Here is a 57,104-nt window from a genome sequence, read left to right on the forward strand (position 1 = left end):
CATGACCCGCCGCCTGACAACGGAATCCACCCCGACCTGGCGCGGTGCGTGAACCACCCTCAACACGGCAATCTGGGATGAAACAACGGGATGAAACGCTCTCTCAAGTAGCAACTGGGGAGGACGTGCGCCGTGAAATGCGGAGCCGCATGGCTTTGGGATGCAGGGTGATCGTGGGCCGGGTAGTCACGTGGAAGCCTGGGGCGAGGTCCAGGTGCCAGCGGGCACAGATGGTACCCAGGACCAGGCTGGCCTCGGTGGTCGCAAAGGTCTCCCCGATGCACTTACGGGCGCCTCCGGCAAAGGGGATGAAAGAGTCGCGATGTGCTCGATCATTGGACTGGCCCGTCCAGCGGTCCGGGTTGAACCGTTGCGGCTCCGGGAAGACCTCCGGGTCGTGATGGAGTACGTACGGGCTGTAAATGACGGTGGAGCCGGCAGCAAGAGCGTGACCACCCAGATGAGTGTCCTCGGTGGTCGTGCGGGTCAACATCCATACCGGCGGGTACAGGCGGAGCGTCTCAGTAACGATCCGACGAGTCAACTTCAGTTCAGGAAGATCCTCAAAGGTAGCCGCCCGCCCTCTGAGGACGGCGTCGGCCTCTTGCTGCAGGGCTTGTTGGATCTGCGGATGTCCGGCCAGGAGGTACAGCGCCCAGGTGAGTGCGAGCGCGGTAGTCTCCATTCCAGCGATGAAAAAAGTGATGACCTGGTCTCTTATCTCAGCATCGGAGAGCCTGCCACTTTTCGGGAATTTCTGTTCGTCGGCGGCGATCCCGGTGTCGCGAGCCGCGATCAGCATAGACAGCAGATCTCCCTGGTCATTTCCCACCGATCTACGCTGGGAAATTATTTCACTGATCGAGCGCCGAAGCCGATTTCGGCAGCGGGCGTACTGGCGATTGCCGAAGATGGGCAGCTTATCCAGTGGCGGCGCCATCAGGACTCGCCTGTACATTCCGGTGGTAACCACTTCCGAGTCGTGGAGCAATTCTTCTAGCTTCGTTGGTGACAGGGTGCCGGAGAACATGGTGCCCATTGCTGCCCGGGTAGTGATGGCATACATCGAGGCGAGGACGTCTACAACTTGGCCATGCTGCCAGTGCTCGGTATTGGCGACGACTTGCTCGGTCATGATGCGTGCGTAGCCGGGAAGCCGGTCGTTGTGGAAAGCCGGTTGGGTAAGGCGCCGCTGACGGCGGTGCATCTGGTGCGGGCAGGTCCCCAGCCCGTAGCCGGCCACCTCACGCAGCCGGTCGAAGGTCGGCCCGCCCTTGTCGAAGACCCGGTCGTTGAGCAGGATCTGCCGGGTAAGTTCAGCCGTGCACGCCACGGTTGCCCGGAACGGGCCCAGGCGGATCTCGACCAGATCGCCATGCGCGGGCAGGGAAGCCAGGAACCCGAGCGGATCACGTAGCAGTGGAACGGCATGGCCGAATATCGGAACTGCCCCGGGGGCTTGCGGGAAATTCATCCTATCCATCTCCGTAGGAGCGAGCGCGGGAATTTTTGGAAGTGTTGCAGCCCCTACCCGCGAGGGGCCTGTCCCCAGTGTTATCCCGGGTCTGATGTACTTCAGTTGGAGGCTGAATCAGGGAGGCGCATGCCGTACCGCCCAACCCCCAGTTCCCACTCATATTCACCGCTCATAAACAGAGCCATCCCCTCGATATAGTGGCCGAGGGCAGCGCACTCGGCGGCGTTCAGTTCGAGATTCGTGGCCAGCTCATCGATTCCTGGCTGAAGGTCGGCAAACCGTCGCAGCGCCTCATTGACCGACCGCCACACGGCGTCCTCTGCCTCCTGGCGCGAGCAGTTTCGTTCGCTCTGCGTGACGAGGACCAGGTTGTAGACGTCGCCGTTCGCTTCTTCTTTCGGCAGCGAGTGTGCGTCGTTCGCCGAGTCGGGAACGAGTGCGGTGATCTCTCGCAGTGCGTGCACGACCGGGCTGTGCAGCACGGACGCAGGAATCTCAATGTGCCGGACTCTCTCAATCAGGTCCATGACGAGGTCCATCGCACCTGAGCCGCGCCGCACTTGTGCGTACGCGTCCCCGTCGGGGACAACGCCGGTGCGGCGGCCGATAGCTTCGTGCGGGTAGGCCGACAGGTAGCGGTCCCAGTGGTGCAGGGCACGGGCCCGCCACCGGCCGGACATGTCCCGCTGTATGCGCTGCCACAGGTCGGCCAGAGCGGATGGGAGCGCAGATGAAGGGGTCGGCGGGCCGTAGTGCAGGACATCCAGCATGTCCCGGCAGAAGCGATCTGCCCGGTGCGGCTGGCGGCCGAGCTGGTGCGGAAGGTCGAAAAGGTCGTCGAAGACTTGGAACCAGCACATCGCATCGGCGATCAATTCAAGGTCTGCGCCCAGAGCGTACGGATAGGTATAGGCGGCGATGCTGGCCATGGCCTGGCTTAGGTCCTCGGCTGGCAGCGGGTAATCGGCCGCCAGGCTGTAAGCGCGGATCCATTCCAGGTTGTGCTGTCTCGCCCGGTCCATGTGGGGGCTGATGCGGAATGCCAGGGGAAAAGCGGGACGCGTCTCAGTCGCCATTTTCAGTCCTTACGAGGTGGTATGAGCGGCCGCTGGCGGCCATCGCCCGCTCTGCTCCGCCTTGCCGGGGCTGACAGTGACAGATGCCATCGTGTCACGACCGATTTGAGTGGGGTGATGTTGTGCAGTGCGCGGTGTGGGGGCAAGGCGCCAGTGGCGGTGGCGGATGCCGGTCAGCGGCGCTGCTGTGGAAGGGCTTCCCGGACCGGGGTGGAGTCAGCGGTCGGCGTCAGAGGCGGCGAGGCCTTTGGCGGAAGGGCTGGGCGAGGCCTTGCGGGAGAAGCGGGGCTGTGTGCCCGGCGGTTTTCTCCGGATCAGGCTGGTGCCTGCGGCTACGAGCCACAGGCATGCAGGCCCGAGCGTCAGCGCCACGTGCGTTACCGTGCCGGGTGACCACGGTCCTGTTGTCGAGAAGATGGCCCCGATGGATACGATGTTGAGTGCACCTGTCCCCGCCGCTGCCCAGGTGTAGGCGGGCGGCAGCATGGGGCAGCGGCGGTTGGCGGCGGCAATGGCCAGGAATGCCACGCCCAGGGCAGGTGCCGCGAGCCCGTACATGAAGTTGGACGCATTCCAGGAGTAGGTAGCAAGGAGCTGGGTCATGCGGTCGCTGCCGAACTCCGGAAAGCCGTTGCCTGTCACGGGAATCAGCAGGTAGAACAGGTTTGAAACGAGAGCAAGCGCGGCATTGGTCACGGCTGCGGCACCCATGAGCAGCAGCGCTGGTGTGAGGGCTCCCGTGCTGCGGTAGTACACCAGGGCCATCAGGCAGAAGAAGGCGCCGATCGCGAAGACAACGGCCGTATAGATCAAAGTCTGAGCTATTCCGATGTGGTAGCCAGCGTAGTCAAGGTAGCGGCTGCCTTCGAGGTTGCTGTCCGGCCAAAATATTCTGCGCCTGAGTACGATCATGATGATCATGGCGGGAAGAGGAACCAGGGCGATCCAGCCGACTTTCCGGAGCAGCCGCAGATCAGTGGCTTGCCCAACGTTCATGGAAACACACCTCTCTGTCGGCGGCGGTGCTAGCTGTATCTGGCGGCTCATACCGGGTGGGCATTGCGCGGGGTGCGGTGCCCCAGCGAATCCGGGAAGTCAGCTTGCATCAGGACCGATCCATCCAGTATGACCGTTTCAGGGCACTTTGACACGTGGGGGTCAGGGTGTGACGATTGAGGCTGGTGAGATTCCCACCGGCCCGCGTGCCGACTTAGAGGCTGACATGTCTCAGACGCCGAACGTATATCCCGGCTCCCCCGGGCCTTGCCTGCCGGACAGCCCGTCCCTCTATGGAGGAGGGCTCCTGAGCCATCATCTGCCGGCGGAACTGATGCGCCTGCAGGCGCTCGAAGCATTCGCTGACCCTGTGACGCACCGGACCCTCGAAGCAACCGGCCTTCAGCCTGGATGGCGCTGTCTTGAGCTCGGCGCCGGTGCGGGTTCGATTGCATCCTGGATCAGTGAGCGCACTGCCCCGGGGGAGACCGTCGCCACGGACCTTGACACAAGTTTTCTGTCTGCACGTGAAGAATGGCGCCTAACGGTGGAGCGCCATGACGTAATGAAGGACGATTTCCCGCCTGGATCCTTCGACTTGGTTCACGCACGTGCCCTCCTGGAGCACCTGCACGACCGTGAGGAAGCCGTCGCGAGAATACGCTCATGGGTGCGGCCGCAGGGCTGGGTCTGCCTGGAAGCCGTCAGTGTCGAGATGGCCTCCCTTGAACCACGTCATGCATTGCGCCGCTGCATGGCCGCGTTGGGCACCCTTAGTTCCCGGAGGATGGGCGCCGCCGCCCGCTGGGCACTCGAGCTGCCGCACCTCATGGCGCAAGCGGGTCTCACGGTTGCCGAAGTGTCGTGCAGCCCGGGAACAGTGGGCGGCTCAGGCAACGCGAATACCCTCGTTGGCCTTTCCCTCGGACAACTTGCGCCGGCTCTCGAATCTGAAGGCCTTGTCACGGCGGAAGACATCAGCGAAGCGATGGGGCTGCTCACATCCCAGGAGTTCTATGACGTCGGACTCGTCCTCGTCTCTGTGCGAAGCCGCCGTCGGTGAACCGGTGTTCGCCTGACCGCCAGATCACCGCTCACGCTAGAGGTACCCGACACCGTTGTGGAGGTCGCGACGTGTTCCGAGCCAGGAAATACGCCGTCCGCGAGACCGGCCCGGCGCCGGCGGACTCTCTTCGCGCACCCGTGCTCCCCAGCCCCGACGGGTGGTTCTGCCTGGCGTTCTGCGATGAGCTCGGGCCCGGCACGGTTCTCACCCGCCCTCTGGCCGGCGAGGAGGTCGTCCTCTACCGGACCCTGAGCGGCCAGGTCCGTGCCGTCAGGCCCTACTGCCCGCACCTGGGCGCCCACCTCGGCGCGGGCGGGACCGTCGAGGGCGAGGATATCGTCTGCCCGTTCCACAAGTTTGCGTTCAGCCCTTCCGGTGCATGTGTGCGCACCGGATACGGACTGCGGCCCCCGAAGGCGTCCCTGGTCCCGTACCCGGTCTGCGAGGCCAACGGCTCTGTGTACGTGTGGCGCCATGCTCTCGGCGCACCACCGGACTGGGAGGTCCAGAACATCTACAAGGCCGGGGGCGTCCCCATGAGCCACGCCGCCTTCGAACTGGCGGGCCACCCGCAAGACGTCATGGAGAACATCTTCGATACCGGCCACGTCGCTCTGCTGCACAGTGTGGAGATAACCCTCACCAGCGGCCCCTTCTTCGACGGCAAAGCCGTCCGGCTCGGCCTGCGCGTCCGGCGCAGCGCCCCTCTCGTGCGGCGCATGGGATTGGACCACACGATTACGGTGATGGGCCTGGGAACGGCTGTGGCGGAGATCCCCATCCCCCGCACTGGCGGCCTCATGGCCATTGTCCTCCACTGCACCCCGCTCACCCCGGGACGTATCCATCTGCGGGTCGGCACCGCCCTCGGCTTCAAAGGGGCCCCCCGGCTTCCCGGCCCGCTGAGCAGGCCAGCGGCCGGATCCCTTTCCTGGCTGGGAACCCGCCTGGCGCAGCCGTTGACGTTGCGTACCGTCGTACAGGACCTCCCCGTGTGGAATCACCAGCAGCATCTTATGGAGCCGCGGCTGGCCGAAGGAGACGGACCTGTCGGGCACTACAGGAAATGGGCGCGGCAGTTCTACACCGGGCCCGAGATCTGATTTTCCAGACTGCCTTGCCTGCGCCGCAATCGAGGGGGCTGGCATGAGCCCTATCTTTGCTGACCCTCAATGTCCCGGTACGGGGATCGACTTGGATATCGCGCGCTCGTCGTTGAGGAGGTTGCGCACGTCTTCCTGCAGGGCAACGCATCGAGCGGGCACTGTCACGTTGTCCGGAGCGCAGTGGGGATGATCTTGGGGTTGTCTGGGAAGGTGGGGTTCGTGTCACGTCTGTGGTGCCGTCGCACAAGCACCACCGCTATCCGGCCGAGATCATCGCGCACTGCGTGTGGCTGTACTTCCGCTTCCGCTCACACACCGCCACCTGAAGGCCGTCGGCCGCCACCGCCTCGAAATGGTACTCCGCTTCACATCTGGGACCAGATCACTCGAGCCGTCGGCATGCCCGCCACGGCCTGAGCAGTCAGCCACCAACGGCTTCTCACGCCCTCAGACGATCACACCACTGACAACGTGACAGCCCCCGCTCAGCTCCTGACTCCATCACATCCGCGTACCCGGCGACGCGCTCCGCCAAGGACTACGCTGCTGGAGCCGCCTTGCGGCCCATCGGCTCGGATGTGCTCATTCAGTTCTCCAGACACACCGCTCCGCCAGGTCACGCAGTTGGTGACGTACGACTTCCGGTACGGGCAGGGCTTCGAGTGCCGCCTGGGCGCGGTCGTACAGGTGTTGGATCATTTCCTCCGTCTGCCGATCGGCACCAGCGCTGCGGATCGCTGTGCGAACCTGGGCGGCGCCCTCTTCTTCAAGGCACGGGTTGCCATACAGTGCGTTCAGGATTTGCTTTTCAGCGGGCCTGGCGGATTGGAGGGCCAGGGCAATCAGGGCGGTGTGCTTGCCCTCCCGCAGGTCGTCGAGATTGGGTTTGCCTGTGTGGGCGGGGCTGCCGAAGGCTCCGAGGAGGTCGTCGCGCAGTTGGAACGCTTCGCCCAGTGGCAGGGCGAAGGCGGACATTGCCTGCATCAGGGCCTTATCGGCACCGGCCAGGGAGGCTCCGATGTGGAGGGGGCGTTCTATGGTGTACTTCGCCGTCTTGTAGCGGATGGTCTGCAGTGTGCCCACGAGGGTGATCGCAGTGTTCGGCTGTTGCGAGCGGGTAACGTCGAGATACTGGCCGTACACCAGTTCAGTCCGCATGAGGTCTACCAGCCCCAGCGTGCGTGCGAGTTGATCTGGCGAGAGGCCAGCTGTGTGCAGAAGCTCGTCGGACCAGCACAAGGCAATGTCCCCGATGAGGATGGCGCAGCTTTCTCCGGCCCGCCGGGCTGCCTGCTCCGCCGCCACGGGATGCCTCCGCTCCCGGCCCTGGCGGTGCCGCAATGCGAGTTCGCGGTGAAGAGTGGGGTGACCGCGGCGAGTAGCGGAGTCGTCCATGATGTCATCATGGATGAGTGCGAAAGCGTGGAACATTTCCAATGCTGCCGCCACATTCACCACACTCGCCGGTATGGGTCGAACGGTGTCTGAGGCGGCGCGCCAACCCATCACGCATATCAGAGGCCTCAGTCGTTTGCCGCCGGCGCGCAGGAAGCCTCCCAGCAGATCGGTGACCTCCCTAGGCAGCACACCGCCGGCCTCTGTGGCCTTCTGCTGGAGGAAGGCGTAGAGAATCTCATCGACTGCTCCACGTACGCCATCCAGGCTGCTCAACGTGCCTTTACCAGCAGGACAGGTGTGCTTCATGCCTAGCTTCCCCCTATCCCTATGCACGGGGCATGCTGCAAGGTCTAGAATAGACCATCACTGCCAGGAGAAGGACGGATCAAAACGCAGCGTAGTCACCCAGCATCCCACTGGAATGAGATTACCCCCTGCTATTTCCTCCCTTTCCGTCCTGTCGCAATGTAACCGCAGTGCTGATGGAGGTAGATCCATGAAAAGTGGGTCACCTAGCGGACGCCGCGACGGTGCCCGGACAGAAGCTGACGGTCCCCGGCCTGCGCTGCGTTCGGGACCGGCTGGGACAGCACAGAGAGTGAGTCCTGCCCTGCCCCAAGCCAGTGCAGAGACACACGGCAGCTCGGCAGCGACTTCCTTCCCCGAATGCGCCCGCAGGGTGCTGCTTGCTTCACCGCGTTCTTTCTGCGCAGGCGTTGAGAGGGCTATCGAGGTGGTCCGTGCCGCGGTGAAGGCTGCGGAGGGACCGGTGTATGTGCGCAAGCAGATCGTCCACAACACACACGTGGTGGCCGAACTTGTGTCACTGGGAGTCATCTTCGTCGATGACCTGGACGCAGTGCCTGACGGGGCGACGGTAGTGTTCTCCGCCCACGGTGTCTCTCCAGCTGTGTGGGCGCAGGCTCACGACCGGCATCTGGACGTCCTCGACGCCACCTGCCCTTTGGTCTCCAAGGTCCACGCTGAGGCCCGCCGTTTCGCTGCCCGGGGCGATACTGTGATCCTTATCGGGCATGCTGGCCACGAAGAAGTCGCCGGTACCCTGGGCCAGGCACCCGGCAGCATCGTCCTGGTCGAGAGCGTGGGTGACATAGCAGGCCTCCAGGTGGCTGACGAGTCGAAGGTGTCGTACCTGACTCAGACCACCCTGTCGGTCGATGAGACCAGCCTTGTGATCGATGCCCTACGCCAGCGCTTCCCGCTCCTGCAGGAACTTGCCACTGAGGACATCTGCTACGCCACCACCAACCGGCAGAACGCGGTCCGCGCCCTCCTGGACGAAGCTGACCTGCTGCTGGTCATCGGCTCGGCCAACTCCTCCAACTCTCTGCGGCTGGTCGAACTGGCCGGCCGCCACGGTGTGCCCGCCTACCTGATTGACGACGCCGACGACCTGGACGGAACCTGGCTTGAGGGCGCGGACACGGTCGCCGTCACGGCTGGCGCCTCGGCGCCGCCTGTCCTCGTCAAGCAGGTCGTTGTCGCTCTAGAAGCCCATGGACCGGTCCGCGTCGAGGAACGCGCCCTGACCATTGAGAACATCCGCTTTTCCCTCCCTCCGAAGGTGCACCGGCGATGAACTACAAGCTTCAAGAGCATGAAGACTTGCTACAGCACGCCGACCCGCTCGGGCAGGAGTATCCGCTCCTGGCCAGCCTCACGTCACTGGACGCGCTGCGGGCACTGCCAGCGGAGCAGCTGCCGGTGCTGGCCGCAGAAATGAGAGGTCTTCTGGTCCAGTCCGTCACCGCGACGGGCGGCCATCTAGGGGTCGGGCTAGGAGTGGTCGAGCTGACGATGGCCCTGCACCGTGTCTTCTCCTCTCCCCGCGACGCGATCATCTTTGACACCGGCCACCAGAGCTACCCCCACAAGATCCTCACTGGTCGGGCCGGGGGCTTCACCCGCCTCCGCCAGGCGGGCGGCCTTTCGGGCTATCCCTCGAGGGCTGAGTCCCAGCACGACTGGGTGGAAAACTCCCACGCCTCCACCGGGCTTGCCTATGCAGACGGCCTGGCCAAAGCATTCAAGCTGACCGGCCAGACTGACCGGCGCACCGTCGCTGTGGTCGGAGACGGCGCCCTCACCGGCGGTATGGCCTTTGAGGCACTTAACAATATCGGCGCCAGCGGCCGCCCCGTCATCATCGTCCTCAACGACAACGGCCGCTCCTACGACCCCACAGCCGGCTCTCTTGCCCACCACCTCACCCAACTACGGCAGGGCGGCGTGCCGCTCAGCCAAAACCTCTTCACCCGTCTGGGGCTGGCGTACACGGGCCCTCTCGACGGTCACGACACCACGGCTCTCGAAGAAGCGTTCCACCAGGCCGCTGCCTTGCACCGGCCCGTAATTGTCCACACCATTACCCAGAAAGGCCGCGGCTACGCGCCAGCCGAAGCCGACCCGGCCGACCGTATGCACGCCTGCGGCGTCGTCGACCCAGCCACCGGCAAGGCAGCCAGGCCGTCGAAACCCTCATGGACCGCCCTATTTGGCCAGGAGATAACTGCCCTGGCCGAAGAGCGCTCTGATATCGTCGCGCTTACCGCTGCCATGCGGCTGCCTGTCGGACTGGGCGCATTCTCCGCCAGGTTCCCTGAGCGGACTTTCGACTCCGGCATTGCAGAACAGCACGCCGTCACCTGCGCGGCCGGTCTCGCGATGGGCGGCCTGCATCCCGTCGTATGCCTGTACGCCACGTTTCTCAACCGGGCGTTCGACCAGCTGCTGATGGACGTAGGGCTGCACCGCCTGCCGGTCACCTTCGTCTTGGACCGGGCCGGGATCACCGGCCCTGACGGACCCTCCCACCACGGCATGTGGGACCTGGCCCTGCTCTCCCGCATCCCCGGCCTCCGCCTGGCTGCACCCCGCGACCCAGCCCGCCTGAGCACCCTGCTCCGCGAAGCAGTCGACATCTGCGACGGACCGACCGCGCTGCGCTACCCGAAAGCAACGGCCGGACCTGACATCGATGCAATCGCCTCCCTGGACGGCATCGACATCCTCCACCGCACGCCCCATCGGCCCTTGGACGTTCTCCTCGTCGCCATCGGCGTCACCGCAACTGCGTGCCTGGACGCCGCCCGCCACCTGGCCGTCCTGGGACTGGGCAGCACGGTGGTCGACCCCCGCTGGGCCGCACCCGTCAACCCCGCCCTCGGAAGCCTCGCCGCTCGCCACCGCCTCACCCTGACAGTGGAAGACGGTATCGCCGACGGCGGTATCGGAACCCTCGTCGCCCACCACTGCAGTGCCAGCGGCATCTCCGGACCCGTCCACACGATCGGCCTGCCCACCACCTACCTTGCACACGGCGAACGTGACGACCTCCTCGCCTCCGCTGGTATCACCGGCCCCTCCATCGCCGACTCGGCCTGCAGGCATCTGTCCCCACCGGCCCCGGACCATCACGGCCTGCTGCCTTCCCGGCTCTCGCGGAGCACCCCATGACCGCCGCCATCGTTCCCCCACCCCCTTTCCCGGAAAAAAATGACCGCAACAATCGGGTCCCACCTCCGAAGAGACTCCCCCGGCGCCATACCCGGCAAGTCCATGTCGGCAATGTGCCAATCGGCGGCGGAGCGCCAATCAGCGTTCAGACAATGACCACCACCACCACCGCAGATGTGGATGCGACACTGCAACAGATCGCCGAAATCACTGCAGCCGGCTGTGACATCGTCCGTGTTGCCGTCCCATCCCAGGACGACGCAGACGCACTGCCGGCGATCGTGGCCAAGTCGGCATTGCCGGTAGTCGCAGACATTCACTTCCAGCCCCGCTACGTCTTCCAGGCCATAGACGCCGGATGCGCCGCTATACGTGTAAACCCAGGCAACATCAAACGGTTCGATGATAAAATCGCCGAGATAGCCATCGCAGCTTCCGCCGCCGGAATACCGGTCCGGATCGGCGTCAATGCAGGCTCCCTCGACCCACGACTGCTCGACAAATATGGGAAGGCAACCGCCGAAGCCCTGGTGGAATCAGTTCTGTGGGAATGCTCCCTCTTCGAAGAACACGGCTTCCGAGATCTCAAGATCGCGGTCAAGCATCATAACCCACTTACAGTGATTGCCGCCTACCGGCAGCTCGCTGACGCCTGCGACTACCCCCTCCACCTCGGCGTCACCGAAGCAGGTCCAGCCTTCCAAGGAGCCATCAAATCGGCCGTCGCCTTCGGCATCCTCCTCTCAGAAGGAATCGGCGACACCATACGGGTCTCCCTCTCCGCACCACCAGTAGAGCAGGTCAAAGCCGGCTGTCACATCCTGCAAGCCCTCGGCCTCCGGCCCCGAAAACTCGAAATCGTCTCCTGCCCCGGCTGCGGCCGTCTCCAAGTCGACATACACCGCCTCGCCCAACAAGTAGAAGCTGCTTTCAGCGACTTCCCCCACCCCCTCCGCATCGCCGTCATGGGATGCGTCGTTAACGGCCCCGGCGAATCACGCGAAGCCGACCTCGGCGTCTCCTGCGGCAACGGCAAAGGGCAGATATACGTCCAAGGCAAGACCATAAGAACCGTACCAGAGACGCAGATAGTCGACGCCCTCCTGGAAGAAGCCCTCAAACTGGCCAGTCAAACTGCCGGGCTCACCGGCCAGAATACGGACTTCAACTTGCCAGGGTAATCTTTCGCGAAGTCCCTGATGCAGCTGCGTGCTGATTCTATTAATCGTGCAATTTTGATATTGCTCTCGAAGTTATACTTATGAAGAACAACCTTCAATTGGCGACCATATTGAAGAATCTAACTGGACTTCAGGAGGGCTTGTGAGAAATTGGCATATCGGCGCCAGGTGGGGGGAGTCCATGAGCCCCAATTATTTGAATGAATCCCCTCCGCTCCCCTATCCTGATGGCTGGTTTATGATCGCACCTTCTAGCGAGGTCAAGGCGGGGCAGGTCGTGACTCGAAAATTTGCGAGCGAAGACGCCGTGATATACCGAACTCAAAGCGGATATGTTCGAGCCATTCGACCGTATTGTCCACACTTGGGAGCGCACTTGGGATATGGCGGTAGAGTCAATGGCGAGTGCATCGTATGCCCATTCCATGGATTCTCGTTCGCGATGGACGGCTCTGTATCCCGACCGGGTATTGGGTATGATGGGCATCTCACAAAAGGCCTTACGACGCTTCCTGTAAAGGAGGTGAACGGCGGAATATGGGCGTGGCATGGGAGGGCTGGGGTTCAACCGCTATGGGATCCGCCATCGGTGATAGGCAACTCCGATAGAATTCATTTTATCAGATCGGAAATCCACTCCCATCCACAGGAGCTTGCTGAAAACTTTGTCGACTTGGGCCACGTGATAAATCTCCATGGGTACACCCAAAAAGAGGTTGAGCTGAGATTTGACGACCATAAGATCGAACTTTCAGTTGAAATTGAAAGAGCAATTCCTCCATTTAGGGCGGTGAATGTCAAGGCGAGGGCCACCCTTCATGGGATTGGGATGTGGCATTTGCAGTTCTTTGCGCCGATACGCGGTGTGGAAATAAACGTTATCGGATCACCTCGACCCATCGGGCCTTGGCGAACCGAGCTATTCATTGGGGCATCAACGAATATCGAAGAGGAGTCGGGAAAACTTCTCGGAATCCTCCCTAAGGGCGCGATACGCTTGATGGCGGACATAATCAGCTGGGCAAATTTGTACGGTATCGCGCGAGACCTGAACGCCGATCTGCCGATATGGAATTCTAAGCGATATTCGGCTCCGCCGCGGCTCGCCAAGGGGGACGGCCCCATAGGTCCATATCGAAAATGGGCCCACCAATTCTACTCTAGTGAACTTAACCAGGAAAGTCGCTTTCGAGAGACCTGACGTCGACTCCATCGGTCGGTGATTGTAGCGATGACGGGATGACTTAACCCTGGCGGATGCGCTGTTGACCGGAAACGGTGAGTTCCGCGTTCTTGATTTGGGCGTGACGGATCTGGTGGGGGACGCGCGGAGCCTTTCGCCGAAAGCTCAGGACGTTCCGCGGATGCGGGCGTTGCAGCGCTTCGCGCGGGCCGGGACCGGCATGAGGTGGCCGAAGTGCTCAGCGTCAAGCCGAGAGCGGCTGCTGTCACGTTGGTGGCCGGGTGTGATGATCTTCGGACTGTCCGTCTGGGGAGGGGCCCGATCGTGTCGCCTGCCCTCGTACGCGAATCACCGCTATCCGGTCGAGGTGATCTCGCACTGTGTGTGGTTGCGAGAGCCTGCCGTGCTTCAGCCCACAGCCGCTCGAACTCCTCCGCGGAGATCTCGGCCGCCTGCGGCTGGTCCTGCCAGCCGTACATGGAACCTTCGGCGAGAACGCCGTACTGCCGTTCATAGCGGAACATCGCCGCGAGATCGGCATGATCACGCAAGTGCAGCACCTCTTCCAAGGAAGCCGCCGTCACCGGACGCAAGTCCTGCCCCCGGACCTCAACCTGTCGCGCTGCCCACCGGCCTCGAAATACAGCCACAGATCTTCGTCCTCGTAGTAGGTACGGAACCAGGTCGTCATGCCGCCATCCTGACCCACGACCTTGACCAAAGAGATAGGGGCCCCCGCAGTCGTCGGCGGCTGGGCCGCCGTGGAGTCCCTCCTCGTCCACGCCGACGACCCGAAGGGCGATGCAGAGCGGTCCGGCAAGGCCATCGCCGCCGACCGGATGGCCGCCATCATCGCCTGCTCCTGGCCCCGCGCCGGCTCACCACCCTGGCCCACCGCCACAACCCGAGCGAGCCCGACGACCTCTTCCGGGCGGTTGCCACCTCCACCACGAACAGGGAAGCCGCCCGCCTGGTCGCCGACGCTCTCGAAGCCACCGGCGCAGAAGCCCTCACGCTGACCAAGCCCACCGGCTACAGCGATCAGGCCGCGGCGCATGGTCGCGCTCCTCGCCAACCCCCGATCTCAGCTCAACGAGGTCACCAAGGCGTTCCGCCTCGCCATGCGCCGCCTCTACCGGACCCGCAACATCATCCTCCACGGCGGAGCCACCCACGGCGTCGCGCTCGAAGCCTCCCTGCGCACCGCCGACCCACTCCTCGGTTCGGGTGGCGGCATGCGCCAGGCTCACCGGTCAGACGGTCGCGGGGATGCCGAGCATGGCGGAGGCCTGCTGGAGGGGGCTGAGGGCACGCGCGGGCGCGGCGGCACGGGGCAGGTCGCGGCAGGTGAAGCCGAGCTTGGCCATGGCCCGCAGGACTTCGGCGGCGCTGAAGTCGCGGCGGTCCTGACGGGTGATGACCTGGCCGACCTGCTTGGCGGGGTAGGTGCGGCGGCCGATGATCACGGACTCGCCGATGACGTGCTCGGGCTTGACGCCCTTCATGGATTCCAGGACGCCCGCCTTGGTGAGCTCGAACGGGAAGCGGGCGATGACGCAGCGCATGGTGCCTCACAGGGGGAAGAGGGGTACGGTCCGACCACGGTCAGGTGGTTCAGCGGGCGAGGGCGAGGACGCCCAGAGCGCTGCCTTGCTCGTCGATGACGGGCAGGGCGTCGAGCCGGCGGTAGCGCATCGCGCGTTCGGCTTCGGCAACCGTGGTCGTGGGTGAGGCGAACTGCCCACGGGCGCCAAGGATCTCGCGCAGCCGGACCTGGTCCGTGTACGCGTCGCTGTCACGGATGGTGGTCAGCTGGGTCTGAGTGACCAGCCCGGTGCACACGCCGTCGTTGTCGCAGACGAGCAGATGTCGCGTAGGGGCGCTGTTCATGACGGACAGGGCCACCTCGACCGTCATGTCGTCGCAGACCTGCAGTCCGGCGGCTTTCATGGCGTCATGCACCGTCCGGTGCGCGGGGTCGGCGCCCACCGGGCGGGGCTGCATCTGGACCAGCGTCAAAAGGTGCCTCCTGCAGAGATGGGTCAGTTTCCGGATCACGTGGGGTCTCAGGCCGCCGCGTCGAAGGCGGACTGGCGCCCACTCGCGCGCCGGGCGGCTGAAGCGTGCCCGCGGCGGCCACGGGAGGCCGTGGTGCGCTTGGGGCGCTCGGACACCGGTGCGGTGATGGTGACCGGAATGCCGGAGGGTGCCTGGGCGCCGGTGATCCGGGTCAGGGCCTCGTCGCCCGAGCGGACCTGGGTGGTCTGCGCTGTGATACCCGCGGCCGTCATCAGGCGGGCCATCTCGCGGCGCTGGTTGGGGGTGACCAGGGTGACGACGCTGCCGGACTCCCCGGCGCGGGCGGTACGCCCACCGCGGTGGAGGTAGTCCTTGTGGTCGGTCGGCGGGTCCACGTTGACGACGAGGTCGAGGTTGTCGACGTGGATGCCGCGGGCGGCGACGTTCGTGGCGACCAGGACAGTGACATGGCCGGTCTTGAACCGGGCCAGGGTCCGGGTGCGCTGCGGCTGGGACTTGCCTCCGTGCAGGGCGGCGGCGCGGACCCCGCTGTCGAGGAGGTCCTGCGTCAGCCGGTCCACGGCGTGCTTGGTGTCGAGGAACATGATCACTCGGCCGTCACGGGCGGCGATCTCCGTGGTCATGCGCTGCTTGTCGGCGCCGTGGACGTACAGGATGTGGTGCTCCATCGTGGTCACCGCGCCCTGCGAGGGGTCCACCGAGTGCACGACCGGGTCTGTTAGATAGCGGCGTACGAGAAGGTCGACGTTGCGGTCGAGGGTCGCGGAGAACAGCATCCGCTGGCCCTCGGGACGGACCTGGTCGAGCAGCGCGGTGACCTGGGGCATGAACCCCATGTCGGCCATCTGGTCCGCTTCGTCCAGGACAGTGATCGCGACCTGGTTCAACCGGCAGTCGCCGCGGTCGATGAGGTCCTTCAGCCGGCCGGGTGTGGCCACGACGACCTCCGCGCCTGCGCGCAGTGCGCCGGCCTGCCTGCCGATCGGCATGCCGCCGACGGCCGTGGTCAGGCGCAGCTTCACGGAGCGGGCGTACGGGGTGAGGGCGTCGGTCACCTGCTGGGCCAGCTCGCGGGTGGGGACGAGGACGAGCGCGAGCGGCTGGTGGGGCTCGGCACGCTGCCCGGCGGTGCGGGCCAGCAGGGCCAGGCCGAACGCGAGGGTCTTGCCGGAGCCGGTACGGCCGCGGCCGAGGACGTCGCGGCCGGCGAGCGTGTTGGGGAGGGTGGCGCCCTGGATCGGGAAGGGCACGGTCATGCCCTGTGTGTCGAGGGTGGCCAGCAGCTGGGCCGGCATGTCGAGGTCGGCGAAGGACTCGACGGCGGGCAGCGCGGGAGTGATGGTCTTCGGTGGTGCGAACTCGCCCTGGACCCCGGCGGGCCGGCGGCCGTAGCCGCCCGAACGGCTCGGGCCTCCGGCACGGCTCGAGGCCGACGAGCCGAAACGGCTGCCCCGACCCGAAGCGGCGGCGGTGCGACTGCCGAAAGCGGGGCCGCCGGTGCGGCTGCGGGTGCGGGAGGAGCGCTCATTCGGACGTGCGGGGTTCATGCGGAACCTTCCTTGATACGGCACGCATCAAGGAATTCCCGCAGCGTAGGAGCGGTGCAGGGAATTGCGAGAACGGACCGAATTGAATGCGAAGCGGAGCTGGCGGACAGGGAAATCTGTACAGGCTCAGCCGCTGAAAAAAGGGGGCGCCACAGAGGTGCGGCAACCAAAAATGGTCCACTCGGGTGCGGCTCAGGGAGAGCCGGTCGACGGAGTTTCTCCATGCTCACTACCGCGGGGGAACGCACCGCGGGAAATGCATGCAGCTGGGGCCCGCACCCCAAGGGATGCGGGCCCCAGCTGCGAACGCGTGTCAGCGTCAGGCGGGAACGATGTTCTCGGCCGTCGGGCCCTTCTGGCCCTGCGCGATGTCGAAGTTCACCTTCTGGCCCTCGTTCAGCTCGCGGAAGCCCTGGGCGGCGATGTTCGAGTAGTGGGCGAACACGTCAGGGCCGCCACCGTCCTGCTCGATGAAGCCGAAGCCCTTTTCCGCGTTGAACCACTTCACGGTACCAGCAGCCATGTCATATCTCCTTTGGGGCACTACATCGGCGTCTGCACTGTGCAGGACGCCGTGTCGCCGCGATGATGCCCCGCCCGGTAGATGACCGGAAATATTTAAGCGCTTTCAGCGGAAATGGATTCCGACTGAAGGTGCCTGAAGTTCTTGGGTACCAAAACTGCAACTGAGATCGACAGTAGCACGCCGCAGCGGCTTGTGTGCGTCATAAATTTTCGCCGACTGCGTTGCGACAGAAACTCTCCCCGCGAGATCCGTCAAATTCTCAGGCCGCGGTGACAGATATTGGCTCGACCCGATCCCTGCGGCTTGCCCAGGCCCCCTTGGGCTTGATCGCGTGGCGCTGCCGGGGCGGGTACTCCGATGGCCTGCCACCGCCTGCTGGGCGGCCACTGCGGAACAATGGTGGAGGCATGTCCGCCAAGGTGATCGTCTACCCGCCCCCGGCGAACAGGGGTGGCGTCGGGTCCGCTACGACGACGTTGTCCATGCTCCCGCAGAATTGAGCAGGCTCTGCTGAACGGTTTGGTCAGAAGTCAACTCGCCGCCATGCCCGCTGTTCCTGCTCAGGGGGTGTCGCCGATCCAGTGGAACGCGCCACGCGGATCGGCTTCGGCAGGGCTGTACAGCGCACGCCCGCCCAGACCGTAGAGGCCCCGCCCGGTGATCGCGGGCCTTCGGCGCCGGTCAGGCGGCCGGTGTCGACGCGCTGGTGCGCGGCCCCGCACCATGCTGCTCGAGGCCGTCACACGCCGCCACCACGCTCACTTGCTCGCCGCCATCGTCGAGCTCGGCGGTGAGCTGGAGCTCCCAGCCAGCCGTAACGGGCGCTTCAGGGGCGCGGCCTTCCAGAAAGGTGCGCGGTCAGCGACGCCGGCCGCCGCCGATGCGGCGGTCGTCGGCCAGAGCGGTAAGCGGGCCGAACTCGCAGGCAAGCTGGCTCCACGTCAGGACCTCGCCACAGCGGGCCGGGAACTCCTTCGGGTTGAACTCGGGCATAGTCCAGGTGCCAGTGCCCCGGTCCCGCAGCCACAGGTCCCCCTCACCGTCGACCACGGTCGGCGGGACCGGAACGGGCTCGGCCTGATCGATGGGCTCCCAGGTGACCCGGCCCGGGTGGGAAACGCGGCGCAGCTCGGTGGTGGCCAGCCGCGCGGCCAAGTCACGGGCGGACTCTTCGGCGTCCTTGACCGACGCGAGTCGGAATGCGTCGTCAAGTACGGGCAGGGCTGGATTCTTGCTGCGCTTTGAACTCATACGCTGACTACCTCCAGTGAGGGGTGTCACATCCGTTATGGCACCCCCGTAGAGCAACACGGTATCCGAGGCGGGAGCCGGGCCGGCTACGACCGCTGTCCAGGTGGAGGCGCTGACGCACCGGGCGGTGGGGCTGGGTGTGGAAGATCACCGGGTTCGGGGGCCCTCTCCGGTCACACCTGCGGTCCCCCGCCCAGTGCACCCCTGCCGCCACCTGCGCACGCAACCTTCGGTGCAACCCCATGCCTCTCGTGTGGCATACGGCCGGGCCGGGCTGGGCAAGCCCCCGGCAGCAATCCGGCGGGAGGGCAGCCGGCGCTTGGCTGGCCGGTCTCTTGCGCCTGGGCGGCGGGCTGTTCGGCCGTTTGGGGATCTGTTGTGCTGTTCGGGGGGAGTACGGGTTTGGGGAACAACCGGGTACGGCTCAGCGGTGGTGCGGCCTGGCAGACGGATTTCCGTCGCCGGACCACGGGCCGGGCTTCCAGGACCGCGATGGAGATCGCCACGGTCCGCCGCACGCTGAACCACACGCTGACCGAACTGCAGCGGGCCATCGACCGGTACGCGGTCGCGGTCGCCGCCGACCTGTACGCCCTAGCCTGGCAGCAGGCCGCCGGAGCTCCGCCGAGCGAGACCCGCGAGCAGCGGGCCCAGCTGAAAGGCCTCAAGGAGATTCTGGGCTCGCGCCGGTGGCAGGAGGAAGAACGCCGCCAGGCCGCCGCGGCTCCCCCGAAGCCCGTACCGTCACAGGCCCGGCCGGCCTCTGCCGCGCCCCGCGTACTGCCGGACGCCGCACGGGCCGGTGAACCCGTCGTCCGGTCTCCGCGCCGGAAGCCGTCTTCGTCTCCTGCACCCCGGCGTTCCTCCGTACCACCCGTCCCAGTATCGGTACCGACCCCGACCCCGATTCCGGCCCCGGCCCCGTCGCCGGTCGGGACACCGGTCGTGGCGGACCGCACGCCGCGCAGGCAAGAGCCGGCGCTCCTGGAGACCGGGCAGTTGTGGGAGATCGCGACCGAGTTGCGGCCGCTGCTGGAGCAGACCGCCCGGGCCGGCGCCGTCGTCACCTGGCCCCAGATCCACAAGCGCCTGCCGAGCCTGCCCCGCCTGCACGCCGACGACCAGTGCGTACTCCTGTGGCTCGTCGACGAAGACGGGCGGAAGGGAGAACCGCTCCTGTCCGCGCTCGTCACCGTCGGAGACCGCCAGATGCACCCCCGGTTCCCGGCCGTGGCCGAACAACTCGGCTGGGCGGCCCCGGCCGGCACCCGCCCGGACACCGCATGGAGTTACGAAGTCCTCAAGGTGCACCAGCACTGGCGCCACCGACGCTGACCCGCCCGGGGCCCCAGGCCCTGGGGCAGGTCCGTTGTGCGGCCGGGCTTGCCCGGGGTCCCCTCGGGCTTGCCCAACCCACGGCTCCCGGAAAGGCCGGGCGACACCCGGCCGCCTTGCGCGAATGGGTGAGGCCGCCCCGGGTCGCAGCTCACGGACGGTGGCACCGGCGCCGCCTGCAGCCGCGCGGTGAGCTGGTGTTACAGGTCGAACTCGAGATGTTGGACGTCGGTGAAGCGGACTTCTCCCAGGTCGCCGGCGCGGCGGCCGCCGTCCTGGAAGTAGACCTCCTTGAGTGCGTCGGCGGCGATCTGTTGCAGATGCTGGTCGCTGGCGCCGGCTTCCTGGGCATCGAAGAGGCGGGCGGCGTACTGCGGCGGCAGGGCGACGGTCAGGTGCCGGACGCGGTCTTCGTCCGTCGACCCGACCGGCGCGGTGTAGCCGATTCTGGCGCGGGTGTCGATGACGATGCCGCCGGTGGTGGCCGCCTTCTGCCGCGCCTTGGCCCTGATCTGGGGCTGCCACCGCTTCTTCACCTCGCCTTCCAAGCGGGCAGCGAGGTCGGGACGCGGCTTCTTGATCTGCTCTTTGACGTACCGCTCAACCGTGCGCTGGGAGATCCGCAGCATCTGGGCGGCCGCCTTGGTGCCCCTGAGCTGCTTGACCAGGTAGCGCATCTGCGCGGGCGCGCTCTTCGGCGCCGGGCGGGTGAACGCCTTGTGCACCGCGGCGTCCAGGCCGTCCCCGAACAGGCTCATCGTCCCCTTCTCCTACTCTCCGTTGTCGGCGTCGGTGACGGTGCCGTCCTTGATGTACCGGGCGAGGTTGAGTTCCGGGGCGTTGAACCGCTCGCGGACCTCCTCGCCCCACAGCACGCTCTGGGTTCCCTCGTGCTTGACCAGGCCGGGGTTGATGCCGAGTTTGAAGCCGCCCGGGAGCGGTTTGCCGTCCCGGTAGGGCAGGAAGTCCAGCGGACTCGGTCCGGCGGCGGCGTAGACGACGCAGTCGGACAGGATCGCGACCGGGTACTGCCCGGTGAACGCCGCGTGCTTGACGATCTTGCGGTGCAGGTTGATCCGGGTCCGGGAGATGACCGCCGCGCGGATGTCCGGCCGCCACGTCGGCCGGGACAGGGCCCGCCACGGCTGGCCCGGCCGCCAGCCCTCGCCGCGGGGGCGCTCGCGGAGCTTGCCCAGGCCGCCCTTGACGGTCGCCTTGATGGCCGAGGCGACGATCGCCAGTTCCGGGTCGCGGTTCTTGTGGCCGTCCATTGCGGTGAGAAAGTCGGCCGGGGCGAGGTCGGCGTGGACGCCGAGGTCGGCCATCGTGGCGAGGTAGGCGTCGCGCAGCCGCTGGTACCAGCCGTCCAGGTAGCGGCCGTTGTCGTACCGGACGTACGCCTCGGTCGGCTTCACCTCGTAGCCGAGTTCCACCGCGTACGCCACGGTGGGCGTCGCGTACCAGGCCGGGCCCTCGGGGGTTTCGCCCTTCGGTGTGAACGGGGAGGGCAGCAGGGTGCCGTCCAGCTCCACCCACTGCTTGCCGGCCTTCACCTTCGACAGGTCGACGTGGGAGAGGTCCACCAGCCAGCTGCCGGGCAGCTTCGGATCGAACACCGGGTTCGTCACGTGGGTGGGCGCGCTCAGGCCGACGGGGAGCCCGTTGGCGCCGGCGGCGAAGGCCATGTTGACGTCAATGCCGACCAGGTGGCGCAGGGTGCATTCGGCGTCGGTCATCGGCCGCGCCCAGTCGTAGGCCTCCTCGAAGAGCTTCTCTGCCGGGCCGCGGACGTGGAAGCGCGGCAGGTCCGCCAGGAGGGGGTGCCCGTCGGGGGCCTCGCACGGCGCCGGGTCGACCGGGTCCTTGCCCAGGGAGCCGGGGTTGTGTTCGGAGTGGCGTCGGCCATCGGCGTCGGGCGCGGAGGCGCGGGTCGGCGGGTGCAGAGCGGTCATCAGCTCCAGGCCGGTCACTGCGGTCGAGCCGCGCGGCGTCATCACCCGGGAGGCATATACGCCCAGGAGCCGGGCGAGTTCCGCGGGTGCCAGCTGCCCGGCCTCGCCCCAGTGCCGGGCATCCAGCGCGTTCCAGGAGGGGATGCACAGCTGCATGCAGGCCCGCTCCGAACCGGTCGCGGGGCGGTAGATCCGCGCCCACGGGCCGAAGCCCCGCTTCGTCAGCTTCCACTCCGCGCGCGCGAGCTGCTTGATGACCTTGTGGCCCTCCGGCAGGCGCCCGGCGATGCGCTCCTGCTGCGTGAGCGTGACCGGTAGGCCGTAGCGCTCCAGCGCGGCCTCGGTGAGTACGAGGAGCGGGTCGGCGTCCTTGCCGGGGCCGGAGAGTTTCGGCGCCCCGAGCTTCGCCTCCTTGAGGGTCCAGTCGACCAGGGCGGGCAGGGATTTGGCGGGTACGTCCAGGACCAGGCCGCCGGTGCAGTACGCCAGCACCCGCCCGTCCTCGTCGACGTCGACGACCGCCAGCGGACCGTTTTCGAAGCGCGGGTCCGCGTCTCCCGCCGCTGCCCGGGTGCCGGCTGAAGCCGTTTTCGTAGTCGCCGGGCCGCGTGACGTCGCCGACGGCCTGCCGGTGGGCGCTGGACGGGACGCGGCCACCGGAGCGGCGGCGACCGGCGCATCAGGGGCGACGGGAGCAGGGGCCTGGGTGTTGCCGTGGGCGGCCGTAGCCGCAGCATCGGGGGCCGGGACGGTGGCCGAAGTACCGGTCTTGGGGGCTGGAGTTGCGGCGCCGGTGCAGGTCTCCGACTGCGTGGTGTCCTCGTCCGCCGCTCCAGGGTTTGCCGGGGCGGGATAGAGCCGGGCGAGGCCGTCGAGGAGGCGCGCATAAGCATCACGCTCGGGCGGGCGGGGCTCGGTCTTGCCCGCTTCCCATCCCGATACCGTCGCCCGGCGTACCCGCAGCGCGGTGGCCACTTCGTCGATTGTCAGACCGTGCGCGGCGCGCAACCGCTTGCGCTCCGGCGGCGGCGGAAGCGTGGCGCGGGACGCGATCAGAGCATCCACCGCGTCGAACAACTCGGACATGGAACACCTCCTGCGCGACACTCTAGCCCGGGAGCCGTACGCTTCGCGTACGCTTGGCGTACGAATGGCGTGCAGATTGCTGGCTGTGGGGACCAGGCACGCTGCGATCTCTCGGGCCCATGCCCGTTGCTCACCAGATCCGCATCCCGCCGAGCGGGGAGGTCCCTCCGTCCCTGTCGACGCCGACCAGGTGGGCGGACTCGGGCCCCAGGCTCGATCCGTCGTCCAGCGGGATGACGAAGAGGTGATCGCCGAAGTGGAGAGCGAGGGCTCGTCCGCTGTCCTCCTGACAACCGTCGACGGTCTTACCGATGTAGCGGTGCATGAGGTCGAGGGACCCCGGTGCAGGGAAGCGCCACTCCCGCCCTCCGTACACCCCTGTGGGGTTGCTCAAGGCTCGTAGGACCGGCCCGTCGAAGTGCAGCTCGACATAGTCGCGCACGAAAGACACGGCACTCACCTCCATGCCCACCAGCGATTGCAGTCCGTCGTGCGGATTGTTGACGTCGCTGTTCATGCGGCCATGCTGCCACTGGTTCATTTCCGTCCGGCGGGTGCCGGGCTGCTGACGTGCGCTTCGAAGGCGGCGGGTGGTGCTCGGGCTGGGGCGGTGCTCGGGGCGGACCGGTCAGTGCAGGGGGGTGGGGCCGTTGAACTCGACACCGACTCGGCAGGGGACCCGGCCGGTGGGGGTTCGTAGGAGGGGGGCGGTGTCGCCGAGCAGGAGGCGGGCGTGTTCGGGGTCGAGGGTGACCTCGACGCGGTCGCATTCGTGCGGTCGGTCGGAGGGGCCGACCAGCAGGTGGAAGGCGAGGGCGCCGTCCGCGTCGCGGGTCGTGGTGACGACCGCGTCCATGATTCCGGAGATGGGCCTGGGGGTGTGGGGCGACACGGCCGGCCCCTCCCTTCCTGTCGGTGGGTCGCGCCTGCCGGTGTGTCAGGCGCTGAGTGCGGCCGGGTCTTCCCCGGCGGCCAGTTCGTCGGCGAGCTGGTTCCACAGCCGGGCGTAGCCCTGGGCGAGCTGGGCCATCGGCTGTTTGCAGTGGGCGGGCAGGGTGGCGGCGATCTGTTGGCGGTCCTGGGTCATCACGGTGCAGGCGCTGAGGAGCCGCAGTACGTTGCGGCCGGATTCGCTGAGCCGCAGGGAGGGGTCGCGGCGCAGGGCGTCGAAGATGCGCAGCAGCCGGTCGGGGGACGGGGCGGCGGGGAGGGCCGGGCGGCGCAGGGCGAGCTGGACCGGTGCGAGGTCCACCGGTGCGGTTGTCTCGGCCGGGCGCGGGGTGGAAGCGGTGGGGTCGGTGCGGGGCTCGGCGGGATGGCCTTGCGGTTGGGGGTCGTGCGCTTCGGGGCCGGGGCTGCGGCCGGGGACGGGGTGTTGTCCGCGGCGCAGGCGGTCGCGTACGTCGGCGACGGTCGCCGGTGCCAGCCCGGCCTGGGCGGCGATCTGCCGCAGGGAGGCGCCGGGGTTGGCGCGGAGCAGTTCGCCGGCTCGTTCCCGGCCCGCGCAGGAGTTCACCGGTCGGACGCGCCCGTCGCGGCCGATCCGGCGGACGGCGGTGTCGGCAGCGCCGGTGTCCTTGCGCAGCCTGCCCACCCGGCGGGCGGAGAGTCCGGTGAGCGCGGCCACCGCGCGGTCGGACCACAGGGGGTGGACGGTGAAGATGCGGGAGGCTGCGGCGGCCCGGTCGGCCGGGGTGAGGGGGCGGCCGTGGGCTGTGTTGGTGGCCACGGCCAGCAGTTGGGCCTCGGAGGGGGGCCCGTCGAAGAACCGGACCCGGATGTCGGTGCGGCCCTGGGCGGCGGCGGCGCGCAGCCGGTGGATGCCGTCGACGACGGTCATGGTGGGGCGGTGGACGAGGATGGGCGGGAGGTCGCTCTCCGTCTCGGCGAGGGTCCGTACCCAGTCGGCGTCCTCGCCGTCCACGCGGGGTGAGAAGCCGACGGAGATCTCGTCCAGGGGGACCCGTTCGACGGGGAGGTCGAGGATTCCGCGGTCCCGGAGCCCGATCAGCCGGTCTGCTGTTTCGGCGGGGCGGGGGGCCACGGTGGTCACTGCCAGCCGAGGTCGTCGCCGCTCGGACGCTGTTCCGGGGTGGTGCTCGCAGCGGGTGACGGGGGTGTCGTCGCGGTTGCGGTGTCGGCGTGGGCGGCGCCCGCCGTGAGGGTGGCGAGGGCCAGGGCCCCCGCCATGACGGCTGCGCGGAGCATGCTGGGGGAGATCTTCGGCGACATGGTGTTCCTGCCCTTCCACCGGACGGGTTTGGTGTCGCCCCTGAGTCTGCTGAGTGCCCTGATCTGTGGAAAGGGGGTCCGGGACGGGCAAAGCGGCCTTGGCATACTCAGTCCAGCTCCGCCCGAGGACGGGTGGGCCTGGGGTGAAGCGGTAATCAAGTGGGCGGTTGTGGCGGCGGGTTGGGCAGGGCCTGCGGCAGCAGCGGTACCTCGGCCCGGAGCAGGGTCCAGCCGGCCAGCGACGGCAGGGCCGTCTGCGCCAGCTGCCACACGCGTACGGCTGCCGCCTCCGCTTCCGCCAGCGACGCAGCCCGCAGATAGACCCCGACGACCGGGCGGTCCTCGGGGTCGGGGTGCACGCTGACGTGCAGCAGGCCCTCGTATTCCTCGGCGTGGCCGGTGATGTCCGCCGCGGTGGTGTGCGGGAGTCGGCCGGAGGCGGACGAGGCCCACAAGTGGACGTGGACGAGGTACATCGAGCGCCGCAAACCCTTCGCTTCCGAATATTGACGTAGGGAGGTTGTATTCCGGACGCATGTGCCAAGGCTGTATTGATCAGTGGCCGGGTGGCCCGTATGTTTGGCGGAATCACGCATCTCATCTCCCGATCTGGAGTGGTGCTCGATGCTTGACCTGCTCGGACTCGACACGGCGGCCGAATCGGTCTACCGCGGAATCCTGGACGGGCCGCGGGACGTACCCGATCTGTGCGCCCGGCTCGGACTGTCCGAGGAGGAGGTCCGCGATGCTCTCGACCGGCTCAGCGCGATGGCCCTGGTGCGCCCGTCGACGGAGGATTCGGGGCGGATGCATGCGGTCAGTCCGCACGTCGGCATGGAAATTCTGCTCGCCCGCCAGCAGGCCGAACTCGCCCACCATCAGCAGCGGCTGGAGGAGAGCCGGGCCGCTGCCGCGCAGCTGATCCTCGAGTACGACGGGCGGAGCGACGGTACGGCCGGGGTGCGCTATTTCGACGGGATCGATTCCATACGCGACCACCTGGCCGTGTTGCGCAGCAAGGTGACCGAGGAGTTGCTCACCTTTGCCCCGGGCGGTCCGCAGACCTTGACCAACATGAATGCCTCGCGCCCGTTGAACCAGCAGTTGCTGGAACGGGGGGTGCAGATGCGTACGGTCTACCTGGATTCCATTCGCAGCTGCCCGGACACCATGGAGTATGCCCACTGGCTCTCCGAGCAGGGTTGCCAGGTGCGTACGGTGCCCTCGCTGCCGAACCGGGTGATCATTTACGACCGTCGGGCGGCGGTGATAGCGGCCGACACGGGCAACACGGCGGCCGGGGCGGTGGAGCTGACCTCGCAGGGGATGGTGGCCACGCTGCACGTGCTGTTCGAGAGCGTGTGGCAGTCGGCCGAACCGTTGGACGCGTGCAGCCGCCCGGTGCCCGGCGCCCTCAACCGGCAGCAGGCCGAGGCCCTGCGGCTGCTGGCGCAGGGCTACACCGACGAGGCCATCGGCACCCGGCTCGGTGTCTCGCCGCGCACCGCGCGCCGGATCGCTTCCGGCTTGATGGACGCCCTCGACGCTGCGAGCCGTTTCCAGGCCGGCGTGCACGCGGTGCAGCGCGGCTATCTGCCCACCGCCCCCGACTGACCGGGTGGCCCGCAGGGTCGGCCCATGGCCTGTTTTCACACCGGGGCCAGAACGGCCGCCCCCGGTGCGGCCAGCAGGTCCAGGGCTTCGTCGGCGGTCTCGGCGCTGCGGACGACACGGCGCTCCTGTGCGGTGAGGAAGCCCTCGGTCACCAGGTGGTCGAGCATGGCGAGCATCGGGGTGTAGAAGCCGCGGTGGTTGACGACCACGACGGGCTTCTCCATCAGGGAGAGCTGGTTCCAGGTGGCCACCTCCATCAGCTCGTCCATGGTGCCGATCCCTCCGGGCAGCACGGCGAAGCCGGTGGAGAGCCGGTACATGAGCGCCTTGCGCTGGTGCATCGAGCGCACCACGAACGTCTCGCCGCGGGCCCGGTCCGCGCGCTCCCGCTCGTAGAGGCTGCGGGGGAGCACTCCGGTGACGGTGCCGCCGCCGGCCAGCACCCCGTCCGCGACGGCTCCCATCACGCCCACTCCCCCGGCGCCGTAGACCAGGTCCCGGCCGCGGCGGGCGAGTTCGTAGCCGAAGGCGCGGGCGAAGGCGACGTGGTCCTCGCTGGCTCCGGGGCGGGCGCCGCAGAACACCGCGATCCGTTCGCTCGTGGTGACGGGCGTCTGCATGGGCTCTTGCTCCCCGGTTGTCCTCGTACGTTCGACCGGACCGTCTCCCGGCCGGTTCACAGCACGGTCCCGTCGGCCACCCGCAGGGCGGTGCGCAGCAGCACCCGGGCTCCGGCCACCAGGTCCTCCGGTCGGCTGTCCTCCTCGGGTACGTGGCTGATTCCGCCGAGGCTCGGGACGAAGATCATTGCGATCGGGGCGAGGTCGGCCACCACTTGCGCGTCGTGGCCCGCGCCGCTGGGCAGGACCTCGTGGGTCAGGTCCAGGGCGTCCGCGCTCTGTTCGATCGCCGTGCGCAGGCGCAGGTCTGCGGAGACCGGGTCCGAGCGGGTCTCGGCCACCACTTCGATCTCGGTGCCGGTGGACAGCTCGATGGAGCGGAGCATCCGGCGCAGGACCTGTTCGGCGCCGGTCATCCGCCATACGTCGGTGTCGCGGAGGTCCACCGTCAGGCGGACGGCGCCGGCGATGGTGTTCGGCGTGTTGGGGTGGGGGTCGAGGCGGCCGACGGTGGCCACCCGGCACAGTCGGCGCTCCGTTGCCAGGTTCTCCGTCGCCAGGACGACCCGGGCCGCGGCGGCCATCGCGTCGCGCCGGCCCGCCATGGGGCTGGTTCCCGAGTGCCCGGCGCTGCCGCGTACCTCCAGGGTGAGTACGGTCCGGCCGGTGATGGCTTCCACCACGCCGATGCGGTTGCCGCTGCGTTCCAGTACCGGTCCCTGCTCCACGTGGAGTTCCAGGTAGGCGGCGATGGAACCGGCCGGCCAGCAGGCACTGCCCAGCGCGTCCAGGTCTCCGCCGGCCCGGCGCAGCGCTTCGCGCAGCGGCCTGTTGTGGTGGTCGGCGGGTTCCTGGGGCAGCGCGTCGAGCCGTCCTGCGACGGCCATGGATCCCCAGAACGGTTGGGGGAACAGGGCTCCCTCCTCGTTGGCGAAGGCCACCGCGACCGGCTCGCAGGCGGTGTCCAGTCCCGAATCGGCGAGGGTCTGCACCACTTCCAGGGCGGCGAGCACCCCGTATGCGCCGTCCAGCCGTCCGCCGTTGACCACGGTGTCCAGGTGTGAGCCCATCATGAGCACCTGCCGTTCGCCGGCCTCGCCGCCGACGGAGCCGGGGCAGGCGCGTACCACGATGTTCCCGGCGGCGTCGACCGAGGGGGCCAGTCCGGCCGTCCGGGCCTGGTCCATCAGGTAGGTGCGCCCCTGGCGGTCGGCGGCGCTGAAGCCCTCCCGGGTGATGCCTCCCGTCATCGGGTCCGCGCCGATGCGTGCCAGCTCGGCGACGCGCCGCAGCAGACGGTCGGGGTCGATGTCCAGGGTGCGCTGTTCGCCCCGCTCCAGTACCTGGTCGCTCATCTCACTCGCTCCTCGGCGCCATCAGCGTGAACCGGTTGGCCGGCCGGATGTACATGCGGTCGCCCTCGCCGACCCCGAACGCTTCGTAGAAGGCGGGGATGTGGCCGAGGACGCCGTTGCAGCGGAATCGGGGTGGTGCGTGGGTGTCGTTCTCCAGGCGCTCGCGCATCCGCTCCGGGGTGCGCTTGGCGCGCCACATCGACGCCCACAGCACGAAGAACCGGCGCAGTTCGCGGCGGCGGGCGGCTCCGGTCACCGCGCGGGAGGCCAGGTGTTCGTCGAACGCGGCCTGTGCCACGGTCAGTCCGGCGATGTCGGCGATGTTCTCGGCCAGTGTGCGGGCGCCGCTGACCCGGCGGCCGCCGGGTCCTTCGGGCGTGTAGCGGTCGTACTGGGCCGTGAGCGGGGCGGTACGGCGGTCGAATTCGGCGCGGTCGGCGCCGGTGCGCCAGGCGCGGACGAAGGCGTGTGCCATTTCGTGGCAGACGATCGCGCCGAGCACCGCGTGGTCGCGGGCCGGGTCCGCCCCGGCGGTGAACACCGGGGGCCGCAGGAGTCCGGCCGGGACCACGACCTGGTTGAGTCCGTGCCGGTAGTAGGCGGTGACGGCCTGTGGCAGGACGCGCCATTCGGCCGGGTCGGGCGGGCCGGCGAGCCGGCTGAGCTGGTGGGCGAACAGTCGGGCCCGGCCGCGTTTGACGTTGCCGATCAGGTCGGCGGGGTCGGTGACCAGGGGGCCGGGCTCGGGCGGGCGGCCGGGACGGGGGTGGTCCGGGTGGTGGGTGGCGGGGCCGCCGAGGTCGAAGCGCATGCCGGCCAGCAGTGCCAGGTTGGCCGCCCGGCCTGCGGGGCTTGGCCAGTCGGCCGCGGCCAGCCGGTCGCGGAAGGCGGTGGCCAGCCGGTCCACCAGGGCGGTGGCGGCGTGGAGGGTGTGCGGGTCCAGGTGGGTGCGCAGGTAGCGGGCGCCGACCAGGTCGCCTGCGGCGGTCTGGACGAAGGCGGTGGCCCGCAGCCGGCGCGGCCAGGGCCGGCGGACGCCGGTCAGGTCCCGCCAGTAGAAGCTGAAGTGCTCGCCGAACATCCGGCGTGGCCCGAACGGGGCCATGTCGTGGAGGTAGCGCCAGGCCAGCCAGAGCCGCAGGGAGTCCAGCTCGGTGGTGGCCCACCAGTGGTCGAGGGCGTCCAGGAAGCCGGCGGGCCGGATTCGCACGCGGGCGGCGCCGGGTACCGGGCCGAGTTCCTGCAGCCACTGCGTCCAGGGGAACCCGCGGTCCCGGTCGGCCAGCTCGGCGGCGGTGCCGGGCACCGGGGGGGCGTCGGGGGCACCGGCACCCGTGCTGTCCGGCGGGACGTGCCCGCCGGACAGCAGGGTTTCCGCCCGCAGGACGCGGGCCGCGGCCGATTCGGCGTCGGGCAGCCCGGCGAGGGAGAGCATCGCCGCCACGTGGACGGCGTACCGCTCGCGCAGGCGCCCGCTGCGCGCCTCGCGGTACAGCGAGGCGGAGGGCAGGCCGAGGCCGGACGGGGTGAGGTCGAGTACGTACTGGCGTGCGTCGATGGTGACGGCGGGGGCGGCGGCGCCGGTCACGCCCTGCGCCTGCAGCCGTCCCAGCACCCGGGCGAGTGCCCGTCGGTCGGGCGCGGTGCGGATCGCGGCGAGGTCGCCGGCGAGGGCGCCGATGCCGAGCTCCTCGATCCGCGGTTCGTCCATGAAGCTCGTGTACAGGTCGGTGATGCGGCGCCCGTCGGGGTCGGTGCCGGGGGTCCGTACCAGGGCGGCGACCTCCTCCTGCACCTGTTCGGCGAGGAGGGACAGCATGGTGGCCTCGGCCCGGTGCTCGGGCAGGACGAACGCTTCGGCCCAGCGGCCCGATGCGTACTGGTGGAAGTCGTCCTGCGGGCGGACCGAGGGGTCGAGCAGTTCGGGCTCGGTGCCGTGGGTCTCGGCAGCGGGGTCGAGGATGTCGGCGGGCGGGCGGGCGGGGGCCGGGACGGCGGTGGGGGCGGTGGTCATCGGTTCACGCTTCCCGCTGCGACGGGGGCCGGTTCCAGCAGGCCGAGCCGGGTCAGGGACTCGGCGGCGCGTACGGAGCGGGGGGCGGGGGCGCCCTGGAGCAGTTCCCCGGCCCGGACCGAGCCGCCCGCCTCCAGCAGGCGCAGGGTGGCGGCCACCGCGTCGGGGACGGCAAGGGTGTGGCCGTTGACGGTCAGCTGCGTTCGGCCGCCCTCGCTCGGGCCGATCGCCACCGGGATCCTGCTGCGCTGCAGCGGGTCGTGCGGGGTGAGACCGCACAGGGAGGCCAGCCGTTCGAACTCACGGGGCGGGAAGGCGCCGGCCCGCTCCTGGCCTGCTGTGGTGAGGCGGGCCGCTTCTGCGGCGGGGGCCACCTGGGCCAGCCGTTCGGCGAGCAGGGCAAGCTTGGCGGCGAGCGCGGTGGCGGCCGGGCCGCCGTCGGTGCCCGTGCCGCCGAGGTGGGGGACGGTGGCGAACTCCTCGCCGGCGGTCAGTGCGTCCACCGTCTCGCGCAGGAGGTCGCGCCAGCGGCGGGGGGTGACGGTGACCGATACGTGCAGGGAGACCAGGTCCCCCGCGGCGGCGGCGTGCGGGGTGCCGTACGGCAGGTAGAGCACGTCGCCGGGGTGCAGGGTGGTTTCCAGGGCGGGCTCGCCGAGGGTGCCGTCGGGGTAGGTGGCGGGGTCGCTGCGGCGTTCGCCGGCCGGCTCCCAGATCCGCCAGCGCTTGGTGCCCTCCGTCTGCACGACGAACACGTCCAGCGGGTCGTGGTGGGGGGCGTAGCCGTCGTGGCCGGCGGGGGTGAGGAAGGCGACCGCCTCGGCCGGGGCGGCGAAGGCCTGGGTGAACGCCTGGACCAGGCGGCGGGCGGAGGGCAGGAAGTGGTGGAGGTAGTTCCAGGTGATGGTGCCGCCGGAGCGGAACAACTCGTAGACCTGCTCGGGCACGACGGCCTCGGTGAGTGCCGCGCCGTGCTCGGTGGCCACCCTGGTGTAGGCCTTGCCGGGGATGCCCTGGCCGCCGCGGGCCACGCGGATGTAGGCGGGGTGCACGGTCTCCATGGCGATGAGGTCGTCGAGCCGGCCGACCGACACCAGCTCCCGGGCGCGGGCGGCGTCCAGCGCCCCGCGGCGCAGCAGCGGGCGCTCGCCGAAGTGCCGTGAGAAGAACTCGTCGGTGTCTCCGACCAGTTCCTCGAAGGTCCAGTCCGTCACGATCCCGTCTCCTGTCCGCGTCCCTGCGTGCCTGCGGCCGTGCGGCCAAAGGGGCGGCCGGAGCCGCCCCTTGTGCCGCGACCGGCTATTACTGGATGTTCACGTGGTACGCGGTGGCCAGCAGCTCGGCGGAGGTCTCGATGAACTCGATGTCGTCGTAGGTGTTCTCCATGACAATCAACTCCCTTTTTCTGTGGCCGGGTTGTTCCCGGCGTTGATGAAATGTTGTCCCACGGGCGGGGTCGCGGTCAACGAATGCCGATGGTGTTCAACCTGTTCAACCGATGCCGTGTGCGCACTTGAACGGAAATCCCGGAAGAAGGTTCGGAAGAGAGCTGGGCGGAAACACGAAAAAGCCGTGCCTCGCTGCCGGGAAGGGCAGTGAGGCACGGCGTGAAAGGGGTTTGGCAGGTGCCGGTGATTCAGACTCCGGTGGTGCCGTCGATTCCCTCGCGGAGGAAATCGGCGTGTCCGTTGTGCCGGGCGTATTCGTGGATCATGTGGAGCATCACCCAGCGGAGCGAGACGTCGAGGCCGCGGCGACGCTCGTGGACGACGAGTTCCAGGGAGCCGGCCTCCTTCTCGATGCGCCGGGCGTGTTCGACCTCGGCCTGCCAGGCGGCGAATGCGGCGGGCACGTTCGCGTCGTCGGCCTCGTAGGCCGTCTGGAAGTCGAAGTCTTCGGACCACACCAGCGGAATGTCCTGCCCGTCGACCACCCTGCGGAACCAGGACCGTTCCACTTCGGCCATGTGCCGGACCAGGCCCAGGAGGGTGAGGGTGGAGGGTGGCATGGAGCGGGTGCGGAGCTGGTCGTCGGACAGGCCGGCGCATTTCAGTTCGAGGGTCTGCCGGTGGAATTCCAGGTGGGCGCGGAGCATTTCGCGCTCGTCGGCGATGGTGGGCGGAGAAGGTCGTTCGATGGTCATCGCCGGATCCTCTCATCCGGAGGGCGGGTCCGGTTCAGGCTGCTACCTCCAGCAGGCCGATCCTGGCCAGCCCTTGCGCGGTGCGGGTGGCCCGTTCGGCGGGGACTCCGGGGAACACGTTGGCGGCGGACATCTGTTCGCCCACTGCGAGGCGCGCGAGGCTGGCGGCCACCGGCTCGGGCACGGCGATCCGGTGCCCGTTGACGGTGAGTTGGACCCGTCCGCGGTCGGGAGCGTCGAATGCGACGGTGGCGGCGGTGCGGCGCATCGGCGTGTCGGGTTCCAGGGCGTCGAGGCGGGCGGTGGTGCGGAAGGTGTTCCCGGCGGAGTTGCCGGGCATCCGGCGGCCGAGCTCGGCCAGCCGGTCCAGCTCCGGTCCGGGGGCGAGGGTGGCTAGGCGCTCGGCAACGGCTCGCAGCTTCTCGGTGAACAGCGTCTCGGTGGCGAGCGTGCGGTCCGCGCCGATGAACGGGAACTCGTTGAACTCCGGGTCCCGGACGAGCTCCTCGAAGGTCTGCCCCAGCAGGTCCTTCCACATCCGCGGGCGGATCATGATGGAGAGGTGGACCGAGGCCAGCTCCTCGGCGGCGGCCGCGTGCGGGGTGTCGTACGGCAGGTAGAGGACGTCGCCGGGCTCCAGCAGGACGTCGATGACCGGCTCGCCGAGCTGCTCGGCGGTGTACGAGGCCGCCTCACCGCGGCGGACCTCGGCCGGGTTCCACAGCCGCCACCGCTTGGTGCCCTCGGTCTGCACGATGAACAGGTCGACGGGGTCGTGGTGCGGGGAGAAGCCCTGCTTGCCGGCCGGGGTCAGGAAGGCCACGCAGTCGGTCTTGGCGCCGAAGCGGTCGCTGATGACGCGGGTGAAGTCGCGCAGCGAGGTGTCGAGGTGGTTCAGGGAGCTCCACACGATGGTGGCGCCGGCCCGGAACAGCTCGTAGACCTTCTCCGGGACGATGGCGTCGGTGAGGTCGGTGCCCTGGACGGTGATGGTCCGGGTGAACCCCTGGTCGGGGACGCCGGCGCCCTTGAGGTTGGCCCTCAGGTAGGGCGGACGGATGATGTCGAGCTGGACCAGCTCGTCGAGCCGACGCAGCGAGAGGATGTCCTGGGGGGCCTTCAGCGCGCCCTTGCGCAGCAGCGGCTTCTTGTTGAAGTACTCGGCGAAGAATTCCTTCTCGTCACCGACCAGGTCGGCGAAGGTGTAGTGCGTCATGCTGGTAGTCCGTTCCAGGTGTCCGGGATCTTCTCCGGAAGGCGGGTGTCAGTGGCGCAGGGCGGGGGCGTCGCCGAAGACGGTGCCCGGGCCGTGGTCGCGGCGGAACTGTTCGAGGCTCTGCGCGAAGGCCGGGTCCTTGGAGGCGACCCGTTCGGCGAGCAGCCGGATCCGGTTGGGGGTCCAGGTGTCCGGGTCGGCCAGGAGCTGCGGGGTGCCGGTGAGGAGCAGCAGGCCGGCTTCGGTGTGGCCGCGGTCGAGCCAGGACTGCCAGATCGCGTCGCGGTCGGCCTCCTGTCCGGCGAAGAATGCGGTGGCCCGGGGGTGCGGGCCGGTCGGCGGGGCGGCGTCTGCGGTGCCGTACTCGTGGAGGAGCACGCGGCGGCCGGCCAGGTAGACGGTGCGGATGCCCTTGCGGACGGCGAAGTTGAGCGCTTGTGCGGCGGTGTCGGCAATCGGCTCCCCCTTGTCGTTGAGGGAGGTGTTGCACACGATCGGAACCCCGGTGGCGTCCCGGAACGCCTCGATGGCCCGGTGCAGCAGCGGGTTGTCGGCGGCGGCCAGGGTCTGGTGGCGGGCGGTGCCGTCGAGGTGGAGGACGGCCGGTATCCGGTCTCGGACTTCGGGGCGGACCCGGGCGGCCTCCAGCATGTAGGGCGAGGGGCGGTCCTGCTCGAACCAGTCGCCGGCGTGCTCGGCGAGCACGATGGGGGCGACCGGACGCCACCACTGACGCTGCTTGTACTCGTTGAGGAGGTCCTTGACCTTCCCCGAGCGGGGGTCTCCGAGCAGGCTTCGGTGGCCGAGGGCGCGGGGTCCCATCTCGGCGGCGCCGTCCGCCCAGACCACCACCGAGTCGGTGAGGTCCTCGGCGAACCGCTCCGGTGTGAAGTCCGCGACCTCTTCGATGAACGGGGCGAACACGGCGAGCGCCTCGTCGATCTCGTCGGCGCGCAGGTCGTTGCCCTGGTAGGCGGTGGCGATCGTGAGGTCGGCGGTGTCGAGGGCGCCGGTCGTCCACAGCCCGAGCAGGCCCAGGCCCAGCGCTACGCCGGAGTCGTTGGCGCAGGGCGGGGTCAGCAGGCCCCGGAACCGGTACCGCTCCAGCATCCGGGTGTTGGCCTGCACGTTGAGGGCGAAGCCGCCGCTGACGGAGAGGTAGGCGTCCTCGGGGCGCACGCCTCCCAGCGCGGCGAGTGTGTCGACGGTGCGAGCCGTGATCAGCTCGCAGCACTCCTGGACCACCTTCATCACGGCGCTGTGCAGGTTCTCCTCGGCGGTGAACCGCACGTCGGGGGCGGTGCCGGCCAGCTGCCGTTCCGCTTCGGCGAGGACTCGCCGGACCAGGCCGAACGCGGCGGCCCAGGGCTGCACGTGCCCGCCGAAGAAGGTGAGGTCGCCGAGTTCGGCGGCCGCGTCGAGGTCGACTGCGGTGTCGCAGGCGGAGGCGAGTGCCATCAGGGTGCCCGGCTCCTTGCCCAGCACCCGGTCGGCGGCGTGGTAGAGCGGCGCGGGCGACTCGATCGGGGCGAAGGTGATGTCGCCGCGGACCGATACGCATCCGGCGTAGTAGGCGGGGGGCAGTTCCCGCTCCAGGACCAGGTCGGGGGCGGCGTCCACCGCGAGCCCGATGATCACCGACTCCTTGAACAGCCGGGTGTCCGTCATCAGTCCGCTGAACAGGTGGCCCAGGCTGTGCAGCGGCAGCCCCTCGGCTCCCCGGGGCAGCTGGAGCGGCTGGTGGCCGGGCAGGCCGGGGGTGCCCCAGCTGACGGTGACGTCGGCGGGGGTGAGGCCCTCGCCGGCCAGCAGATGGGCGAGGAAGGCCTCGGACCGCTCGGCCGTGTAGAGCGGCCAGGAGTGGTGCTTCTGTCCGCTGATCCGTTCCAGCTCCCAGTGCCGGACCAGTTCGACCCGGTCGGCGGTGCGCCGCCACAGGGAGAGGTTGTGGTCGTGGCGCGGGGAGATGACGGCCCGTTCGCCGGGCGGGGTGAGATAGGTGGAGAGGATGTACTCGGCGGGTTGGTCAGTGTGCGGGGGCACAGTCGTCCTCCTCGGGCATCTGGCGGGACCACCAGTCGAGAATCGCCTCGTAGCGGGCGATGCGGTGGCTGGGCAGACCGGTGCGGGACATGTCGTGCCCCTCGCCGGGGAACAGCAGCAGCTCGACGGGGACCCCGCGCATCTTCAGCGCGACGAACATCCGCTGTGCCTGCTCCATGGGGGTGTGCCGGTCCTCCTCGGACTGGATGAACATCATCGGGATGTCGATCCGGTCGGCGTAGCTGATCGGGCTGAGCTCCGCCCACCGGGCGGTGTCGGCGCCGTACAGGGCGATGGAGTTGTTGACCCCGTCGTCGGCCGAGCCGAAGTGGCTGTCGATGGCGTAGCAGCCGCGCTCGCCCATCGCTGCCCGGAACCGCTTGCCGTGGTGGGCGGCCAGCCAGGCCGACATGTAGCCGCCGAACGAGCCGCCCTGGACGCCGACGCGGTCGGCGTCCAGGGAGGTGTCGCGCAGCGCGTGGTCGAGCAGGGCCAGCAGGTCGGGGGCGGTCCGACGGGCCAGGTCGTCGGCGGCCCAGCGGCCGTGCGCCTGCCCGTAGCCGGAGGTGCCGCGCGGGTTGCCGAGGACCACCGCGTAGCCGGCGCGGGCGTAGACCTGCGCCTCCTCGAAGGAGGCGGGCCCGTTGAGGGTGTAGCCCCACTGGGTGTACGGGCCGCCCTTGATCTGGAGCAGTACCGGGTGCGGTCCGGGGCCCTCGGGGCGGACCAGCCAGCCCTGGAGGGGGTATCCGTCCTCGGCGTGCGCGGTGAACTCCTCGATCGGTCGCAGCCGTGCGCGGGCGCGCAGTTCGGCGCCGAAGGAGGTCAGTTCGCGTTCGGTGCCGTCGCGCAGCAGGGTGAGGTCGCCGGCGCTTTCGGCCGAGGACAGTACGGCGGCCACGGTGGTGGTGCCGTCCGGGGCCTCGGCCACCGCGAACCCGTTGACCTGGCGGAGGCCGGTGACGACCGGGCGGGGTTCGCCGCCGTCGTAGGGCACGAGGACCAGGTGGACCTCGCCGTGCCAGTCGTTGGGGAAGTACACCCCGTCCCGGCCGGTCCGGATCATCAGGGAGGAGAAGCTCAGGTGGTGGGTCTCGGGGTCGGTGAGCCGGACCGGGTCGGCGGAGCCGTCGCTGGGGACCGACCACAGGCCGTAGCTGCTGGCGCCCCGGGCGCGGCCGTCGGGGGTGAGGGTCTCGGCGGCGAAGTGGACGTTCCTGCCGTCCGGGGAGAACTGCGGGCAGCTCATTTCCAGGCCGCCCCGTGTGAGGGGGCGCTGGCCGGTACCGTCCGGGGCGCATATCCACACGTCACGGCGCAGGTCGTCGGCGTGCCCGGGGTGGCGGCCGGAGACGAAGGTGAGCTGGGAGCCGTCCGGGCTCCAGGCCACCTCGTCGTGGTCGAAGGGGCCCGAGGTGAGCTGGGCGGCGGCCGGGGCGGCGGCGAAGGCGCCCGTGGCGAACGGGGCGGTGACGAAGACGTGGCGGGGCCGGTCGAAGGTGAAGCCGAGGCCGTCGGCCATGTAGCGCAGCGCGGTGATCCGGCGCGGCCGCTCCTTGCCCGGCGGTACGCCGGGCAGGTACCGGCCCGGCTCGGGCACCCGGGCGGTGAAGGCGAGCCGGGTGCCGTCCGGGCTCCACGCCGGCTGACCGGCGCCGAGCGGCAGGTCGGTCACGGGGAACGGGTCGCCGCCGTCCATGGGGAGCAGGTGGATCTGGGCAGGACCACCTGCGGGCAGCGGGCGCAGGAAGGCGAGCCAGCGTCCGTCCGGGGAGAAGGCCGGGGCGCTGTCGGAGGGGCCCCGGGTGAGCCGACGGGCCGGCGTGGACCCGTCGGTCGCGGCCACCCACAGCTCGGTCGCGTTGGCATCGGCGGCCGCGTCGGGCGCCGTCACGCTGACGGCAGCCAGACGTCCGTCGCCGGACAGGGTGGGCCGTCCCAGAATTCGCAGCAGATCGATATCCGTAGGGAGCATGGACGGAAAATTAGGGGTGGAATCCGAATATCCTCAACCGCGTTCAACTGCGCCGTTCAACTGCTCCGCACACGTGCGGCCCAACTGCGTTGTGTCGACGGCTTCTTTGGCCTTTGGGGGTGTTCAACCGCGGTAATGCGGCGGTTGAACGGGGAAGTTGAGCAGGCCACGTATGTCCGGCATCATCGTGCGCTCCTGCCCGTCAACCGCAGATGGTGAGGTCTCCGCAATGACCCGAGCAGAAGGCCTCCCCGAGGGACCGCCGAAGGGGCCGCAGAAGGGGCCGTTGAAGGGGCCGTTGGCGAACCCGGATTTCCGGCGGCTGTGGACCGCCGGGTTCGTCTCGGAGACCGGCGACTGGATCTTCATGATCGCCATGCCGGTGTACGTCTACCAGCTCACCGGTTCGGTCACGGCCACCGCGACCAACTTCATCCTGGAGCTGCTGCCCGGTCTGCTGCTGTCGCCGGTGGCCGGGGTGCTCGCGGACCGCTGGGACCGGCGGCGGCTGATGATCGGCGTGAGCCTGCTCCAGGTGCTGGTACTGCTGCCGCTGCTCGCCGTCGACGGGCCCGGCCAGCTGTACCTGGTCAACCTGGTCACCTGCGCGCAGGCGGCGCTCGCCACGGTCTTCCAGCCCGCCAAGTACGCGCTGCTGCCTTCGGTGGTCGCTCCGGAGGATGTCGCCGCCGCCAACGGCCTGGCCAGCCTCAACGGCAACCTGGCGCGGCTGCTGGGTGCCTCCTGCGGCGGGTTCGTGGTGGCGGGGCTGGGGCTGCCGGGAGTCCTGGTCATCGACGCGGCCTCCTTCTTGGTGGCGGTGGCGCTGCTGGCCCGCCCGTTCGGGGTGCCGCGGCCGGCTGCGGTGCGGGAGCCGGTGTGGCAGGCGTGGGTGGCCGGGCTCCGGGAGATCAGGAACCGGCGCGGGCTGCGGCTGATGGTGCTGCCGGTGGGGCTGATCGGCCTGGCGCAGGGCCTGTTCGCCGTGCTGTTCGTCGTTTTCGTGACCGAACGGCTGGGCGGCGGCGAGGGCGAAACCGGTCTGCTGCGCGGGGTCCAGGCGATCGGCGGTATCGCGGGCGGGGCGTTGATCGGCACGCTGGCCCGTCGCACCGATCCCGGCCGGCTGCTGGGCTGGGCGCTGCTGGTGTTCTCCGCCATGACCGCCTTCACCTGGAACAGCGCGTACGTGACCACTGCGATCTGGTTCCAGGCGGCGCTGTTCGCGGTGCTGGGTGCGCCGGGGATCGGGGTGTTCGCGGGCCGGATGGCCATCGTGCAGCTGCACACCTCGGATGCCACCCGCGGGCGGGTCCTGGCCAGTTTCCAGAGCGTGTTCGACGGGTTCACGGCCCTGGGCATGGCGCTGGCCGGCGCCCTGGCCGGGCTGCTCGGGCTGCCGTTCGCACTCGACGTCCAGGCCGCGCTGCTGGGCGTGGCGGGGGTGTTGGCGCTGTGGCACTTCCGGCCCGGGGCACGGGCGGCGGAGGCGGCCGAGCCGCACGCCGGTGCGGCCACGGGCACTGAGGCGGCCGGCACCGCCGGCGCACCGGACCGGACGCCGTCGCCGGCGTCCTCCTCCCCCGCTTCTCCCTGAGCGACGTCGCCGACGTCGAGGTTCGTCAGGACGAGCAGGGTGCGCGGGTTGCGTGGCAGGGTCGGTGCGGAGTGCGGCTGCTCGTGTCGGGCCGGCTCTGGGGCCGACGCCGGTCAGCAGATCCGCGGGTCGGTGTCAGCGTGCTGCTCGCCCGCGTGAAGCAGTTCGATGACCCGTTCCTCGTAGCGGATGCGGGCCGGGGAGAAGTCGTACGGCATCTTGCCGATGGCCTCCCTCGCGCTCATCCTCGCCTCGTCTCCTTCCTCGCCCTCGTGCTCGTCCTCCCGGTCGAGGAGGGCGTCGAGGGCTTCTTCCAGGCCGGATCGTTCGCCGGTGGCTGCCAGGGCGGCTTCGTGAGCGCATCGCTGGGCAGCCAGGTCTTCGATGCGGGGGTCGTCGGGGGCCATGGTGTCGTCCAGGGCCGCCTCGGCCCGGGCCAGTCGGTCCTCCTCGGCCCGCAGGTCGGGGTGGGTGGCCAGGACGATGAACCGGTTGGCCTGGATGGCGGCGCCCAGAGGGCCGAAAGTGCGCTCCGTGACCAGGAGGGAGTCGAGGTCGGCGGAGCGCAGGGCTCCTGGCGGTAGATCGCGCAGGCGGCCGGTGACCAGCGGTGGGAGCAGGCCCAGGGGGCTGCCCACCTCGCGGAGGCGGTTCACGGCGGCCCGCTGGGTCTCGATGGCGGCCGCCTTGGAAGCGAGGGACTCCTCCAGGCGGGCCAGGGACTGCTCGATTTGTGTGCCGTCCTTGAAGGCGGCGTGGATGTCGTCCAGGGAGATGCCCGCGTCGGCCATCTTGCGGATCCACAGCAGGCGGATCATGTCGTCGTATCCGTAGCGGCGGCGGTCGTCGCTGCCGCGTTCGGGTTCGGCGAGGAGCCCGATGGCGTGGTAGTGGCGGATGGCGCGGGGTGTGGTCCCGGCGAACGCGGCGGCGTCGCCGATCTTGACCCGGCGGGGAATCGCAGGAAGGGGCATGGGAGGGGACCTCTCGATGGTGCGTTCGCCGCCTACTGGAGCACATGCCGCTACGGCACATGCAACCCGCAGACTCTCGATGCCGGGCCCGTCGCGGCCGCCGTCGTGCTCGCCCGCGGCAGGCCCGGGCGGGGCGGCTCGTCGTCGCCGAGGGCATGGGGGCCTGCGTGTGAACGCTCGGGGCGGGGAAACGTTCCTCGGGTGATGCAGGGCGGGCCGGTCGGGTGATGGACGGCGCGCAGTGCGGTCGAAGGAGCGCGACGGCGCTACAACGCTGGCTGTGACTTACAGCATCCGGTGTGCATTCCGCGTGATCGCCCTCGCTTCCCTCGCCGTCCTTCCTCCGGCCGCTGCTGCTCCGGTGGTGGCGGCCCAGGTGGCGGCCGTGCCCGATCCGGTCGTCTTCGTACACGGCTGGAACAGTGACGGGTCGACCTGGACCACCATGGCCGACCGGTTCCGCGCCGACGGCTGGCCGGCCGACCGCCTCCACCGGTGGAGCTATCCCACCAGCCGGTCCAATACGACGACCGCCTCCGAGCTGGCCCGCGAGATCGACCGCGTGCTGGCTGCCACCGGCGCCTCCCAGGTCGACCTCGTCACGCACTCCATGGGCGGCCTCTCCTCCCGCTACTACCTCAAGAACCTGGCTGGGGACGCCAAGGTCGACGCATGGGTGTCCTTGGCGGGTCCCAACCACGGCACGGGTGCCGCCTACTGGTGCGGTGGAGCCTCGTGCGCCGAGATGCGTCCGGGATCTGCGTTCCTCAACGAGCTGAACGCCGGCGACGAGACGCCCGGAACCGCCCGCTACGCCACCTGGCGCTCCTCCTGCGACGGCATCGTCACACCCGAGGAATCCGTCGTCCTCGACGGCGCGTTGAACACCCGCACGTCGTGTCTGCAGCACACCGCCTTCCCGACCGATGCGGCCGTCTATCAGCAGGTCAGGGACTACATCGCGGCAGCAGGCAGGTAATCGCGTGGGGTGCTGGTTCGCCGGAGGCGGCCCGCGTGCCCGTCCTTCGTCGCGGCGGGCACCGGGCCGATCACCGGGGAGTCAGGGGGTGTGGACGGTGGTGTCCTTCGTGGTGCCGTCTTCGTCCTGGGCCTGCGGCGCAGCAGGCTGGTGCGGGACGGGTGGGGTGCGGATCAGCAGTGCGACCAGCACGGCCAGGACACCGAGCGCGGCGCCGACGCCGAATCCCCACTGGATGCCCGTGGCGAGGGCGCCGGCGGGTTCGGCGCCGTCGGCTGCCGCCGTGGCCGCCTGCCCCGACATGATGCTGATGACCAGGGCGGTACCGGCGGCGGCAGCGACCTGTTGGAGCGAGCCCAGGATGGCGGAGCCATGGGGGTAGAGGTGCGGTGGCAGTACCGACAGACCGGAGGTGAAGACGGGGGTGAAGACGAAGGCCATGCCCGCGCTCAGGGCCACGTGGAGGGTGAGCACCAGCCACGGTGAGGTCTGTTCGCCCGTGAGGGCGAACAGCGCGAGACACAGCGCTGTGAGGACGGCTCCGGGAACGACCAGGCGTGGTGCGCCGAATCGGTCGTAGAGCTTGCCGACCTGCGGTCCGAGCAGGCCCATGGTCAGGCCGCCGGGGATGAGGAGCAGCCCGGTCTGCAGCGAGGTCAGGCCGCACACCTCCTGCAGGTAGATCGGCAGCAGGATGAACGCACCCATGAGGGCCATGAACGACAGGCACATCAGGCCCAGCGCCACCGCGAAGTGACGGAACGTCAGTGCGCGCAGGTCCAGCAGGGGGGCGGAGGAGCGCTGCAGCGCCAGTTGCCGCCATACGAACAGCCCTACGAGCACGGCGCCGGCCAGGGTGACGGCCTCCGGGGGCAGGGGGGCCTGGGCGGCGTTCTCGGCGCCGAGTCCGCTCAGGCCGTACACCAGGGCGCCGAAGCCCGCTGCCGCCAGGGGGACGGACATCCAGTCGATGGGGACGGCCTGCGGCTCGCCGATGTTGACCAGGTTGCGCAGACCGAAGACGACCATGGCTCCGGCGATGGGAAGCACGGCCAGGAACAGCAGTCGCCACGACCCCAGTTGCAGCAGTACGCCGGAGACGGCGGGCCCGAGGGCGGGTGCGACGGAGATGACGAGGGTGATGTTGCCCATGACGCGGCCGCGGTCGTGCGGGGGCACGAGGGTCATCAGCGTCGTCATGAGCAGCGGCACCATGACGGCGGTGCCGCCGGCCTGGATGACGCGGGCGGCCAGCAGTACGGGGAAGGCCGGCGCGGCCGCGGCCAGAGCCGTACCGGCGAGGAACAGTGCCATCGCGAGGCCGAAGGCGGTTCGGGTCGTCACGCGCTGGAGGAACCACCCCGTCACCGGGATGACGACCGCCATGGTGAGCATGAAGGCCGTGGACAGCCAGCCTGCGGCGGCTGCGGTGACGTCGAAGTCGCGCATGAGCCGCGGGATCGCGTTGACCATGATCGTCTCGTTGAGGAGGACGACGAAGGTGGACAGCACGAGGATCCGCAGCACGGCGGTGACGCGGGCGGGTGGGAGGGTGGGTGTTGCGTGGGGTGCGGGCATGATGCCTTCCGTCATGTGAGTGTCCTCCGTACCTGGCAGGTCTCTCTGACAGACGGCGGCGCCGGGAAGAACTCATCGGTCTTCCCCGATCCTGTCGGTGCCGCCGTCCGAGCTCAAACCATTTCGACGCCCCCGAAACGGACGGGAACGGTCCGACTGGACCGGATACAGGCGCCGGCGGTTCGGGAGCGCCCGCCCCTCCCCCGGTGGGTGCGGCCGTCGCCGCCGGGGGGTGCGGCGTCGCCGCCAGGGGGTGCGCGGAAATCAACAACCCGTTGCGCGCGTCTATCCGCGGAGCCTTCGCCACTGCTAGAAGAGTGACGCTTCAACAACTCCTGTTCCCCACAACACGTCAAGGAGTTTCTTGTCATGTTCGCGACACATCGGAGACGGGTCCTGCCCGCTCTGCTCGCCCTGGCGACCGCGGCGACTCTCGCTCTGGCACAACAGGCTTCCGCCGCCCCGGCCGCGGGAGAGCGCTTCGTCGCTCTCGGCGACTCGTACTCCTCGGGGGTGGGCGCCGGAAGCTACCTGTCGGACAGCGGGAGCTGCCAGCGCAGCAGCAAGGCCTACCCGTCCTTGTGGGCGGCGGCCAACGCCCCCGCCTCCTTCTCCTTCACCGCCTGCTCAGGAGCCACGACCGGTACGGTCCGGAGCAGTCAGCTGAGCCCGCTCAACAGCTCCACCACGCTCGTCAGCGTCACCGCCGGCGGCAACGACGTGGGCTTCGCGAGCGTCATGCAGACCTGCGTCCTGCAGAGCGAGGCGACCTGTGTGAGCGCCGTGGACAACGCCATCGCGCAGATCACCAACACCCTGCCCGGCAACCTCTCCTCCCTCTACGGCGCCATCCGCAGCAGGGCCCCTCAAGCCCGTGTCGTCGTCCTCGGCTATCCCCGCTTCTACCAGCTCAACGGCGGTTGCATCGCCGGCCTGAGCGAAACCGAACGAGCCGCGATCAACCGGGGCAGCGACGCCCTCAACGGGACGCTCGCGAAGCAGGCCGCCAACGCCGGCTTCGCCTACTCCAGCGTCGTGGACGAATTCACCGGCCACGAGATCTGCTCGGGCGCAGCCTGGCTGCACAGTGTCTCGGTGCCCGTATCCAACAGCTACCACCCCACGGCTGCGGGCCACTCGGGCGGGTACCTCCCCGCCTTCCGCTCCGCCGTGTGACCTGCCGGACGACATCCTCAGGGTCTGGCGTACGCCCGGAAGTCCACGCGGGTAGACCGCCGTCGTCCACCGCTTCGCACCCCGCCCGCCCGCGTACTTCGGTCCGCGCGATCCGCACTCGGAGGAAAGCTTGACGTTCCCCAAGGCCCCCACAGGCCCCCGCGCCCACGACGCGGCTCCCCACCGCCCCGCAGGCAGCACGCTCCGCTGCGTCCTCACCGCCTTCGCCCTCGTCCTCGGCGCGTTCCTCGCCCCCGGCGTCGGCGTCGTCGGCGGGGCCGGCGAGGCCCACGCGGCCACCAGGATCAGCCACGCCACGGCGACCTCCATGTTCCGCAGCTCCGCCATCACCTGGTCCTCCTCCGGCGGCTGCTCGGACCGCAACAACCCGACCTGCACCTCCTTCGAGCAGCTCAACCTCGCCACGGCGAAAGGCGCCCAGACCCTCAAGAGCGCCAGTGGCTGCGCACTGAACATCACCGGCGGCACGGAGACCGGCCACGCCGGCGGCACCTACTCGCACTGGAACGGCTACAAGCTCGACTTCAGCAAGTACACATGCGTCGGGAACTACATCAAGAGCACGTTCACCTACATCGGCGTCCGCGGTGACGGCGCCCCGCAGTGGAGGTCGGGGGCGGGCAACATCTACGCCGACGAGGGCAACCACTGGGACGTGCTCTTCTACAACTGCGGCGGCTGCTGACCGGCAGCACGCAGTCCCGCGGTCTGCCCGCCCGGACCCCGGCCGGGCAGACCGTGTGCGGGCTTCGGCCGGGACGAGCGGGGCGGGGCGGCAGCCGTCGGAAGACGGACAGCAGCAGTGATCTGCACGACGAACTCCCGGTCTACGGGCCCCTTCCCGCGGGCGGGTCCTGTGGCGGGGCCTCGGGGCGTCGGCCGGAGCAGGTGTCCGATGGGGGCGGGGGCGCCAGTACGAGGGCCAGGACGGTGTTGTCCGTGTGCCAGAGCATGGTGTGGCGGCGGCCGGTGAGGAGGGGCGGGTGCAGGGCGAGCAGCGCGATGCGGCGGGGGGCCGGGCCGAAGAGGGAGCTGCGGTCCGCCTTGACGGCCGCTTCCTTCAGGGCCCAGGCAGCGGCTGCGGCTTCGGGCCGGTCCGTGCCGACGAGGGTGCGTTCCGCGGGTGACAGGACGTGGTCCGCGGCGCGGTGCACTGCGGCGGCCGAGGCCGTCTCGCACAGGTCGACGCCCACCGGTTGCGGTGCGAGGGCGGCCGCTGCGTGGCCGGTGGTGTGGCTGACCGACACGTGCCAGGAGGGCGTCGGCGCTCCCCCGACGACGAGGTGGGGGCTGCCGTCGTCACGGGGCAGGACCTCCACCTCCGCCGGCGGGACGGCGAGGACGTCCCCCACCAGGCGCTTGGCGAGCAGTCGGCCCTGCGTCCACTCGGCGTGCCGGCGGACCGGGAGCGCCTCCAGCACCCGTTGCTCCGCCGCCGAGAGGGGCGGTGGCCGGTGCAGGGCCGGGCGCCGGGCCACGACCAGGGCTGCTCCGCCCCACCGGTGGACCGGGCCCGGCGTGATCGTCGGGAAGGCGGGGTGCCCGGCGCCGGGGGTCATGCGGCGGCCACCTGGTCCAGTTGGCGCAGTTCCTGCGCCAGTGCGGTCACGGTGTGCCGGATCTGGCCGGGGGTGTGGTCCCGTGTGACGAAGAAGCGCAGCCGGGCCATGTGCTCGGGGACGGCCGGGTGGAGGATCGGATTGACGCTGACGCCCCGCCGGAACAGGGCCTGCGCCAGGCGCAGTGCCTTCAGCGAGTCCCCGACGATGCACGGGACCACTGGTGTGCGGTGGCTGTCGCCGGTGTCGACGCCCGCGTCGCGGGCGAGGCGGACGAACAGCGCGGCGTTGTCCGCCAGTCGGGCCACGCGCTCCGGTTCGTCGCGCAGCAGCCGCAGTGAGGCCAGGCATGCGGCGGTGTCGGCCGGGGTCATGCCGGCGCTGTAGACGAAGCCGGGAGCGGTGTAGCGCAGGTACTCGACGACCGGGCTGCTTGCGGCGACGTAGCCGCCGCAGCCGGCCAGGGCCTTGGACAGGGTGCCCGACCACAGGTCGACGTCGCGGCGGTCGATGCCGAAGTGCTCGCCGACGCCGCCGCCCGTCGCGCCGGTGGTTCCGATGCTGTGGGCCTCGTCGACCATCAGCAGTGCGCCGTGGCGCTGCTTGACCGCGACGAGGGCGGGCAGGTCGGCGATGTCGCCGTCCATGCTGTAGACGCCCTCGATGACGACGAGTACGCGCCGGTACTGGTGGCGGACCTGTTCGAGCAGGTGGTCGAGGGCGGCCGCGTCGTTGTGCGGGAACGGTCGCCGGGTGGCGCCGGAGAGCCGGCAGCCCTGGAGGATGCTGTCGTGGGCGAGGGCGTCGTGCACGACGAGGTCGCCCGGGCCGACGAGATGGCCGATCACGGTGACGTTGGTGGCGTGCCCGTTGGCGAGGGTGACCGCGGCCTCGCATCCGAGGAGGGCGGCGAGTTCGGTCTCGAGTTGCGTGTGGAGGGGGCGGCTGCCGGAGAGGAGGCGGCTGGCGGACACCGAGGTGCCGTAGGTGTCGATCGCCTGCTTGGCGGCCTCGTTCACCCGGGGGTGTGTCGCCAGGCCCAGGTAGTTGTAGCCGGAGAAGGAGAGGAACTCCCGGCCGCCGATGACGGTCGTGTCCGTCATACCGCGCTCGTGGACGAGGAAGTAGGGGTTGGACAGTCCGGTGCCGGCCAGGGCGCCGACGCGCTCGGCGTGGGCGGTGACCTCGGGGAAGCGGTCGATGCGGGTGTGCTCCTCGGGTCGTGGCGCGGGGTGGGTGGGGCCGCCGGGGTCGGCGGGCGGGTCCGCGGCAGGAGGCGGGGGCGGGGGCGGGGGTACGTCGCCTCCCTCGCACTGCTCGGCGCGCTGTTCGGGGACGGTGCCCGGTGCGGGTTCGGCGGTGGCGCCGGTGAGGGCCGCGGTGGCGAGGGTGAGGGCCGCGGCGACGCCGCCGACGGTCGGCCGGTCCGCGTCGTGTTCGTCGAACGTCCATTGCGGCCACTGCCTGCGGAGGGCCGTGAACAGGTCGGTCAGCATCAGTGAGTCGAAGCCGAGGTCGTCGGTCAGCAGCTGTTCGGGGCGCAGGTGGTCGACCGGGAACGCGGAGATCCGGGCTATGTGCGCGAACACGGATGCGGTGACCTCGGCGGCGTCGGCGGCCGCAGCGGGCTCCTCGCCGGTCGCGGCGGGCTCCCCGCCGGCCGGGGCGCGGGCGGCCCCGGGGAAGCGGGACATGAGCTCCACCTGGTCCCGGACCAGTTGCCGCAGATCGTCCATGGGGTGCACCGGCGGGTCGTACGCACCGGAGGGCTCCGGGTCCACGGGGGCCCCTCCAGGGTCCTGTCCGGGTGCCGTGGGCCGGGCGGGGGGCACCTCGGCCGGGGAGTCGTGCGGCGGCGGTGCCGCCTTCGGCGGAGTCGTGCGTCCGGCCCAGTACGACTGTCCGGCGAGTCTGGCCACCGGCAGGTCGATCAGGTGGCGCTCGTGGGCCGCAACCGGCGCGCGCGGGTCGACGGGGACGCCCAGGACCGCGAGTCGGGCCAGAGCCTGCGCGAGGGTCCGTGCGCCGTCCGGTGCCGCGCCGGTTGCGGCGACGAGGTGCACGTCGTCCCGGTCGGCGAGGTTGCGGCGGACCGGGTCGAGGAGCGAGCCGCCCCCGCTCACCTGGAGGTACAGGCGGGCTCCCGCGTCGTACGAGGCGCGCACGGCGTCGGCGAACCGCACCGGCGCGGACGCGTGGCGGGCCCACAGCTCGCGCAGTTCCTCGGGGTCGGTGCACGGTGTCCCGCTGACGGACGAGACGAACGCCAGGCGGGGAGGGTGCACACGGCGGCCGGCGAGGTCCGTGCGCACGGTCTCCTCGGCGCGGGCCAGCCGCGGGGAGTGGAAGGCGTCGGACACCTCCAGCGTCACGGTGGCGATGCCGGCGTCGGTGCAGGCCCGCCGGACGTCGGCGAGACCCTGCGGCGTGCCGCTGAGCACGACCTGCCGCGGGTGGTTGTAGCAGGCGAGCCATACGTCGTCGATGCCGGTGAGGAGCCTGCGGCAGGTCTGCGGGTCGCTCTGTACGGCGATCATTCCGCCCCGCAGTGCGTTCCCGGCCCGTCGGAGGGCCGCGCCCCGGTGTGCCAGCAGCCGTACGGTCTCCTCCCCGGTGAGCGCTCCGGCCGCCGCGGCCGCGGCGAACTCTCCGACGCTGTGGCCGAGGGCCAGGTCCGGAACCACGCCGCAGTCGGCGAGCAGTCGGGTGGCGGCGATCTGGACGGTGCCGAGGAGCGGCTGGCACACCTCGGTGTCGGCGAGCCGCCGCCCGAGCTCTGCGGCGGTGCTGCCGCCGGGGGCGGGTGCCGTCCGGCCGGGGTCGTCGGCGGGCGCCGTTTCGCCGTACAGCAGTGCGGCGGGGTCGACGTCCGTGGTGCGGCGGACCTCGGAGCCGAGTGCGTCGAGCACGGTGCGGAAGCCGGCGAACCGTTCGTACAGGTCCCGCATCATGCCCGGCCGCTGGCTGCCCTGGCCGGGGAAGACGAAGGCGATGCGGCGCTGCGCGGCCGGCAGGGGGGCGTCGGCCGCGAACGTGCCCTCGCCGAGGTCGCCGCGGGCGCCTTCGGCCAGGCGTGCGCGGGCCCGCAGCAGCCGCCGGGTGAACTCCTGCGTGTCGGCGGCCACGATCGCGAGGCGGGCCTTGAGCGGCTCGCGGCCGCCCAGGGTGTGCGCCAGCGCTCCCACCGGTGTGCGGGGGGCTCGTTCCACCGTGTCCAGCACCTCGCCGAGGTGCAGGTCGAGCAGTTCGACGGAGCCGGCCGAGAGCAGGACGACCTGCGCGGCACCCTGCGTGCCCTGCGCGCCGCCGGCCACCGGCCGGGCGGGCGCGGGGGTCGGGGCGGGGGCAGGGGTCGGGGCGGGGGCAGGGGTCGGGGCGGGGGCCTCCTCCAGTACCACGTGGACGTTCGTGCCGCCGAAGCCGAACGAGCTGACGGCGGCCCGGCGCGGAGTTCCCGTACGCGGCCAGGGCCGTGCGGTTTCGGCGAACCGCAGACCCGCGGCTCCGACGCCCAGGTCGGGATGAGCGGTGGTGCGCGGCTGCGGCACGATCGTGCGGTGGTGGACGACCAGGGCCGTCTTGATCAGGCCCGCCATCCCGGCCGCGGCCAGGGAGTGCCCGATGAGGGCCTTGCCCGCGCCGAGGTAGCAGAGTGAGGGGTCGTCGTCCGGGTACTCGGTGCGCAGCCGGCGCAGCGCCTCGATCTCGGCGCGGTCGCCGGACCGGGTGGCGGTTCCGTGGGCCTCCAGGAAGGCCACGGACGACGGGGGGAGGTCCGCGTCCTGGTAGGCCCGGCGCAGCGCGCGCAGTTGGCCCTCGGGCGCGGGGGCCAGCGGGCCGGGGGACGCGCCGTCGTTGGCGGAGCCGACGCCCTTGATCACCGCGTAGACGCGGTCGCCGGCGGCGAGGGCGTCCGCGAGCGGCCGGATGACCACGGCCCCGGCGCCCTCGCCGAGGACGAAGCCGTCGGCCTGTTCGTCGAAGGGGCGGCACACCCCGGTGGCGGACAGGGCGCGCAGGGTGGAGAAGCCGATGAGGCTGTCGGGGGTCAGGTTGACGTAGACGCCGCCGACGACGGCGATCCGGCAGCCGCCCTGGCGCAGTTGTGCCACGGCCTGGTCCAGGGCCACCAGGGAGCCGGAGCAGGCGGCGTCGACGGCGAAGCTGGGGCCGCCGAGGTCGAACTGGCGGCTGACCGTTCCGGCGGCCATGTTGAGCAGGCTCCCGGGCAGGCTGAAGGGCTGCACGGTGGCGAGCCGTCCGGCGTGCTCCCGGACCGCGTCGAGGGCGGCGGCGAGGGCGGGGTCGGTGGCGCCGTCGTCGGCCGCCGAGCGCCGTGCCTGGTCGGCCAGGGCGATGGCCCGGATCGGGGCCGTCATGACGTCCTTGTAGTCGGACACCGACATCGCGCAGAAGACCCCGGTGTTCTCGCGGTCGAAGTCGCGCCGGCCCAGTCCCGCGTCGTCGAGGGCCTCGCGGGTGACGTCGAGCATCAGCCGGTGCTGCGGGTCCGTGGCCCGCGCCCGGGCGGGCGGCACTCCGTAGTGGAGGGCGTCGAAGCGGTCCACGTCGTCGAGGAGGGCGACCTGGTCGGTGTATGCGGCGTGCGGGGCGGACGGATTGCCGGGGTCGTGGAAGACGTCGTGGTTCCAGCGCTGCGCGGGGACCGTGGAGAACTGCCGTTCCCCGCTCATCAGGAGCTTCCAGTAGGCGCGGAGGTCGCGGGCTCCGGGGAAGCGGCAGCCGAGTCCGACGATGGCGATGTCAGTCATGACGGGTCTTCCTTGTCGTGGTGCCCGGGCCGGACGGCTGCCGGGGCGGTGGGGTCGGTACGGGGGGTACGGGCGGTGGGCGCGGGTCGGGCGGTGGGCGCGGCGGCGGCGTATTCGGGGTCGGCCGCGGGTGCGGGCCGTGGCGGCCCCACGGCGTTCTGCGGCAGGTGCCGGGTGGTGGGCTGAGGGGGCGGATGAGGGGATGTGAGGCGCGAGGGCTCGCGGGGCGGCCGGTGCGGCGGTGTGCGCGCGGGCCTGCGGGGTGGCCGCTGCGGCCACGGCGTCCACCAGTTCAGGCCGCCGGCCAGGCGCATGAGCGCCGGTACGAGCACGCCCCGGACGAGCGTCGCGTCGAGGAGGACGCCCAGGCCCGCGCCGATCCCGAAGAACTGCAGGAGCGAGACCCGGGAGGTGCCGAAGCCGAGCAGGGTGAAGGCGAGCAGCGCCCCGGCCGTGGTGACGATGCCTCCGGTGCGGGCGATGCCGGAGACGATGGCGCAGGCGTCGTCCTGCCCGGCGTCGTGCGCCTCCTTGATGCGCGCGAGGACGAACACCTCGTAGTCCACCGACAGTCCGAAGACGATGCAGAACAGCAGCACGGGCATGGTGGTGCTGAGCGGACCGGGGGTGAAGCCGAGCAGGTCCCGCAGGTGTCCCGCCTGGAAGATCCACGTCATGGCGCCGAGGACGGCGGCGAGGCTCAGGGCGTTCAGTGCGATGGCCTTCAGCGGGAGCAGCAGGCTGCGCGTGAAGCCGAGCAGCAGCACGAAGGTGGTCGCGGTGATCACGGTGAGGGCCAGGGGGATCCGGTCGCCCACCGTGTCCTTGGCGTCCACCAGTACGGCGCTCGGTCCGCCGACGAGGACGGCGGCGCCGGCCGGGCCGGGGGTCGCGCGGATGTCGCGTACGAGTTGCTGCGCGGCGCGGGAGTGCGGGTCCACCAGCGGTACGACCGACAGCCGGGCGGTAGCGGCGGGGGCGTCCGCGGATGGGGCGGGGCCGGGCAGCGGGGCGGGGCCGGGGAGCGGGGCGGGGCCGGGGAGCGGGGCGGAGCCCGGCAGCGGGGCGGGCGCGCCGTTGCGGAAGGTGCCCTCGGGCGTCACGACCTGGGCGACCTGCGGCAGCGCGGACAGGGTGCGGGCGTGGTCCACCCGGGCCGACGGGGACGCCGTACCGGTGGTGAGGACGGTGAGCGCGCCGGCGCCCTTCATGTCGAAGGCGCCGCGCACCAGGTCGCCGGTCTGCCGGGCGGCCGAGCCCGCCGGCAGCGCCCGGTCGTCGGGGGTGGCGAAACCGGCGTGGGCGAACGGTCCGGCGAGCAGCGCCAGCAGTCCGATCACCGGCAGCGCCGCCAGCAGCGGACGGCGTACGACGATCCGCGCGAGCCCCTCCCAGAACCGTGAGCGCGACCCGGCGTGGGCCCGGCGGCGCCAGGGCACGGCCCAGGCGTTCACCCGTTTGCCGAGCAGCGCGAGCAGGGCCGGCAGCACGGTCACGGCGCTCACCGCGGCGATCACCACGACGGCGATGCCGGCGTAGGCGAAGGACCGCAGGAAGTACGGCGGGAACACCAGCAGTGTGGCGAGCGCGGCGGATACGGTCGCGGCGCTGAAGACGATCGTGTGGCCGGCGGTGCGCACGGTCCGTACGGCGGCGGCGCGCGGTGCGTACCCGCCGGCGAGCTCCTCGCGGAAGCGTGAGACGACCAGCAGGCCGTAGTCGATGCCCAGGCCCAGGCCGAGCGCCGTGGTGAGGTTCAGTGCGAAGACGGAGACGTCGGTGACGCTGCCGAGAACCTTCAGGGCGAGCAGCGTCCCGACGACGGCGAGGACGCCGATGAGCAGGGGCAGGGCGGCGGCCACGACGCTGCCGAACACGAGGACCAGCAGGATCAGGGTGCCGGGCAGGACGACGGCCTCGGCCCGCTTCAGGTCGGACTCCGACAGGTGCTGCAGCTCGGCGTCGACCAGCGCGGACCCTCCGACGCGCACCGTCAGGGCATCCTCCCCGGACCCGGACCCGGCCCGGGTGGTGAGCTGTTCCCGCAACCGCTCGACGCGCGCGCCGAGCCGGTCCCCCTCGCCGTCCACGTGCGCGACCAGCATGGCGGCGCGGCCGTCCCGGCCGCGTAGCTCCGCCGCGCCGCCGCTCCAGTACGAGGTCACCGCGCTGACGTCCGGCTCGGCGGTCAGGCGCCTGGTCAGGGCCTCGCCCGCGGCCCGGGCGGCCGGGCTGTCGACGGAGCCGGCGCGGGCCTGCGCGACGACGACCAGGTTGGGGGACTCCCCCGCGTGGCGGGCGGCGAGGACGGCGGCCCGGCTGGACTCGGACCGCGGGTCGTCGTACCCCTGGGTCTTCAGCCGTCCGGTCGCATCCGCGCCGAACACGGCCGCCAGCAGCAGGAACACGAACGCGGCGAGGAGGACCAGTCGGGGACGACGGGTCGCAAGGCTCCCTGCACGACGGAACATCGGGGCCTCCGGTCCGGGTGGCTTGTCGCTCCTGCTTTTCCTCAGGACGGTCGATTGCCACCCTGCCCGGGGCAGGGAACGGGCCGTAGTCCCGGCCATTCGTCACTTGACAGGAGAGGGAGGGGGCGGTTCCGCCGGGCGAAGCGCGGGATGGGATGGCGCGACACCGCCGCCGGTGGGGCCGGGTGTATGCGACGTACGCCTTCCCGGTAGGCCCGGAGCCGGAGGCCGCGCGCGTGCAGCTCCCCGCGCCACTCCCCCGCACCAGTTCTGCGCGAAATTGGTGCGCTTCAGCGCGGGATTGATGCAACCCTGTGGCTGCCTCTGTTTCTCAGGAAGGACGCACCGTGGAGCAACTCCCCCCGCACCCCGACACCGAGCGGTACTCCGTGACCCTCTGCCCGCCGGCGGTCACGATCGTCTCGGAGCTGACGGCCGCCTCCGGCGTGAGCAAGTCCGACGTGATCAACCGGGCCGTGCTCCTGCTCGGATTCATCGAACGGGAACGCGCCAAGGGCAACGACCTGATGATCCGCGACAGCACCGGCACCCTGGAGCGCATCCACATCATCTGACCGCCGGGCCGGGGAGCCGGGGAGCCGGGGAGCCGGGGAGCCGGGGAGCCGGGGAGCCGGGGAGCCGGGGGAACGATACGGGTCGGACGTCCCGGCCCTCGGCGGACGGCAGTTCGGCCGGTGCCGCGCCGCCGTCGGGCGGCGGTCGGTTGCCGCGGGATCCGGCCGCGGGACGGGTCACCTCACGCACCGTACGCTGCGTCGGCCCCCGGACCGGGTGGGGTCCGGGGGTGTGGGGCCTGTGCGCGTCAGCCTCTGCGGCGGCGGTTGCGGGCGACGATCGCGCGGGTGATCACGGGCGGGAGCAGGTCCTTGGCCAGCTTGCGCCAGCGGGCGGCGGGCCTGCGTGCGGCGGTGGGGGCGGGGGCGGGGGCCGGCGGTGCCGGTTCCGTCGGCGGCGCGGGGTGGAGGGGCTGCGGGGGCTGCGGCGCGACCACGCCGTGGTCCCCGACGCGTACCAGGGGGCGGCCGTCGATCACGTCCACGCCGTGCCAGAGGTCGGTGCGCTCCTCCAACCATGCGCGCAGGGCGGCCTGGTGGGGCGCCGGGTCGCCCCAGGTTGCGTAGAGTTTCGAGGCCGAGACGCAGATGGGGTGCAGGTCGCCCGTGACCACGGCGGTCCAGACGGCGGCCGCGACGCCGGGGCAGTGCTCGGAGCGGTAGTCGTCGAAGACCACCACGGCGTCCGGGGTCGTCAGCAGGCGCGAGGAGGCGATGTCCGTGACGACGTGCTCGTAGAGGTGTGAGGCGTCGATGTGGACGAATCGGCAGCTCCCCGGTTTGACGCGGTCGGCGACAACCGAGGTGGGGGCCTGGATCACCGTCGGCAGTGCCTCGTGGAAGGCCAGGTAGTTCGTCTCGAAGCCGCGCCGGGTGAGCGTGGGGTAGGAGCTGCGGTTCTCCGCGACGTTGAAGTCGTCCGTCGCGGGCGAGTCGAAGAGGTCGCAGACGGTGAACTCCTCGCCGGGCCGGAGGTACCGTCCGAGGAAGATCGCGCTCTTCCCCATGAAGGCGCCGAGCTCCAGGAGGTCGCCCGGCTGGTCCTCAGTGCTGTTCTGACGCGTCAGGAACCAGTCGAAGAGCACCTGGTCGTAGTCCGAGAACCACCCTTTGACCTCGCCGTACGTGGTGGGGACGAGCGGGGCCGGCTCACCGTCGGGGGTAGTGACGGAAGCTTGTGAAACGTGCGACACGGAGAGTCATCCTCCAGCGGAGTGGCATCGGTTTTCACGCTGAGACCCGGCCGGGTAACGGAACACTAAGCCCTGGGGGGACGTGTGACGAGATGTGAGCGGGATCGATCTTGATTCCCGTCACCGGGGTGGGGATGGTGTAGTGCGGTGGCCGCGGATTTCGTCTGCGGCGCGGCCGCCCCGGCCTCCCATGGGTCGCACCCCTGCCCTGCCGCGGGGGGCGTGCCGGACTCCGCCGCGCGGCGGGGGCGGTGTGGACACGCCCGGGGTCGGAGCCCGCTCATCACCGCAGCCGGTTCGCCGGCCGTACGGGTCGGGCCCGCCGTCCGCCGGTGGCCCGCGGACGTCGTCACGGCGCCGAACTGGAGGGGGTTGGTCAGCCGGCGGCGAGGAGGGGGCCGGTCTGTTCGTGCGGGGTGGGGTCGGCGTGGGGGCAGGGCGGGGCGGGGGTGAGGGTGGGGATGCGTATGCGGCGCAGGAGGTCGCGGGTGGCGCGCTGGTGCAGTGTGCTGCTCCAGGTGAGTCCCGGGTGGCGGGAGCGCAGGTGGGAGAGTGCGCGGGTGCCCAGGCCGGTGCTGCGGAAACGGTCGTCGATCACGATCGCGGTGATGACTCCCCGGGCGCAGTCCTGGCAGATCCGGTACTGGATTTCGCCGACGACCTGGCGGATGTGGACGAGGAGCAGGCATTCCTCGCCGGGGCCGGGGGCGTGGGGGATGTGCGTGGACAGGAAGTCGATGGCCCGGTAGGCGAGGATCCGGCGGCGCAGGCGGCCGGTGAGGCGGCTGCGGCGGGAGTGCCTGGCCCCGGTGCGGGCGGGTGGCGGTGTCGCAGCTGCGGGGGCGGGGCCGAACAGACTGCTGCTGGTGGGACGCGCATGTTGTCCGTGCATGTTCCCTCGTGTGCCCAGGCCGCAGGCGGATACCCGCTTCCCTCCTTCGGAGGTCACTACGGGGGGTGTTCGCTTCCGTGGCGGGGGTGGAGCGAGGTGATCCTGTTCCGGTACTGCTCCAGGTGGGCGTCGGTTTCCGCGGGGGCCGGTTCGAGGTAGGCGGCGTGCAGTTCGGCCACGCGGTCGGCGCGCGGACAGAGGGCTGCGGGGCCGGCGGCGTCGTGTGCGTCGCGGACCGGTCGGGTGGCCTGCCGGCGGGTGAGGAGCACTGCGGTGGTGACAGCGGTGGTGACAGCGGCGGCGGCGATGGCGGGGAGCCGAAGGTGCGCGGCCACGCTTGTTCCTCCTTGGGTGGGTGTTCGGCGACCGGGCCGGATCGGACGGGCGGGCGGGGGCGTTGCGGGCCCGGCCCGGGGGCGGAGCCGACCGCCCCCGCAAGCGGGCGGCGCCGACCCCGGGGGCGTGGGGTCGGCGCCGGTCCGGGGCGGCTCAGCCGGGCCAGGTGCCGGTGAGGCGGCGGGTGGTGGCGGCTCCTGCGCGGTCGACGGCCGCCTTGACGACGGCGAAGATCGCTCCTTGCAGGGCCGCGGCGATCAGGACTTCGCGCCAGGTGCGGTCCTCGTCGGTGGCGTCGGGGGCGTCGCCGTCGTGGCTGATCATCTTCCAGGCCTGCTTGAAGGCCGCGCCGGCGATCATGCCGCTGGTGGCGCCGAGCGCCAGTCCGATCGGCTTGTAGGCGATCTTGGATGCTTTCATCGGCGCCTCCGGCTGCGGCGCAGGAGCAGGAGGACGACGACCGCGGCGGCCGCGGCGATCAGCGGGGTGCGGTTGGCGCGTGCCAGGGTGGCGGCCCGGTCGGCCTTTTCACGCACCGGGTCCGGCGTCTTCTCGGCGGCGAGGTGTCCGGCCCGGGCGGCGGTGTCGCGTACCTGGGCGGCGGCGTGTGCGGCTTTGTCGAGGAGGGGGTCGGGCGTGTTGTCCTTCACCAGCCGGCCGGCGTGCGCGGCCTTGTCCCGGAGCTGGTCGGTCACCTGGGCGGCCTTCTCGGTGGCCTGTTCCTGGAGCTTTGCCGCCTTCTCGGTGGCCTGTTCCTGGAGCTTTGCCGCCTTCTCCTTCGCCTGGGCCTTGACGTCCGCCTTGCCTGCCAGGGCCTCGACGGTCTGGCCGAGTTCATCGCGGGTGTGTTCGACCTGTTTGCGCAGTTCCTCGGGGGTGGGCGAGGGCTGCTTGTCGCCCTGGGGGGTGTTCATCGGGGTGCTGCCTCCTTCTTCTCGGCCGCGTGGGCCTGGCGCTGTCGATGGCCTGCTCCGGTGCAGGTGGGCGGGTGGCCGGCCGCGGCGGCCTGCTGCCGGACGGCAGCAGGCCGCTGTGGTGGCGGCCGGGCCCGGGCCGTGGGGACGGCCGGCCG

At 70.2% G+C, this 57,104-nt stretch carries 48 protein-coding genes; 13 read left to right on the forward strand and 35 right to left on the reverse strand.

What is annotated here, in order from left to right; all coding sequences use genetic code 11:
- Window positions 1-103: 103 nt before the first annotated feature.
- The 3 genes from IF89_RS0124770 to IF89_RS0124780 form a co-directional block, all read right to left on the reverse strand.
- The gene (locus IF89_RS0124770) at window positions 104-1,474 is read right to left on the reverse strand and encodes a cytochrome P450 (protein WP_234327858.1); all 1,371 of its coding nucleotides are present in this window, start codon (window positions 1,472-1,474) and stop codon (window positions 104-106) included.
- 101 nt (window positions 1,475-1,575) lie between these two features.
- The gene (locus IF89_RS38250; RefSeq protein WP_051807554.1) at window positions 1,576-2,553 is read right to left on the reverse strand and encodes a terpene synthase family protein; all 978 of its coding nucleotides are present in this window, start codon (window positions 2,551-2,553) and stop codon (window positions 1,576-1,578) included.
- A 216-nt stretch (window positions 2,554-2,769) separates the two neighbouring features.
- Window positions 2,770-3,549, reverse strand: a complete 780-nt coding sequence (locus IF89_RS0124780; RefSeq protein ID WP_030772208.1) for a hypothetical protein — start codon at window positions 3,547-3,549, stop codon at window positions 2,770-2,772.
- Between the two features lie 169 nt (window positions 3,550-3,718).
- On the opposite strand from IF89_RS0124780, the gene IF89_RS40955 reads away from it, so the two are divergent.
- Together IF89_RS40955 and IF89_RS0124790 are read left to right on the forward strand one after the other, a co-directional pair.
- Complete coding sequence (locus IF89_RS40955) at window positions 3,719-4,612, forward strand: class I SAM-dependent methyltransferase (protein ID WP_078628484.1); 894 nt, start codon at window positions 3,719-3,721, stop codon at window positions 4,610-4,612.
- A 71-nt stretch (window positions 4,613-4,683) separates the two neighbouring features.
- A complete protein-coding gene (locus IF89_RS0124790; protein WP_043194365.1) occupies window positions 4,684-5,718 on the forward strand; it encodes an aromatic ring-hydroxylating oxygenase subunit alpha in 1,035 nt (344 codons plus the stop codon).
- Between the two features lie 585 nt (window positions 5,719-6,303).
- Here IF89_RS0124790 and IF89_RS0124800 read toward each other — a convergent pair.
- On the reverse strand, window positions 6,304-7,425 hold the full coding sequence (locus tag IF89_RS0124800) for a polyprenyl synthetase family protein (protein ID WP_030772218.1): 1,122 nt from the start codon (window positions 7,423-7,425) through the stop codon (window positions 6,304-6,306).
- Between the two features lie 373 nt (window positions 7,426-7,798).
- On the opposite strand from IF89_RS0124800, the gene ispH reads away from it, so the two are divergent.
- The 4 genes from ispH (at window position 7,799) to IF89_RS42355 (ending at window position 12,978) form a co-directional block, all read left to right on the forward strand.
- Window positions 7,799-8,719 (forward strand): 4-hydroxy-3-methylbut-2-enyl diphosphate reductase, encoded by a 921-nt coding sequence (gene ispH / locus IF89_RS0124805; RefSeq protein ID WP_063831338.1) that lies wholly within the window; start codon window positions 7,799-7,801, stop codon window positions 8,717-8,719.
- Window positions 8,716-10,596, forward strand: a complete 1,881-nt coding sequence (locus tag IF89_RS0124810) for a 1-deoxy-D-xylulose-5-phosphate synthase (protein ID WP_030772223.1) — start codon at window positions 8,716-8,718, stop codon at window positions 10,594-10,596. Before ispH ends, IF89_RS0124810 begins: the two co-directional genes overlap by 4 nt.
- Entirely contained in the window at window positions 10,593-11,777 is a 1,185-nt protein-coding gene (ispG, locus tag IF89_RS42350; RefSeq protein ID WP_078628487.1) for a flavodoxin-dependent (E)-4-hydroxy-3-methylbut-2-enyl-diphosphate synthase, read from the forward strand. Before IF89_RS0124810 ends, ispG begins: the two co-directional genes overlap by 4 nt.
- Before the next feature lie 238 nt (window positions 11,778-12,015).
- Entirely contained in the window at window positions 12,016-12,978 is a 963-nt protein-coding gene (locus IF89_RS42355) for a Rieske 2Fe-2S domain-containing protein (protein ID WP_267882108.1), read from the forward strand.
- Window positions 12,979-13,540: 562 nt separating this feature from the next.
- Here the strand turns inward: IF89_RS42355 and IF89_RS47825 are convergent.
- The 6 genes from IF89_RS47825 to IF89_RS0124855 form a co-directional block, all read right to left on the reverse strand.
- On the reverse strand, window positions 13,541-14,017 hold the full coding sequence (locus IF89_RS47825; protein ID WP_030772227.1) for a hypothetical protein: 477 nt from the start codon (window positions 14,015-14,017) through the stop codon (window positions 13,541-13,543).
- Between the two features lie 196 nt (window positions 14,018-14,213).
- Complete coding sequence (locus IF89_RS0124835; protein WP_030772230.1) at window positions 14,214-14,525, reverse strand: SCO5918 family protein; 312 nt, start codon at window positions 14,523-14,525, stop codon at window positions 14,214-14,216.
- Window positions 14,526-14,574: 49 nt separating this feature from the next.
- Window positions 14,575-14,979 (reverse strand): CBS domain-containing protein, encoded by a 405-nt coding sequence (locus IF89_RS0124840; RefSeq protein ID WP_030772233.1) that lies wholly within the window; start codon window positions 14,977-14,979, stop codon window positions 14,575-14,577.
- A gap of 47 nt (window positions 14,980-15,026) precedes the next feature.
- Window positions 15,027-16,547 carry a DEAD/DEAH box helicase gene (locus IF89_RS0124845; protein WP_030772235.1) on the reverse strand — a complete coding sequence of 507 codons (1,521 nt, stop codon included), beginning with the start codon at window positions 16,545-16,547 and terminating at the stop codon, window positions 15,027-15,029.
- A gap of 319 nt (window positions 16,548-16,866) precedes the next feature.
- The gene (locus IF89_RS0124850) at window positions 16,867-17,070 is read right to left on the reverse strand and encodes a cold-shock protein (RefSeq protein ID WP_007261735.1); all 204 of its coding nucleotides are present in this window, start codon (window positions 17,068-17,070) and stop codon (window positions 16,867-16,869) included.
- 861 nt (window positions 17,071-17,931) lie between these two features.
- Complete coding sequence (locus IF89_RS0124855; RefSeq protein ID WP_030772240.1) at window positions 17,932-18,324, reverse strand: hypothetical protein; 393 nt, start codon at window positions 18,322-18,324, stop codon at window positions 17,932-17,934.
- A 492-nt stretch (window positions 18,325-18,816) separates the two neighbouring features.
- Here IF89_RS0124855 and IF89_RS0124860 point away from each other — a divergent pair, with 492 nt between their 5' ends.
- Complete coding sequence (locus IF89_RS0124860) at window positions 18,817-19,659, forward strand: hypothetical protein (RefSeq protein WP_030772243.1); 843 nt, start codon at window positions 18,817-18,819, stop codon at window positions 19,657-19,659.
- Between the two features lie 200 nt (window positions 19,660-19,859).
- Here IF89_RS0124860 and tpg read toward each other — a convergent pair whose 3' ends face one another.
- The 7 genes from tpg to IF89_RS46115 all read right to left on the reverse strand — a co-directional run bounded on the left by tpg (window position 19,860) and on the right by IF89_RS46115 (window position 25,405).
- A complete protein-coding gene (gene tpg, locus IF89_RS0124865; protein WP_030772247.1) occupies window positions 19,860-20,417 on the reverse strand; it encodes a telomere-protecting terminal protein Tpg in 558 nt (185 codons plus the stop codon).
- A 12-nt stretch (window positions 20,418-20,429) separates the two neighbouring features.
- Entirely contained in the window at window positions 20,430-22,697 is a 2,268-nt protein-coding gene (gene tap / locus IF89_RS0124870; RefSeq protein WP_030772250.1) for a telomere-associated protein Tap, read from the reverse strand.
- Window positions 22,698-22,827: 130 nt separating this feature from the next.
- Window positions 22,828-23,214, reverse strand: a complete 387-nt coding sequence (locus IF89_RS40960) for a hypothetical protein (protein WP_158717917.1) — start codon at window positions 23,212-23,214, stop codon at window positions 22,828-22,830.
- 111 nt (window positions 23,215-23,325) lie between these two features.
- Complete coding sequence (locus IF89_RS0124880) at window positions 23,326-23,589, reverse strand: hypothetical protein (RefSeq protein WP_158717918.1); 264 nt, start codon at window positions 23,587-23,589, stop codon at window positions 23,326-23,328.
- Window positions 23,590-23,634: 45 nt separating this feature from the next.
- A complete protein-coding gene (locus IF89_RS46105; protein ID WP_158717919.1) occupies window positions 23,635-24,741 on the reverse strand; it encodes a ParB/RepB/Spo0J family partition protein in 1,107 nt (368 codons plus the stop codon).
- 5 nt (window positions 24,742-24,746) lie between these two features.
- Window positions 24,747-24,929, reverse strand: a complete 183-nt coding sequence (locus tag IF89_RS46110) for a hypothetical protein (RefSeq protein ID WP_030772261.1) — start codon at window positions 24,927-24,929, stop codon at window positions 24,747-24,749.
- Window positions 24,930-25,084: 155 nt separating this feature from the next.
- Window positions 25,085-25,405: a hypothetical protein gene (locus IF89_RS46115; protein ID WP_051807560.1), complete on the reverse strand. Its 321-nt coding sequence runs from the start codon at window positions 25,403-25,405 to the stop codon at window positions 25,085-25,087.
- A 148-nt stretch (window positions 25,406-25,553) separates the two neighbouring features.
- On the opposite strand from IF89_RS46115, the gene IF89_RS0124900 reads away from it, so the two are divergent.
- Complete coding sequence (locus IF89_RS0124900; RefSeq protein WP_030772265.1) at window positions 25,554-26,543, forward strand: helix-turn-helix domain-containing protein; 990 nt, start codon at window positions 25,554-25,556, stop codon at window positions 26,541-26,543.
- A gap of 35 nt (window positions 26,544-26,578) precedes the next feature.
- On the opposite strand, the gene IF89_RS0124905 is transcribed toward IF89_RS0124900, so the two are convergent.
- The 8 genes from IF89_RS0124905 to IF89_RS0124945 form a co-directional block, all read right to left on the reverse strand.
- Entirely contained in the window at window positions 26,579-27,163 is a 585-nt protein-coding gene (locus tag IF89_RS0124905; protein ID WP_043194368.1) for a TIGR00730 family Rossman fold protein, read from the reverse strand.
- Between the two features lie 56 nt (window positions 27,164-27,219).
- Window positions 27,220-28,518, reverse strand: a complete 1,299-nt coding sequence (locus IF89_RS0124910; protein ID WP_051807563.1) for a Zn-dependent hydrolase — start codon at window positions 28,516-28,518, stop codon at window positions 27,220-27,222.
- 1 nt (window position 28,519) lies between these two features.
- On the reverse strand, window positions 28,520-30,532 hold the full coding sequence (locus IF89_RS0124915; RefSeq protein WP_030772274.1) for a M13-type metalloendopeptidase: 2,013 nt from the start codon (window positions 30,530-30,532) through the stop codon (window positions 28,520-28,522).
- Entirely contained in the window at window positions 30,529-31,746 is a 1,218-nt protein-coding gene (locus tag IF89_RS0124920; protein WP_030772278.1) for a JmjC domain-containing protein, read from the reverse strand. The genes IF89_RS0124915 and IF89_RS0124920 overlap by 4 nt, the downstream gene beginning before the upstream one ends.
- 422 nt (window positions 31,747-32,168) lie before the next feature.
- The gene (locus tag IF89_RS0124930; protein ID WP_030772281.1) at window positions 32,169-32,675 is read right to left on the reverse strand and encodes a DinB family protein; all 507 of its coding nucleotides are present in this window, start codon (window positions 32,673-32,675) and stop codon (window positions 32,169-32,171) included.
- A gap of 34 nt (window positions 32,676-32,709) precedes the next feature.
- Window positions 32,710-33,891, reverse strand: a complete 1,182-nt coding sequence (locus IF89_RS38260; RefSeq protein WP_043194369.1) for a cupin domain-containing protein — start codon at window positions 33,889-33,891, stop codon at window positions 32,710-32,712.
- Between the two features lie 48 nt (window positions 33,892-33,939).
- On the reverse strand, window positions 33,940-35,934 hold the full coding sequence (locus IF89_RS40975) for a carbamoyltransferase C-terminal domain-containing protein (protein ID WP_051807564.1): 1,995 nt from the start codon (window positions 35,932-35,934) through the stop codon (window positions 33,940-33,942).
- Window positions 35,918-37,909 (reverse strand): S9 family peptidase, encoded by a 1,992-nt coding sequence (locus IF89_RS0124945; protein ID WP_030772287.1) that lies wholly within the window; start codon window positions 37,907-37,909, stop codon window positions 35,918-35,920. Before IF89_RS0124945 ends, IF89_RS40975 begins: the two co-directional genes overlap by 17 nt.
- A 229-nt stretch (window positions 37,910-38,138) precedes the next feature.
- On the opposite strand from IF89_RS0124945, the gene IF89_RS0124950 reads away from it, so the two are divergent.
- Window positions 38,139-39,506, forward strand: a complete 1,368-nt coding sequence (locus tag IF89_RS0124950) for an MFS transporter (protein ID WP_158717920.1) — start codon at window positions 38,139-38,141, stop codon at window positions 39,504-39,506.
- Between the two features lie 113 nt (window positions 39,507-39,619).
- On the opposite strand, the gene IF89_RS0124955 is transcribed toward IF89_RS0124950, so the two are convergent.
- Window positions 39,620-40,480, reverse strand: a complete 861-nt coding sequence (locus tag IF89_RS0124955) for a MerR family transcriptional regulator (RefSeq protein WP_030772293.1) — start codon at window positions 40,478-40,480, stop codon at window positions 39,620-39,622.
- A gap of 280 nt (window positions 40,481-40,760) precedes the next feature.
- Between IF89_RS0124955 and IF89_RS0124960 the strand changes: the two genes are divergently transcribed.
- On the forward strand, window positions 40,761-41,459 hold the full coding sequence (locus IF89_RS0124960) for an esterase/lipase family protein (protein ID WP_043194370.1): 699 nt from the start codon (window positions 40,761-40,763) through the stop codon (window positions 41,457-41,459).
- A gap of 81 nt (window positions 41,460-41,540) precedes the next feature.
- On the opposite strand, the gene IF89_RS0124965 is transcribed toward IF89_RS0124960, so the two are convergent.
- Window positions 41,541-43,052: a DHA2 family efflux MFS transporter permease subunit gene (locus tag IF89_RS0124965; protein ID WP_234327860.1), complete on the reverse strand. Its 1,512-nt coding sequence runs from the start codon at window positions 43,050-43,052 to the stop codon at window positions 41,541-41,543.
- Window positions 43,053-43,406: 354 nt separating this feature from the next.
- Between IF89_RS0124965 and IF89_RS0124970 the strand changes: the two genes are divergently transcribed.
- On the forward strand, window positions 43,407-44,213 hold the full coding sequence (locus IF89_RS0124970) for an SGNH/GDSL hydrolase family protein (RefSeq protein WP_051807568.1): 807 nt from the start codon (window positions 43,407-43,409) through the stop codon (window positions 44,211-44,213).
- A 130-nt stretch (window positions 44,214-44,343) separates the two neighbouring features.
- Complete coding sequence (locus tag IF89_RS0124975; RefSeq protein ID WP_234327861.1) at window positions 44,344-44,919, forward strand: hypothetical protein; 576 nt, start codon at window positions 44,344-44,346, stop codon at window positions 44,917-44,919.
- A 142-nt stretch (window positions 44,920-45,061) separates the two neighbouring features.
- Here IF89_RS0124975 and IF89_RS40980 read toward each other — a convergent pair whose 3' ends face one another.
- From IF89_RS40980 to IF89_RS0124990, 3 genes are read right to left on the reverse strand one after another with little or no spacing between them, the layout of a single operon-like run.
- Window positions 45,062-45,793, reverse strand: coding sequence for a 4'-phosphopantetheinyl transferase family protein (locus IF89_RS40980; protein WP_051807574.1), 732 nt, complete (start codon window positions 45,791-45,793; stop codon window positions 45,062-45,064).
- A complete protein-coding gene (locus tag IF89_RS0124985) occupies window positions 45,790-50,565 on the reverse strand; it encodes a type I polyketide synthase (RefSeq protein WP_030772310.1) in 4,776 nt (1,591 codons plus the stop codon). Before IF89_RS0124985 ends, IF89_RS40980 begins: the two co-directional genes overlap by 4 nt.
- Entirely contained in the window at window positions 50,562-53,036 is a 2,475-nt protein-coding gene (locus IF89_RS0124990; RefSeq protein WP_078628490.1) for an MMPL family transporter, read from the reverse strand. Before IF89_RS0124990 ends, IF89_RS0124985 begins: the two co-directional genes overlap by 4 nt.
- A gap of 347 nt (window positions 53,037-53,383) precedes the next feature.
- Between IF89_RS0124990 and IF89_RS0124995 the strand changes: the two genes are divergently transcribed.
- A complete protein-coding gene (locus IF89_RS0124995; protein ID WP_030772313.1) occupies window positions 53,384-53,611 on the forward strand; it encodes a hypothetical protein in 228 nt (75 codons plus the stop codon).
- A gap of 248 nt (window positions 53,612-53,859) precedes the next feature.
- On the opposite strand, the gene IF89_RS0125000 is transcribed toward IF89_RS0124995, so the two are convergent.
- The 5 genes from IF89_RS0125000 to IF89_RS0125020 all read right to left on the reverse strand — a co-directional run bounded on the left by IF89_RS0125000 (window position 53,860) and on the right by IF89_RS0125020 (window position 56,946).
- Window positions 53,860-54,804 (reverse strand): class I SAM-dependent methyltransferase, encoded by a 945-nt coding sequence (locus tag IF89_RS0125000; protein WP_030772316.1) that lies wholly within the window; start codon window positions 54,802-54,804, stop codon window positions 53,860-53,862.
- Window positions 54,805-55,180: 376 nt separating this feature from the next.
- Window positions 55,181-55,696, reverse strand: coding sequence for a hypothetical protein (locus IF89_RS47095; RefSeq protein ID WP_199820556.1), 516 nt, complete (start codon window positions 55,694-55,696; stop codon window positions 55,181-55,183).
- Window positions 55,697-55,752: 56 nt separating this feature from the next.
- Entirely contained in the window at window positions 55,753-56,031 is a 279-nt protein-coding gene (locus IF89_RS0125010; protein ID WP_030772320.1) for a hypothetical protein, read from the reverse strand.
- A gap of 154 nt (window positions 56,032-56,185) precedes the next feature.
- Window positions 56,186-56,452 carry a DUF4235 domain-containing protein gene (locus tag IF89_RS0125015; protein WP_030772323.1) on the reverse strand — a complete coding sequence of 89 codons (267 nt, stop codon included), beginning with the start codon at window positions 56,450-56,452 and terminating at the stop codon, window positions 56,186-56,188.
- Window positions 56,449-56,946 carry a DUF3618 domain-containing protein gene (locus IF89_RS0125020; RefSeq protein ID WP_030772325.1) on the reverse strand — a complete coding sequence of 166 codons (498 nt, stop codon included), beginning with the start codon at window positions 56,944-56,946 and terminating at the stop codon, window positions 56,449-56,451. Before IF89_RS0125020 ends, IF89_RS0125015 begins: the two co-directional genes overlap by 4 nt.
- Window positions 56,947-57,104 lie beyond the last annotated feature (158 nt).

This window comes from Streptomyces sp. NRRL F-2664 (genome assembly GCF_000719345.1).
Lineage (GTDB): Bacteria > Actinomycetota > Actinomycetes > Streptomycetales > Streptomycetaceae > Streptomyces.

Coding starts and splice junctions, on each gene's coding strand:
- tap (WP_030772250.1), bottom strand. CDS start 22,697: ATGTCCGAGTTGTTCGACGCGGTGGATGCTCTGATCGCGTCCCGCGCC.
- IF89_RS38250 (WP_051807554.1), bottom strand. CDS start 2,553: ATGGCGACTGAGACGCGTCCCGCTTTTCCCCTGGCATTCCGCATCAGC.
- IF89_RS46110 (WP_030772261.1), bottom strand. CDS start 24,929: ATGTCGCCGAAGATCTCCCCCAGCATGCTCCGCGCAGCCGTCATGGCG.
- IF89_RS0125020 (WP_030772325.1), bottom strand. CDS start 56,946: ATGAACACCCCCCAGGGCGACAAGCAGCCCTCGCCCACCCCCGAGGAA.
- IF89_RS40960 (WP_158717917.1), bottom strand. CDS start 23,214: ATGAACAGCGACGTCAACAATCCGCACGACGGACTGCAATCGCTGGTG.
- IF89_RS38260 (WP_043194369.1), bottom strand. CDS start 33,891: ATGACGCACTACACCTTCGCCGACCTGGTCGGTGACGAGAAGGAATTC.
- ispG (WP_078628487.1), top strand. CDS start 10,593: ATGACCGCCGCCATCGTTCCCCCACCCCCTTTCCCGGAAAAAAATGAC.
- IF89_RS46115 (WP_051807560.1), bottom strand. CDS start 25,405: ATGTACCTCGTCCACGTCCACTTGTGGGCCTCGTCCGCCTCCGGCCGA.
- IF89_RS0124810 (WP_030772223.1), top strand. CDS start 8,716: ATGAACTACAAGCTTCAAGAGCATGAAGACTTGCTACAGCACGCCGAC.
- IF89_RS0124905 (WP_043194368.1), bottom strand. CDS start 27,163: ATGCAGACGCCCGTCACCACGAGCGAACGGATCGCGGTGTTCTGCGGC.
- IF89_RS0124845 (WP_030772235.1), bottom strand. CDS start 16,547: ATGAACCCCGCACGTCCGAATGAGCGCTCCTCCCGCACCCGCAGCCGC.
- IF89_RS0124955 (WP_030772293.1), bottom strand. CDS start 40,480: ATGCCCCTTCCTGCGATTCCCCGCCGGGTCAAGATCGGCGACGCCGCC.
- IF89_RS0124770 (WP_234327858.1), bottom strand. CDS start 1,474: ATGAATTTCCCGCAAGCCCCCGGGGCAGTTCCGATATTCGGCCATGCC.
- tpg (WP_030772247.1), bottom strand. CDS start 20,417: ATGAGCCTGTTCGGGGACGGCCTGGACGCCGCGGTGCACAAGGCGTTC.
- IF89_RS40980 (WP_051807574.1), bottom strand. CDS start 45,793: ATGACCCCCGGCGCCGGGCACCCCGCCTTCCCGACGATCACGCCGGGC.
- IF89_RS0124910 (WP_051807563.1), bottom strand. CDS start 28,518: ATGAGCGACCAGGTACTGGAGCGGGGCGAACAGCGCACCCTGGACATC.
- IF89_RS0124985 (WP_030772310.1), bottom strand. CDS start 50,565: ATGACTGACATCGCCATCGTCGGACTCGGCTGCCGCTTCCCCGGAGCC.
- IF89_RS0124850 (WP_007261735.1), bottom strand. CDS start 17,070: ATGGCTGCTGGTACCGTGAAGTGGTTCAACGCGGAAAAGGGCTTCGGC.
- IF89_RS0124900 (WP_030772265.1), top strand. CDS start 25,554: ATGCTTGACCTGCTCGGACTCGACACGGCGGCCGAATCGGTCTACCGC.
- IF89_RS0124970 (WP_051807568.1), top strand. CDS start 43,407: ATGTTCGCGACACATCGGAGACGGGTCCTGCCCGCTCTGCTCGCCCTG.
- IF89_RS0124855 (WP_030772240.1), bottom strand. CDS start 18,324: ATGAGTTCAAAGCGCAGCAAGAATCCAGCCCTGCCCGTACTTGACGAC.
- IF89_RS0124860 (WP_030772243.1), top strand. CDS start 18,817: ATGGAGATCGCCACGGTCCGCCGCACGCTGAACCACACGCTGACCGAA.
- IF89_RS0125015 (WP_030772323.1), bottom strand. CDS start 56,452: ATGAAAGCATCCAAGATCGCCTACAAGCCGATCGGACTGGCGCTCGGC.
- IF89_RS0124835 (WP_030772230.1), bottom strand. CDS start 14,525: ATGCGCTGCGTCATCGCCCGCTTCCCGTTCGAGCTCACCAAGGCGGGC.
- IF89_RS0124800 (WP_030772218.1), bottom strand. CDS start 7,425: ATGAAGCACACCTGTCCTGCTGGTAAAGGCACGTTGAGCAGCCTGGAT.
- IF89_RS47825 (WP_030772227.1), bottom strand. CDS start 14,017: ATGCGCCGCGGCCTGATCGCTGTAGCCGGTGGGCTTGGTCAGCGTGAG.
- IF89_RS0124780 (WP_030772208.1), bottom strand. CDS start 3,549: ATGAACGTTGGGCAAGCCACTGATCTGCGGCTGCTCCGGAAAGTCGGC.
- IF89_RS0124965 (WP_234327860.1), bottom strand. CDS start 43,052: ATGACGGAAGGCATCATGCCCGCACCCCACGCAACACCCACCCTCCCA.
- IF89_RS0124915 (WP_030772274.1), bottom strand. CDS start 30,532: ATGACCACCGCCCCCACCGCCGTCCCGGCCCCCGCCCGCCCGCCCGCC.
- IF89_RS42355 (WP_267882108.1), top strand. CDS start 12,016: ATGATCGCACCTTCTAGCGAGGTCAAGGCGGGGCAGGTCGTGACTCGA.
- IF89_RS0124945 (WP_030772287.1), bottom strand. CDS start 37,909: ATGCTCCCTACGGATATCGATCTGCTGCGAATTCTGGGACGGCCCACC.
- IF89_RS0124990 (WP_078628490.1), bottom strand. CDS start 53,036: ATGTTCCGTCGTGCAGGGAGCCTTGCGACCCGTCGTCCCCGACTGGTC.
- IF89_RS47095 (WP_199820556.1), bottom strand. CDS start 55,696: ATGCACGGACAACATGCGCGTCCCACCAGCAGCAGTCTGTTCGGCCCC.
- IF89_RS0124930 (WP_030772281.1), bottom strand. CDS start 32,675: ATGACCATCGAACGACCTTCTCCGCCCACCATCGCCGACGAGCGCGAA.
- IF89_RS0124950 (WP_158717920.1), top strand. CDS start 38,139: ATGACCCGAGCAGAAGGCCTCCCCGAGGGACCGCCGAAGGGGCCGCAG.